The organism is Acidimicrobiales bacterium (assembly GCA_041394265.1).
In the GTDB taxonomy this organism is placed as follows: domain Bacteria; phylum Actinomycetota; class Acidimicrobiia; order Acidimicrobiales; family SZUA-35; genus JBBQUN01.
In genome coordinates this window covers 457,946-515,616 of the sequence record JAWKIO010000005.1, presented here as the reverse complement: position 1 = coordinate 515,616, position 57,671 = coordinate 457,946, and the positions used below count along the sequence as shown (strand labels likewise).

49 protein-coding genes and 1 tRNA gene (2 of these 50 running past the window's edge) are annotated in these 57,671 nt (G+C 68.1%); 38 read left to right on the top strand and 12 right to left on the bottom strand.

The annotated features are described in order from the left end of the window. Positions 1-866: the 5' portion of an aminotransferase class III-fold pyridoxal phosphate-dependent enzyme gene (locus R2733_02510; protein ID MEZ5375353.1), read on the bottom strand. It extends 346 nt beyond the left edge of the window; the window shows 866 of its 1,212 coding nt (coding positions 1-866); it begins with the start codon at positions 864-866; the stop codon falls past the left edge of the window. A 137-nt stretch (positions 867-1,003) separates the two neighbouring features. Between R2733_02510 and yihA the strand changes: the two genes are divergently transcribed. Then, a complete protein-coding gene (gene yihA, locus R2733_02505; protein MEZ5375352.1) occupies positions 1,004-1,603 on the top strand; it encodes a ribosome biogenesis GTP-binding protein YihA/YsxC in 600 nt (199 codons plus the stop codon). Positions 1,604-1,610: 7 nt separating this feature from the next. Here the strand turns inward: yihA and R2733_02500 are convergent, their stop codons facing one another. Further along, complete coding sequence (locus tag R2733_02500) at positions 1,611-3,482, bottom strand: formate--tetrahydrofolate ligase (protein MEZ5375351.1); 1,872 nt, start codon at positions 3,480-3,482, stop codon at positions 1,611-1,613. 112 nt (positions 3,483-3,594) lie between these two features. Between R2733_02500 and R2733_02495 the strand changes: the two genes are divergently transcribed. The 3 genes from R2733_02495 to R2733_02485 are packed head-to-tail and all read left to right on the top strand — an operon-like array spanning position 3,595 to position 8,117. Next, positions 3,595-5,490 carry a molybdopterin-dependent oxidoreductase gene (locus R2733_02495; protein ID MEZ5375350.1) on the top strand — a complete coding sequence of 632 codons (1,896 nt, stop codon included), beginning with the start codon at positions 3,595-3,597 and terminating at the stop codon, positions 5,488-5,490. Next, on the top strand, positions 5,483-7,240 hold the full coding sequence (locus tag R2733_02490; protein ID MEZ5375349.1) for an NADH-ubiquinone oxidoreductase-F iron-sulfur binding region domain-containing protein: 1,758 nt from the start codon (positions 5,483-5,485) through the stop codon (positions 7,238-7,240). The genes R2733_02495 and R2733_02490 overlap by 8 nt, the downstream gene beginning before the upstream one ends. 10 nt (positions 7,241-7,250) lie before the next feature. Continuing rightward, positions 7,251-8,117: a 2Fe-2S iron-sulfur cluster-binding protein gene (locus tag R2733_02485; protein MEZ5375348.1), complete on the top strand. Its 867-nt coding sequence runs from the start codon at positions 7,251-7,253 to the stop codon at positions 8,115-8,117. Between the two features lie 33 nt (positions 8,118-8,150). Here R2733_02485 and R2733_02480 read toward each other — a convergent pair whose 3' ends face one another. Then, entirely contained in the window at positions 8,151-9,344 is a 1,194-nt protein-coding gene (locus R2733_02480) for a phosphotransferase (GenBank protein ID MEZ5375347.1), read from the bottom strand. Positions 9,345-9,363: 19 nt separating this feature from the next. Further along, positions 9,364-10,248, bottom strand: coding sequence for a thioesterase family protein (locus R2733_02475; protein ID MEZ5375346.1), 885 nt, complete (start codon positions 10,246-10,248; stop codon positions 9,364-9,366). Positions 10,249-10,476: 228 nt separating this feature from the next. Between R2733_02475 and R2733_02470 the strand changes: the two genes are divergently transcribed. Continuing rightward, positions 10,477-11,064 (top strand): DM13 domain-containing protein, encoded by a 588-nt coding sequence (locus R2733_02470; GenBank protein MEZ5375345.1) that lies wholly within the window; start codon positions 10,477-10,479, stop codon positions 11,062-11,064. 38 nt (positions 11,065-11,102) lie between these two features. On the opposite strand, the gene R2733_02465 is transcribed toward R2733_02470, so the two are convergent. Both R2733_02465 and R2733_02460 read right to left on the bottom strand, forming a co-directional pair. Beyond that, positions 11,103-11,486 carry a nuclear transport factor 2 family protein gene (locus R2733_02465; GenBank protein ID MEZ5375344.1) on the bottom strand — a complete coding sequence of 128 codons (384 nt, stop codon included), beginning with the start codon at positions 11,484-11,486 and terminating at the stop codon, positions 11,103-11,105. Positions 11,487-11,538: 52 nt separating this feature from the next. Then, on the bottom strand, positions 11,539-12,288 hold the full coding sequence (locus tag R2733_02460) for an alpha/beta hydrolase (GenBank protein ID MEZ5375343.1): 750 nt from the start codon (positions 12,286-12,288) through the stop codon (positions 11,539-11,541). Positions 12,289-12,370: 82 nt separating this feature from the next. Between R2733_02460 and R2733_02455 the strand changes: the two genes are divergently transcribed. From R2733_02455 to R2733_02430, 6 genes are all read left to right on the top strand, one after another. Beyond that, entirely contained in the window at positions 12,371-13,459 is a 1,089-nt protein-coding gene (locus tag R2733_02455; GenBank protein ID MEZ5375342.1) for a hypothetical protein, read from the top strand. Beyond that, complete coding sequence (locus R2733_02450) at positions 13,459-15,393, top strand: ATP-binding protein (GenBank protein ID MEZ5375341.1); 1,935 nt, start codon at positions 13,459-13,461, stop codon at positions 15,391-15,393. Before R2733_02455 ends, R2733_02450 begins: the two co-directional genes overlap by 1 nt. After that, the gene (locus tag R2733_02445; protein MEZ5375340.1) at positions 15,390-16,823 is read left to right on the top strand and encodes an exonuclease SbcCD subunit D; all 1,434 of its coding nucleotides are present in this window, start codon (positions 15,390-15,392) and stop codon (positions 16,821-16,823) included. Before R2733_02450 ends, R2733_02445 begins: the two co-directional genes overlap by 4 nt. After that, the gene (locus R2733_02440) at positions 16,820-19,825 is read left to right on the top strand and encodes an SMC family ATPase (protein MEZ5375339.1); all 3,006 of its coding nucleotides are present in this window, start codon (positions 16,820-16,822) and stop codon (positions 19,823-19,825) included. The genes R2733_02445 and R2733_02440 overlap by 4 nt, the downstream gene beginning before the upstream one ends. Positions 19,826-20,087: 262 nt before the next feature. Next, positions 20,088-23,345: a PD-(D/E)XK nuclease family protein gene (locus R2733_02435; protein ID MEZ5375338.1), complete on the top strand. Its 3,258-nt coding sequence runs from the start codon at positions 20,088-20,090 to the stop codon at positions 23,343-23,345. Continuing rightward, entirely contained in the window at positions 23,342-26,845 is a 3,504-nt protein-coding gene (locus tag R2733_02430) for a UvrD-helicase domain-containing protein (GenBank protein ID MEZ5375337.1), read from the top strand. Before R2733_02435 ends, R2733_02430 begins: the two co-directional genes overlap by 4 nt. Here R2733_02430 and R2733_02425 read toward each other — a convergent pair. Next, positions 26,839-27,792, bottom strand: coding sequence for a queuosine salvage family protein (locus R2733_02425; protein ID MEZ5375336.1), 954 nt, complete (start codon positions 27,790-27,792; stop codon positions 26,839-26,841). The two genes, R2733_02430 and R2733_02425, sit on opposite strands and share 7 nt — an antisense overlap. A gap of 67 nt (positions 27,793-27,859) precedes the next feature. Between R2733_02425 and R2733_02420 the strand changes: the two genes are divergently transcribed. From R2733_02420 to R2733_02390, 7 genes are all read left to right on the top strand, one after another. Next, a complete protein-coding gene (locus tag R2733_02420; protein ID MEZ5375335.1) occupies positions 27,860-29,596 on the top strand; it encodes a phospho-sugar mutase in 1,737 nt (578 codons plus the stop codon). A gap of 200 nt (positions 29,597-29,796) precedes the next feature. After that, positions 29,797-31,584, top strand: coding sequence for an EAL domain-containing protein (locus R2733_02415; GenBank protein MEZ5375334.1), 1,788 nt, complete (start codon positions 29,797-29,799; stop codon positions 31,582-31,584). A gap of 65 nt (positions 31,585-31,649) precedes the next feature. Further along, the gene (ychF, locus tag R2733_02410; protein ID MEZ5375333.1) at positions 31,650-32,753 is read left to right on the top strand and encodes a redox-regulated ATPase YchF; all 1,104 of its coding nucleotides are present in this window, start codon (positions 31,650-31,652) and stop codon (positions 32,751-32,753) included. A gap of 12 nt (positions 32,754-32,765) precedes the next feature. After that, positions 32,766-33,125: a DUF192 domain-containing protein gene (locus tag R2733_02405; protein ID MEZ5375332.1), complete on the top strand. Its 360-nt coding sequence runs from the start codon at positions 32,766-32,768 to the stop codon at positions 33,123-33,125. Continuing rightward, positions 33,122-33,955, top strand: coding sequence for a 16S rRNA (cytidine(1402)-2'-O)-methyltransferase (gene rsmI, locus R2733_02400; GenBank protein MEZ5375331.1), 834 nt, complete (start codon positions 33,122-33,124; stop codon positions 33,953-33,955). Before R2733_02405 ends, rsmI begins: the two co-directional genes overlap by 4 nt. 45 nt (positions 33,956-34,000) lie before the next feature. Then, positions 34,001-34,975 (top strand): hypothetical protein, encoded by a 975-nt coding sequence (locus R2733_02395; GenBank protein MEZ5375330.1) that lies wholly within the window; start codon positions 34,001-34,003, stop codon positions 34,973-34,975. Continuing rightward, positions 34,972-35,802 carry an isocitrate lyase/phosphoenolpyruvate mutase family protein gene (locus R2733_02390; protein ID MEZ5375329.1) on the top strand — a complete coding sequence of 277 codons (831 nt, stop codon included), beginning with the start codon at positions 34,972-34,974 and terminating at the stop codon, positions 35,800-35,802. Before R2733_02395 ends, R2733_02390 begins: the two co-directional genes overlap by 4 nt. Here the strand turns inward: R2733_02390 and R2733_02385 are convergent. Together R2733_02385 and R2733_02380 are read right to left on the bottom strand one after the other, a co-directional pair. After that, positions 35,796-36,770 (bottom strand): DUF1648 domain-containing protein, encoded by a 975-nt coding sequence (locus tag R2733_02385; GenBank protein MEZ5375328.1) that lies wholly within the window; start codon positions 36,768-36,770, stop codon positions 35,796-35,798. The genes R2733_02390 and R2733_02385 overlap by 7 nt on opposite strands. Further along, positions 36,767-37,114 (bottom strand): GntR family transcriptional regulator, encoded by a 348-nt coding sequence (locus tag R2733_02380; protein ID MEZ5375327.1) that lies wholly within the window; start codon positions 37,112-37,114, stop codon positions 36,767-36,769. Before R2733_02380 ends, R2733_02385 begins: the two co-directional genes overlap by 4 nt. Positions 37,115-37,231: 117 nt before the next feature. Here R2733_02380 and R2733_02375 point away from each other — a divergent pair, with 117 nt between their 5' ends. The 4 genes from R2733_02375 (at position 37,232) to R2733_02360 (ending at position 40,928) form a co-directional block, all read left to right on the top strand. Continuing rightward, positions 37,232-37,804: a phosphohydrolase gene (locus R2733_02375; GenBank protein MEZ5375326.1), complete on the top strand. Its 573-nt coding sequence runs from the start codon at positions 37,232-37,234 to the stop codon at positions 37,802-37,804. A gap of 78 nt (positions 37,805-37,882) precedes the next feature. Next, positions 37,883-38,266 (top strand): RNA-binding S4 domain-containing protein, encoded by a 384-nt coding sequence (locus tag R2733_02370; protein ID MEZ5375325.1) that lies wholly within the window; start codon positions 37,883-37,885, stop codon positions 38,264-38,266. Continuing rightward, entirely contained in the window at positions 38,263-40,320 is a 2,058-nt protein-coding gene (locus R2733_02365) for a molybdopterin-dependent oxidoreductase (protein MEZ5375324.1), read from the top strand. Before R2733_02370 ends, R2733_02365 begins: the two co-directional genes overlap by 4 nt. Positions 40,321-40,397: 77 nt before the next feature. Beyond that, the gene (locus tag R2733_02360; GenBank protein MEZ5375323.1) at positions 40,398-40,928 is read left to right on the top strand and encodes a DUF4870 domain-containing protein; all 531 of its coding nucleotides are present in this window, start codon (positions 40,398-40,400) and stop codon (positions 40,926-40,928) included. A 25-nt stretch (positions 40,929-40,953) separates the two neighbouring features. Here R2733_02360 and R2733_02355 read toward each other — a convergent pair whose 3' ends face one another. After that, on the bottom strand, positions 40,954-41,904 hold the full coding sequence (locus R2733_02355) for an alpha/beta hydrolase (protein ID MEZ5375322.1): 951 nt from the start codon (positions 41,902-41,904) through the stop codon (positions 40,954-40,956). 75 nt (positions 41,905-41,979) lie between these two features. After that, a complete protein-coding gene (locus R2733_02350) occupies positions 41,980-42,741 on the bottom strand; it encodes a DUF2071 domain-containing protein (GenBank protein ID MEZ5375321.1) in 762 nt (253 codons plus the stop codon). A gap of 279 nt (positions 42,742-43,020) precedes the next feature. On the opposite strand from R2733_02350, the gene R2733_02345 reads away from it, so the two are divergent. The 8 genes from R2733_02345 (at position 43,021) to R2733_02310 (ending at position 50,529) form a co-directional block, all read left to right on the top strand. Beyond that, positions 43,021-43,854, top strand: coding sequence for an enoyl-CoA hydratase-related protein (locus R2733_02345; protein ID MEZ5375320.1), 834 nt, complete (start codon positions 43,021-43,023; stop codon positions 43,852-43,854). Positions 43,855-43,858: 4 nt separating this feature from the next. Continuing rightward, positions 43,859-44,131 (top strand): hypothetical protein, encoded by a 273-nt coding sequence (locus tag R2733_02340; protein MEZ5375319.1) that lies wholly within the window; start codon positions 43,859-43,861, stop codon positions 44,129-44,131. 90 nt (positions 44,132-44,221) lie between these two features. Beyond that, entirely contained in the window at positions 44,222-45,439 is a 1,218-nt protein-coding gene (locus R2733_02335) for a DNA recombination protein RmuC (GenBank protein ID MEZ5375318.1), read from the top strand. A gap of 31 nt (positions 45,440-45,470) precedes the next feature. After that, complete coding sequence (gene metG / locus R2733_02330) at positions 45,471-47,111, top strand: methionine--tRNA ligase (GenBank protein MEZ5375317.1); 1,641 nt, start codon at positions 45,471-45,473, stop codon at positions 47,109-47,111. Continuing rightward, positions 47,108-47,875, top strand: a complete 768-nt coding sequence (locus tag R2733_02325; protein MEZ5375316.1) for a TatD family hydrolase — start codon at positions 47,108-47,110, stop codon at positions 47,873-47,875. Before metG ends, R2733_02325 begins: the two co-directional genes overlap by 4 nt. A gap of 150 nt (positions 47,876-48,025) precedes the next feature. Then, a complete protein-coding gene (locus R2733_02320) occupies positions 48,026-48,898 on the top strand; it encodes a transglycosylase family protein (GenBank protein ID MEZ5375315.1) in 873 nt (290 codons plus the stop codon). 22 nt (positions 48,899-48,920) lie between these two features. Beyond that, positions 48,921-49,730 (top strand): 16S rRNA (adenine(1518)-N(6)/adenine(1519)-N(6))-dimethyltransferase RsmA, encoded by an 810-nt coding sequence (gene rsmA / locus R2733_02315; protein ID MEZ5375314.1) that lies wholly within the window; start codon positions 48,921-48,923, stop codon positions 49,728-49,730. Positions 49,731-49,734: 4 nt separating this feature from the next. Further along, positions 49,735-50,529, top strand: coding sequence for a 4-(cytidine 5'-diphospho)-2-C-methyl-D-erythritol kinase (locus R2733_02310; GenBank protein ID MEZ5375313.1), 795 nt, complete (start codon positions 49,735-49,737; stop codon positions 50,527-50,529). 49 nt (positions 50,530-50,578) lie between these two features. Here R2733_02310 and R2733_02305 read toward each other — a convergent pair whose 3' ends face one another. After that, entirely contained in the window at positions 50,579-50,677 is a 99-nt protein-coding gene (locus R2733_02305) for an AURKAIP1/COX24 domain-containing protein (GenBank protein MEZ5375312.1), read from the bottom strand. Between the two features lie 180 nt (positions 50,678-50,857). On the opposite strand from R2733_02305, the gene R2733_02300 reads away from it, so the two are divergent. From R2733_02300 to R2733_02265, 8 genes are all read left to right on the top strand, one after another. Continuing rightward, positions 50,858-50,930: transfer RNA gene (locus tag R2733_02300), tRNA-Gln, on the top strand. 26 nt (positions 50,931-50,956) lie between these two features. Beyond that, a complete protein-coding gene (locus R2733_02295; protein ID MEZ5375311.1) occupies positions 50,957-52,066 on the top strand; it encodes an NTP transferase domain-containing protein in 1,110 nt (369 codons plus the stop codon). Positions 52,067-52,086: 20 nt separating this feature from the next. Next, positions 52,087-53,067: a ribose-phosphate diphosphokinase gene (locus R2733_02290; protein ID MEZ5375310.1), complete on the top strand. Its 981-nt coding sequence runs from the start codon at positions 52,087-52,089 to the stop codon at positions 53,065-53,067. A gap of 93 nt (positions 53,068-53,160) precedes the next feature. Continuing rightward, complete coding sequence (locus R2733_02285; GenBank protein MEZ5375309.1) at positions 53,161-53,808, top strand: 50S ribosomal protein L25; 648 nt, start codon at positions 53,161-53,163, stop codon at positions 53,806-53,808. 8 nt (positions 53,809-53,816) lie between these two features. After that, positions 53,817-54,446 (top strand): aminoacyl-tRNA hydrolase, encoded by a 630-nt coding sequence (gene pth / locus R2733_02280; protein MEZ5375308.1) that lies wholly within the window; start codon positions 53,817-53,819, stop codon positions 54,444-54,446. 53 nt (positions 54,447-54,499) lie between these two features. Next, on the top strand, positions 54,500-55,357 hold the full coding sequence (locus R2733_02275; protein ID MEZ5375307.1) for a hypothetical protein: 858 nt from the start codon (positions 54,500-54,502) through the stop codon (positions 55,355-55,357). A 109-nt stretch (positions 55,358-55,466) separates the two neighbouring features. After that, the gene (locus tag R2733_02270) at positions 55,467-57,293 is read left to right on the top strand and encodes an extracellular solute-binding protein (protein ID MEZ5375306.1); all 1,827 of its coding nucleotides are present in this window, start codon (positions 55,467-55,469) and stop codon (positions 57,291-57,293) included. Between the two features lie 4 nt (positions 57,294-57,297). Then, a protein-coding gene (locus tag R2733_02265) for a hypothetical protein (protein ID MEZ5375305.1) crosses the window boundary here: on the top strand, positions 57,298-57,671 show its 5' portion. It continues 352 nt past the right edge of the window; only the first 374 of its 726 coding nucleotides appear in the window; its start codon is at positions 57,298-57,300; the stop codon falls past the right edge of the window.

Here is a 57,671-nt window from a genome sequence, read left to right as displayed (position 1 = left end):
TGGCGGAGCATGAAGCCGGGCTCCGACAATTCCTCGCCGATGGCCTCGGACACGATCACGCCGCTGACGGGCAGGTAGCCGGAGGTGACGCCCTTGGCGAAGGTCATGAGGTCGGGCTGGACGGCGAAGGTCTGGGCCCCGAACCACGAGCCGGTTCGCCCGAAGCCGCAGATGACCTCGTCGAAGATGAGCAGCGCGTTGTGCTGATCGCAGAGGCGACGCACGCCCTCGAGGTAGCCGTCGGCCGGCGGGTAGACGCCGCCGGCGCCCTGGACCGGCTCGCTGATGACGGCGGCAATGTTGTCGCCGTGCTCGGCGAAGACGAGCGACATCTGCTCGATGTCGTCGTTGGGGACCTCGAGGAAGTGAGGCACGAGATCGCCGAAGCCGGAGCGGTTGGGCTCGATGCCCTGGGCGCTGGTGCCACCAAAGTTGGTGCCGTGGTAGCCGTGGGTGCGGCGAATGATGATCTGCTTGTCGGGCGTGCCCCGGCGCTGCTGGACGAGGCGGGCGATCTTCAGGGCGGTGTCGACCGCTTCGGAGCCCGAGCATCCGAGGAACACCCGACCGTTCGGATGCGGCGACTTCTCGGCGATCAGACGAGCGAGTTCGCGGGCGGGGTCATTGGTGAACGGGGCGAACGTGTTGTAGGTGACGAGGCTCTCCATCTGCTTCGAGATGGCGTCGATGATCTCGCGGCGACCGTGGCCGACCTGGCAGTACCAGAGGCTTGCCATGCCGTCGAGGTAGGCCTTGCCGGTGTCGTCATAGATCGTCGACCCCTCGCCCCGGACGATGTTGATGTAGTCGGTCTCCGGCGCAATGGCCTCGCCGAAGGAGTGGAGCAGATGGTTGGTGACCGACATGGCCGGATCCTCCGGGGGACGCGTGGGCGCCAGCCCACGAACACGAGTTGGTTGGGGAGAGTGTGCCAGATTCCGGCGCCTGGTGGGAGTGGATCGCCCAGCGGATCCGACCGCTCGGCCCCTATCGTTGGACGGCCATGGCACCCCCGTTCAAATTGACCTTCGTCCAGTCGGCTGAACGCGTCTCCCAACTGCCGGCCACCCGAGCCGAAGTCACGTTCGTCGGACGCTCGAACGTCGGCAAGTCCTCGCTCATCAACGCGCTGGCCAATCGCAAGAACCTGGCGCACGTCTCCAACACCCCGGGCCGAACCCGGCTGCTGAACATGTTCGAGATCGACAAGGCATGGCCGACCGGGGGAGCGGCCTCGCTGATGGACCTCCCCGGCTACGGCTTCGCCAAGGCGCCGGCGGCGATGAGGCAGAACTGGGGTCGCATGATCGAGGCCTACCTGCTGGAACGAGAGAACCTCGAGATGGTGGTGGTCCTGGTCGATGGTGTCGTCGGTCCGACCGCACTCGACCTCCAGATGCTCGACTGGCTGCGCTCACACGAGATCCCCCACACCGTGGTCGCCACCAAGCACGACAAGGTCAAGTCGTCCCAGCGCGACAAGCGCAAGGTCGAAGTGGCCGACAAGTGCGAGCTCGAGGTGGGCGACATCATCTGGGTCAGCTCCGAGAAGGGCACCGGCCTCGATCGCCTCCGCACGCTCATGCGAGCCTGGCTGAGTTGAGAACGGCTCAGCTCAGGCCGACGATCTCTCCGTTCTCGTCGATGTCGATGCCGAGTGCCGCCGGCTTAGCGCCCAGGCCCGGCATGGTGCGCATGTCGCCACAGATGGGATAGATGAACCCGGCCCCGATCGACGCCCGCACCTCACGCACCGGCAGCCGCCACCCGGTCGGAGCGCCGGTCAGCTTCGGGTCGGACGAGATCGACAGATGGGTCTTGGCGATGCACACCGGCAGGCGACCGAAGCCGGCCGACTCGAAGTCGTCGAGCTGGCGTCCGGCTGCCGGGGTGTAGTCGACGCCATCGGCGCCGTAGACCTTCGTGGCGACCGCCTCGATCTTCTCCCGCAGCGTCGCCTCGTCGGGGTAGAGCAGGTTGAACGTGCTGGGCTCGGCAGCCGCATCGGCCACGGCTTCGGCCAGTTCGATCGCCCCTCGACCTCCGTCGACGAAGTGCGTGGCCCGCGCCGATCGGGCGTCGAACTCGGCGGCGATCTCGGCGATGGCAGCGAGGTCGGCCTCGTGGTCTTCCGGAAAGGCGTTGATGGCCACGACAGGGGTGACGCCGTGCATCCGCATGTTCTCGAGCTGCTTGCGCAGGTTCGCACCGCCCTCGTGGACCTCGTCGGGGTTCTCGGCGAGGAGGGCCTCCGGGAGGGGACGACCGGCGACGATCTTGTGCTTGCCGGAGTGGGCCTTGAGGCCCCGAACCGTCGCAACGAGCACCGCGGCATCAGGCGCCATGCCCGAGACCCGACACTTGATGTTGAAGAAGCGCTCGGCTCCCATGTCGGCGCCGAAGCCCGCTTCGGTGATGAGGAAGTCGCCGGTGCGGATGCCGATCTGGTCGGCGACGATCGAGGAGTTGCCGGTAGCGATGTTGCCGAACGGTCCGGTGTGGACGAGGGCCGGCGTGCCTTCGAGCGTCTGCATCAGGTTGGGCTTGATCGCCTCCTTGAGCAGCACGGTCATCGCCCCTCCGGCGCCGATGTCGTCGGCCGTGATCGGCGTGCCATCGCGGGTCGAGCCCAGCACGATCCGACCCATCCGTGCTCGGAGATCCTGGAGCGATGTGCAGAGAGCAAGCGCGGCCATGACCTCGGAGGCGGCGGTGATGTCGAACCCCGCCTCCCGCGGGATGCCATCGAGACGGCCACCGAGGCCGGTGACGATGTTGCGCAGCGAGCGATCGTTGACGTCGAGCACCCGCCGCCAGGTCACGCGGTGCGGATCGAACCCGGCGTCGTTGCCGTGATAGAGGTGGGCGTCGAGGATGGCCGAGCACATGTTGTGCGCCGCAGTGACGGCGTGCATGTCGCCGGTGAGATGCAGGTTGAACAACTCCATCGGGACGATCTGGCTGTAGCCGCCACCCGCCGCTCCGCCCTTGATCCCGAACGTCGGCCCCATCGACGGTTGACGAATGGCAACGGTCGCCGACTTGCCGATGTGATCGAACGCCTGGCCGAGCCCGACCGCGGTCGTGGTCTTTCCCTCGCCGAGCGGTGTCGGCGTGATGGCAGAGACGACGACGTAGGCCGCCTTCGGTCGATCGGCCATCCGCTCGGCCGCGTCGAGGGAGATCTTGGCGGCACCGGTGCCATAGGGCTCGAGAAGATCGGTGGGGATCCCCGCTCGCTCGGCGATCTCGGTCAACGGCCGCAGCCGGGCCGCTTTGGCGATCTCGAGATCGCTCGGAAACGACATGATGGACTCGCCCTTGCTGCTCGAATGGTCGAGCGTCGTCGGTTCGCTGATCAGGACATGGTGGCCGAGGAACGTTGTCGTCGCCAGCATCGGCCCGGCGATGTCGGCAGCGCCGGTGCCGCCGGCCCGTGGCCTGCGAGCGTGCGTCCACCGACCTACGCTGGGCCGAGTCATCGGTCCGTCCACCAGGAGCTTCACCGCCATGACCATCACCGAGCGCACATCGACCACCGCCTCCGGCCGCCACAAGCGGCCGAACCGCAGTACCCCCAGGCAACGGCTCACCGTGCCGCTGGTGCGCGACGGCGCCGAGCTGCGAGAGGCCACGTGGGACGAGGCGCTCGACCGGGTCGCCACCGGCTTCCGGGCCGCCGTGGACGCCGGGGGCCCACAGGCGTTCGGGATGTTCAGCTGCTCGAAGGCCACCAACGAAATGAACTACGCGGCCCAGAAGCTGGCCCGCACCGCCTTGGAGTCGAACAACATCGACTCCTGCAACCGAACTTGACACGCTCCTTCCGTCGTCGGTCTGGCGACAGTTTTTGGAGCAGGCGGTGGGACGGCGTCCTACCGAGAGGTCGAGGAAGCCGATCTCATCGTGTTGTGGGGTTCGAACGCGCGTGAGGCGCACCCCATCTATTTCCATCACGTACTGAAGGGCATCGACGCCGGCGCCAAGGTGTATTGCGTCGATCCCCGGCGGAGCGACTCGGCGAAGTTCGCCGACCTCTGGCTCGGGATCGACGTCGGCACCGACATCGCTCTCGCCAACGCCATCGGACGTGAGATCATCCATGCCGGGCTGGCCAACCAGGCGTTCATCGAACACTCGACCTCGAACTACGAGGCGTACGCTCGCTCCGTCGAGCCGTACACGCTCGAGCGGGCCGCAACGATCACTGGTGTGCCCGCCGAGGCCATTGCCGAACTGGCCCACGCCTACGCCACCGCCGACAAGGCCCAGATCCTGTGGACCCTCGGCATCACCGAACACCACAACGGCGTCGACAACGTCTTCTCGTTGTGCAACCTGGCGCTGTTGACTGGTCATGTCGGCCGCTGGGGTTCGGGGCTCGTGCCGTTGCGAGGTCAGAACAACGTGCAGGGCGGCGGTGACATGGGCGCCCTGCCCGACAAGCTGCCCGGCTTCCAGAGCGTCGACGACCCCGCCGATCTCGCCAAGTTCGAAGCGGCGTGGGGCACCACGCTGAACCCCGAGGTCGGACTCAACCTCACCAAGATGTTCGAAGCGATGGAGGCCGGCACCTTGCGTGCGGTGTACTGCATCGGCGAGAACCCGGCCGAGTCCGAAGCCGACATCGATCACGCCCGCAAGCTGCTGAGCGGTCTCGACCTCCTGGTGGTGCAGGACATCTTCATGACCCGCACCGCGGAGCTGGCCGACGTGGTGCTGCCGGCGTCGGTCGCCTGGGCCGAGTCCGAGGGCACGGTCACCTCCAGCGAGCGGCGGGTGCAACGGGTGCGCGCCGCAGTGCCGCCTCCCGAGTCGGCCCGCCACGACGTCGACATCATCGTCGACCTTGCCAACCGCCTGGGCCAGTCGTGGCCGAACACCACTCCCGAGGCATTGTGGGACGAGCTGCGTTCACTGTCTCCGCTGCACGCCGGCATGAGCTGGGAGCGGCTCGAGGCCGAGAACGGTCTGCAATGGCCGTGCCCCTCACTCGATCATCCCGGCTCGCCGTTCCTCCATGGATGGCTGTGGGCCGATGACCTCGAGGGGCGAGATCCGGCGCCGTTCACCCCGTGCGAGCACGAAGGCCCGCTCGAAGCGCTGACGGAGGAATTCCCGCTTCGCCTCACCACCGGACGGGTCCTCGACTCCTACAACACCGGCGTGCAGTCCGACGGCTACGAGTCCCCGATCCGGTCGGGTGACGCACTCGACATCAGCCCGGCCGACGCCACCGCGCTGTCGCTCGCCGATGGTGAGCAGGTGAGGGTGTCGTCGCCTCGGGGAAGCGTCGAGATGGCGGTGCGGATCGACGCCGATCTCCCCGCCGGCCTCACCTTCACGACCTACCATTTCTCCGACCTGGTCGACATCAACCGCCTCACCAACGACGCCTACGACGAACGCTCGGGCACGTCGGAGTTCAAGGCGGCGTCGATCAGGATCGACAAGCTGACCGACCCTCCGGAGTCCACGCCACGTGGCTGATCTGCACCTCACCGACGACGCGCCGAGCGATGCCGAACGGCAGGCCATCGACGATGTGATCGACGCCGAACACCTCGATGGCTCGGGGTCGGCGATCACCATCGAAACCGAACGGATCGTGCGAGCCGGGACCCAACGGGCGGCCGGACTCCGTCACCTCCTGCTGCCATCGCTGCACGCCCTCCAGCGGGCATCGGGCTGGATCTCGCCTGGCGGCCTGAACCACATTGCCGAGCGACTGCAGGTCCCGCCGGCCGAGGCCTACGGCGTCGCGACGTTCTACGACCTCTTCCGTTTCGAGGCGCCGACGCACGACGGGCCGACCATGCACGTGTGTGTCGACGCGGCCTGCCAGATCGCTGGTGCGGCGGAGCAGATCGAGTATCTGGAGGCCGAAGGCGTCCACGTCCATCCCAGCCCGTGCCTCGGCCAGTGCGAGCGAGCCGTCGGTGTCTTCGTCCAACGGCGAGCGGGCGACGCCGATCCCGAGCCGGCCGACACCAACGAGCCGGTGATCCCTCAGCAATACGACCCGGCACTCCGACTCCTCCGCCGGGTCGACCGCTACGACCCGGCATCGCTCGAGGGCTACGTCGGGGTCGGTGGGTTCAAGGCACTCGGCGCAGCGATGCGGCTCGGTGCGAGCGGCGTGATCGATGCCGTCACCGCTTCGGGTCTGAAGGGCCGTGGCGGCGCCGCGTTCCCCACGGGCATCAAATGGCAGGCCGTCGCCGGCGAGCAGGCCGACCAGAAGTACCTCGTGGTGAACGCCGACGAGTCCGAGGTCGGCACCTTCAAGGATCGCTACCTCCTCGAGTTCGACCCGTTTGCATTGGTGGAGGCGGCCACCATTGCCGGGTTCGCGGTCGGTGCCACCAAGGGCTATGTCTACATCCGTGGCGAGTATCCGTTGGGGGCCACGCGGCTGCAACGGGCGATCGACGCCAGCCGCGAGGCGGGGTTCCTCGGCTCGGGCATCGCCCGCTCGAGTCTCGACTTCGATCTCGAGATCCGCCAGGGCGCCGGCGCCTACATCTGCGGCGAAGAGACGGCGCTCCTCGAATCCATCGAGGGCTACCGGGGCGAGCCCCGCCAGAAGCCGCCGTTTCCGACCACGCACGGTCTGTTCGCCAAGCCGACGGTGATCAACAACGTCGAGACGCTCGTGAACGTCGTCGACATCGTCACCGAGGGCGCCGATGCCTATGCCGCACGGGGCACGCCCGATTCCGCGGGCACCAAGCTCTACTGCGTTTCGGGCCACGTTGCCCGGCCGGGTGTGTACGAGATCGAGTTCGGGCGAACCATGCGCGAGGTGTTGGATCTCGCCGGACCGTTCGTTGGCGAGCCGGCAGCGGTGTTGCTCGGCGGGGGAGCGGGCACGTTCGTCCTGCCCGACGAGTTCGACCTGCCGCTGAGTTTCGAAGCAACGCGGGCCGCCGGCCACTCGCTGGGTTCGGGCGTCATCATGGTCTTCAACTCGACCACCGACTTCGGCGCCGTGCTCACCCGCCTCGCTGCGTTCTTCCGCGACGAGAGTTGCGGGCAGTGTGTGCCCTGCAGGATCGGCACGGTGCGCCAGCACGAGCTGCTCGTCCGATCACAGGGCGCGCCGTCGGCCGACGACATCGTGCTCATCGACGAGATGGACCGAGCAATGAAGGACGCCTCGATCTGCGGGCTCGGACACACGGCGGCGACTGCCGTGCAGTCTGCGATCACCAAGGGACTGATCGGGGTACGAGGTTGAGGGGGCAGACATGACGAGCGGACAGATCGCCGAGACCAGCGTCACCATCACCGTCGACGGGCAGTCCGTCGAGGCGGTCGAAGGCGAGACCATCCTCGAAGCCTGCAACCGTGCGGGAATCGACACCCCGACGCTGTGCTGGGCGGCCAACCTCACACCGGTCAACGTCTGCCGGGTCTGTGTCGTCGAGGTCGAGGGGTCGCGCACGCTGGTGCCGTCATGCTCCCGCACCGCCGAGGACGGCATGGTCATCCAGACCGACTCCGAGCGAGTGCGGCACAGCCGACGCATGGTGCTCGAATTCCTCGGCTCCGGCGTCGACCTCTCACAGGCCGACGATCTCGCTCGCTGGAGCGCTCACTATGGCGCCGATCCGGCTCGCTACGGCGCCGACGCCGAGCGGATCGAGGAACCCGTCCGGATCCAGGACTCGCTGTACATCCGGGATTACGACAAGTGCGTCCTCTGCTACAAGTGCGTGGCCGCGTGCGGCGACGACGCCCAGCACACCTTCGCCATCGCCGTGTCGGGCCGGGGCTTCGATGCCCGCATCTCGACCGAGTACGACGTCGAGCTCCCCGAATCCGCCTGTGTGTACTGCGGCAACTGCATCGGCGTCTGCCCGACCGGCGCCATCCAGTTCAAGAGCGAGTTCGACCTTCGTCAGGCTGGCGAGTGGCGTGCGGACGACCAGACCGTCACCAGCACGATCTGCTCGTATTGCGGCGTCGGCTGCACGCTCGAACTGCATGTGCAGGATGAGCGCATCGTGAAGGTCACCTCACCCGCCGACCACGACGTCACCAACGGTCACCTGTGTGTGAAGGGCCGCTTCGGTTGGCAGTACGTCCAACCGACCGTCACCCGCGCCCCCTGAGTTCCAGCCCGAGCTCGGGTCGAGCACGCTGGGTCAGGCCGGAGGTCCCGCGCCCAACGAGCGTTCGATGTCGACAAGCTGATCCGACGCTCGAACGGCGGCGTCGGTGCGGGGTGCTGCTGCGGTGCGGGCGACCTTGGCGACTCGCTTGTGGAGGCGATAGAGCCACAGCCGTCGAGGGTCGAGTTCGGTACCGCCGATGGCGGCACCGTTGGCGATGGCTTGCTCGTGGTCGCGAATCGGCGCCACTGACGAGCGTTCGAAGTCGAGTTCGGCGAGATACGTGGCGATGTCGAGTTCGAGGTCGCCCCATCCGAAGCGATCGAAGTCGACCAGCCCGATGGCGTCGCCGTCGATCAGCCACTGATGGAGGTGGGGCGAACCGTGGACCAATGAGACGGCTTTGGGTCGGAGATCGGCCTGTCTCGCGTCGAGCTGATCGAGCACGAACCGGAGCCGCGGCCCGAGCGACGGGACCTGCGCCGATGCCCGACCAATGGCTCGCTCGGTGCGGGCGCGCTGCTCGTGATGATCTCGACGTGCGATCGCGAACGACGAAGCGCCGCCCTGCGTCACGGCGCCGCCGTCCTCCGGTTCGACTGCAGCCAGCCTTCCGAGGATCTCGCCGATGCGGTACGACCAGTCCGGGCCCTCGGCGCTCACGATCCGGTCGAACAGGGGTCGGCCCGACACGATGCGGAGGTGCACCGCCTGGCCCGCGGCGGTCAGGCCGAGCGGCTCAGGTACGGCCACGTGGATCTCGTGACGCTGCACCGTTGCGTGCACGATGCGGGTGATCTGATCGATCGCGGTTGCGTCGGCCGAGACCTTCACGAACCGCCGGAGCCCGTCTCGCGACGCGAGCATCGTGCACCGGTTCCCCGGGCGGTAGCGGATCACGTCGTGATCATCGAGTCCGGCGACGGCGACGGACAACGATGGGAGGTCGGGATCGTTCGGGAACTCCCAGACGTCGAGCCAGACGGGAGGATCGGTGTCGATGGCGATGGAGCCAGGACCCGCCTCCGAACGTGCATGGACCCCGACGACCTGCCCTCGGTCCGACATGATCACCGCCGTCGCCCAGGGCTCACGGGCGGCTCGGATGCGCGCGAAATGGCGTTCCCACGCTTCGCCGCCACCGATGCGGCCCGCCCGTCGTAATACCTCGACCAGTCGATCCGTCTGTTCGATCAGCTCGATGGCGGCAGGATCGATCGTGGGCACTTCGCGACCGTAGTCGGCATCAGCCGAACTCGGGGTCGAGCGCTCTCGGCTTGATGGTGCGGATCAACGCCTCCTGTGAGAAGGAGGCAACGAGCGAGCCGTCGATGGCGTGGATCGTCCCCCGCACGAGGCCTCGCGAGTTCTGGTTGCTCACGGCGTGGACGTCGAAGTAGAGCCACTCGTCGACCCGAACCGGGCGGTGGAACCACACGGCATGGTCGAGGCTCGCCGACATCGTCTCGGTGAACGCGGTCTGCCATCGATCGCCCATCTTGGCCACGGCGGCCGCGGTGACGGCGCCCATGTCGGTGGCGTACGTGAGGGCACAGGCGTGGAGGAGACGGTCGTTGGGCAGTGGGGACTTGGCCTTGACCCACACTCGACGGGTCGAGGAGTACACACCGTCGGGTCCGGGCGTCGTCGGCCCGAGTTCGCGTGAGTGGAACGGTGATCGTGCGAGCCAGGCGGCGTGCTGATCGTCGCGTGGCACTCGGTCGGTGGCGTCGTCGGGGTGGCCGGCGTCGGCTGCGAGGCTGAGCTGATAGTCGGTCTCGTCCTCTTCGAAGGTGTGGAAGCTGGCCGTCAGGTTGAAGATGGCCACGCCGTACTGCTTGCCGACGACACGGCGAGTCGAGAACGAGCGGCCATCCCGGATCCGCTCGACGTGGTAGACGATCGGTCGTCCCGGCTTGCCGCCCCGCAGGAAGTAGCCGTGGAGCGAGTGCGGGTGATGGTCGACCTCGATCGTGAGGGTGGCCGCCCGCAGCGCCTGGGCGGCGACGAGCCCACCGAAGACTCGCTGGTTGTGGCGCTCCGCCGGATTATGCCCGCGGTAGAGGTCGACATCGAGCTCTTCCAGTCCCAGTTGATCGAGCAGCGCGTCCACCTGCGAGGTATCGGTCATCGCTGGTGTGTACCCGCGCCCGCATGGGCCCAGCAACTCGGTCGCTCGGCAACTCGGCCGCTCGGCTTAGCCACGAGCTCGAACCTCCGGGCGTGCGTCCACTTCCGCACAACCTTCGGGGTAGCGCGTGCTCAGCCGTACGCCGTCCCGGAGCTCTGCTGAGATTGGACGCGGCCCCGAAGGTTCGGCGGCGCGGAATGGCGGGAGGGTGCCGTTGGTTGACTGGCCATGCGAACCTCACGAACCCCGCTTCTCGCCGCCGGTGGCGTTGCCGCCCTTGCGGTCGTCGCCTTCCTGGCGTTCGGCGTCTTCGGCGTCCACACGCTGTTCATCGACGAGCAGGTCGATGAGGCCAACCCCTTCGTCGTGGCTTCGGACACGACGGTGGCGGCGACGTCGTCAGCCGCCGAGGATGACGAGTCGACGGCCGAAATCCTTGATGATGTTGCGGACGAGACCGAGGATGCCACAGCAGAGACGACGACGCCGACGACCGCACCGGTGGTCGAAACGCTCACGACCGGGACCTTCGTGAGCAACGAGCACCCGACCGAGGGCAGCGGCTTCACGCTCGGCGACGGCGACCGCATCTTCCTGCGGTTCGAGAACTTCGAGACCGACAACGGCCCCGACCTCAATGTGTACCTGCGAAGCTCGGCCGATCCCGACGACTATCTCGACCTCGGTGACCTCAAGGGCAACATCGGCGACCAGAACTACGAGCTTCCGGCCGACATCGACCTCGATCGTTACGACCTGGTCGACATCTGGTGTGTGCGCTTCGGCGTCAGCTTCGGGAGTGCCCAGCTCGCCTGACCGTCGGGGCAGGGAAGATTCCCGCCAGACGACCGATGCTACGAGGTCATCACCGGCGAGCCGTGGTGGTGGACCAGCAGCCACCGGCCGTCCACCTTGACGAACAGGTTCGTCGCCGCGACCGTGCCGGTGCCGGTGGTGTCGACGAGATTCTCGTCGAGTGTGACCCAGCCCTGGTCGCCGTCGATCACGACCGCCTCGTTGGTGAGGATGAACTGGTTTCGCCCGGGGCCGGCAAGGATGCGGCGCCACGACTCCTCGACGATCGGCCAGGTTCGCAGGATCGGCCAGCCGGGGTGGATGCACGTTGCCCGGTCGCTGTGTTCCCACACCGCCTGCATGGCATCGAGGTCTCGCTGCTCGTGTGCGTCATAGAACGCCTGGTTCGCGGCCAGCAGTTCCTGGATGGCGGGTTCGATCACATCGCCGACGCTAGCCCGCCCAGCCACGCCGGCCCGAGCGGCGCGTGTTGTGTCAGTCGGCGACGCCGGACCAGAACGACTCGAGGACGGCGGCGCCGGTGGCGGGGTCCTGGATCATCCACCAGTGGCCGAGGCCTTCGAGCACCGCCACCTGTGCGCCTGCGGCCTCGGCGGCTTGGCGTCCAAGTGCCTCACCTCCCACGTAGTGATCCTCTGAGGCGAGGATGCACAGACCGGGTCGGGCGGCAGCGTTGTGGAGGTCGGCCCCTGCCTCGCCGGCCGCCGGCTGGGCGGCCGAGCGGTAGAGCGTGAGGATGCATCGACCCATGTCCTCGTCGACCGCCTCGGCCACATCGCGGGCGATCTCGGGGGTCATCCCGAGGCTCGAGTACAGCGCCACCATGTCGTCGGTCGAGGCGGCGACCATGCCGGCGACGTACTCCTCGCCGGCGCCCTCGGTCTGCCAGACCTGCGCAGCGTCGTGCCACACGTAGTCGGTGGTGAAGACGCCGGCAATGTCGGTGGCCCACGACCGCACGAGCTCGGGCCGCGCCATCATGGCGCCCAGCACGTGACCGCCACCCCAGTCGTGTCCGACGAGGTCGATCGGCCCGTCGATCTGCTCGAGCTCACCGAGCAGCCAGTCGACGTACTCGAGTCGGGTGGCGCCGAAACCCTGGGGGACCGGGGCGCCGAATCCGGGAGGTGACAGGGCGACGATGTCGTCGCGCCGGAGGGCAGCGAACAGCGGTCCCCAGATGGCGCTGGTCTCGGGGTTTCCATGGACGAAGACGGCAGGCATGGCCGCACGCTAGGTCATGGAGAGGGAGCCTGCGACTGGAGGGTGACGAGCGATGTCACAGGCCATGACTACCATCGTTCACATGTCCTTCACCCAGCTCATGGCTACCGACAACGGCGACCTCGTCGACCTGTCGCGGCTCGAGTCCGGCCGGTCGTCATCGGCCGGAGGCGCCCCCTCGTCGCACCCGCTGCGGCGCCGGGGTGACAGCGCCTCGTTGAGCACCGACACCACCGGCGGCGGCGCCTGGGAGGTCTTCTCCGAGGACTGGGATCCGTCCTACGGCGTGCCCGCCACCTTCGATTTCGACGACTCCGACGACATCACCCTCGCCGAGTGCGACCATCGCCACGTGCCCCCGGCCCGGATCGCGCCCGCCCCCATGTGCTTCATCGACGGCCGTCGCCGGGTCGAACTCCAACTCTGGGCCGAGCAACGGGTCACCGGCGTGCGGGTGCCCGGCATCCTCGGCTGCTACGCCGTGGGCGCCGTCGCCGTCCGCCCGGGCCAGTCGGCGGGGTATGAAGGCGTCCGAGTGGGCCGTGCGGCCATCTGGGGTGGCGGGCATGCGGGCGACTTCCGTTCGCCCGCTGGCCACCACTGGGTCTCCGACTCCACCACGTCCGAGGACCCCGTCGAGCTGCTCGCCCGGCTGCAAGACCGCATGAGGCTGGCCGAAGGCCTGCTGGCGCTCGACGCCGCGGCGCAGGGCTGGACCGTCGTGCTCGACGGTCCGCTCAACCGCATCCGCTCGCTGCATCACCTCGTCACGGGCTATGTGAAGACCCACCGCCGTCAGCTGCTCCCGTCCGAGCAGCATGCGCTCGTGCCGTCGCTCGGGGTTGGTTGGCGCACTGCGCTCTACGCCGCCGGGTCTGATCGCTACACCTGCTACGTCCGCGTGGGCAATCCCCGTCCCGGCGGCAGCCGGTGGACCGGCATCGCTCGGCTCGAGTTCCCGGCCGCGGCTGGGCTCGAAGCCATCATCGACCGCGCCGATCAGCTCGCGGCCACGCTGCCGCTCTATGCCGGGCAGCCGCACCGCGATCCCCGGGCTCCGGTCAACCTCACGCTGGTGCGCAACCTCGAACACCATCTCGGCAAGCAGATGGGAGCGGAAGATTTCGCCAAGCGGGCGGCACGAGACGCCGCCGCCGTGCAAGCTGCATGATGAGCGCGTTTCCCTCCGCCGACGATTACGAACCCACGCTCGATCCCGCCGAGGTCGAGATCGTTCCGGTCTCCACGCCCGACGACATCACCGGGATCGACCGTCGCAACTCGCTCGACGGCATGACCGACATCCCCCAGTTGCCGGCCATCGGCCTGATCGACGCCTCCACCGATGCCTCCACCCGGGTGGCCAACGTCTTGATCGATCCTGCGGTCGACGTCCCGCTCGACACGTTCGTGGTGTCGGCCCAGCGGCTGGCCGACGGCTCGCCGCTGTTCCACTACGGCATCGTCACCGAGGTGTCCGGCCGGGTCGAAGGAGCCGAGACGGCCACCGACACCGCCCGGCTCGCCCGCAGCACCCTGCCGGGTGAGCGCTACCGCCGGGCCGAGGTCTCGTGGCTGCGCACCCATCCCGAGCAGTACCTCCCGCCGTCGTCGGGCGCCCCGGTGTGGGTTGCCGCCGGATCGCATCGTCGTCGAGCCCTCTTCCTCGACAAGATGGACGACACCGAGCGACTGCCGATCGGTCTCGACATGCACGGCGAGGTCGTGTTCGTCCCCTACAGCTTCCTCAACGGCGACCGCGGCGCCCACGTCTCCATCTCCGGCAAGTCCGGTGTGGCCACCAAGACCAGCTACGCCCTGTTCCTGCTCTACCTGTTGTTCGAGACCCGTTGGGGCACCACCGCCCGGCAGGGGAACCCGAGCGACTCGGCCGTGCTGTTCTCGGTCAAAGGTGCTGATCTGTGCCTGCTCGACAAGCACAACAAGGTGTTCAACGGCGCCACCGACGCCGCCGCCGAGGCCCGATCGCAGTGGAAAGCCCTCGGCGTCGAGCAGTTAGGACCGTTCAAGCGGTTCGCCGTCTACGCGCCCGCCGAAGACGCCGGCCCCGGCGTCACCCCAGTGCCCGACATCTCGGTTCGCCCCCGGTCCGAGGCCCACGCCTACGGCTGGTCCCCGCGCTCCTTCATCGCCAACGGCCTCCTCGAGTACGTCTTCGACGACCTCGAATCGGGCCAGCTCTCGTTCATCGAGCAGACCGTGCGTATCCAGCTCCTGCGCTGGGCCTACCCCCTCGCCGGCGACCACGAGGGCCGGGTCGTTCTCGTCGATCCGAGCCTGCTCGGCGACACGGTCGGCCATACGTGGGAGGGGGCGCTGCGCTCGCTCGGGAAGAAGCACCCTCAACCTCGCACGGCCGGTGTCGTGGTCGAAGACCTCGACGAACTGGTCGACTTCATCAACGCCAAGGTTGCCGACGACGGTGGCGAAAATTACGACCCCAGCTGGGTGGCCGGCGTGGCGATCGGCACCCGGCAGGCGTTCGCCCGCCGCCTGTGGAAGGCCGTGCCCCGACTCCGCCGCCTCGTGCGTGCCGGTCTGGCCGAGGTCGACCTCTCCGAGCAGCTGTCGGTCGTCGACGTCCACGCCCTGCACGCCGACGCCCAACGGTTCGTCGTCGCTGCCGTGCTGGCCCGCGTGTGGTCCCAACACGAGAACTCCACCGCAGCAGGAAAGACCTTCGTCGTCCTCGACGAGCTCAACAAGTACGCGCCGCGCCAGCAGTCGTCACCGATCAAACACCTCCTCGTCGACATTGCGGCCCGCGGTCGGAGCCTCGGTGTCATCCTCATCGGGGCGCAGCAGAACCCGTCCGGTGTCGATCGTGACATCACCAACAACGCCGCGCTCGAGGTCGTCGGCCAGATCAAGTCGTCGGAGTCGGCCGAGCTCGGCTTCCTCCCACCCGACATGCGGGCCCGAGCGCAGATCATTGCGCCCGGCACCATGATCACCTCGCAGCCGCTGCTGCCGGCCCCAGTGCCCGTTCGCTTTCCGTTTCCGCCGTATGCCACACGCCTGGCCGAGGTGCTCGAGTCACCCACCGCCGATGCCGACGCCGAGGCGTTGCTGGAGGACATGTGACCGGTCAGTCGGCCGGGAACAACACGGCCACCACCGGCATCGCCGTGCCGCTCCGAGACCCTGCGGCCGCCCGCATCTTCCACACCTCCGACTGGCATCTCGGTGTCACGGTCCGCAATCGATCCCGGGCCGACGATCACGACGCCGCCATCGCCGAACTCACCGCCATCGCCCAGGCTGCCGCTCCCGACCTGATCGTGCACACCGGCGACCTGTTCGACGGTCACCGTCCACCCATGGCCGATTTTGGTCGGGCCATCGTCGCGCTGCGCAACCTGGCAGAGATCGCCCCGGTCGTGGTGCTCGCCGGCAACCACGACTCGGCCGCCGCGCTCGAGGTGCTCGGCACCGCCGTCGGCGACGAACTGCCCGACCAGCTGGCCAGCGGTCCCTACGATCCGCTCGCACCGTGCCGCCATCGCATCCGGATCCACGCCCGTCCTGCCACCGCCGCCAAGGGTGCCGTCGCCACCTACTCGTCGGCGGCGGGGGTCGACATCCGCCTCACGGCCCTGCCGTTCGTCCACGCCAACCGGGTGTTGAAGGAGTTCGACCAGCTGGCCGAGGCCAACACCACCTACGCCGACAAGTTGCGCGAGATCGTCGACCTCCTCACCAAGACCGCACTCACCGACTTCGACCCATCCCGCCAGGTGGCGGTGTTCGCCTCGCACGTGCACGTGACCGAGGCGGCGCTGTCGAGCGAGCGCACGGTCCACGTGTCCACCGACTACGCCACCGATGCGGGTCATCTCCCGGCGGCCTACGGCTACCTGGCGTTCGGGCACATCCACGTCCCCCAGCCGGTCGCCGGTGGCCGGGGTCGCTATGCCGGATCGATTCTCGAGGTCGACTTCGGTGAGGAGGGCGAGACCAAGCAGGTGGTCGTCGTCGACCTCGAACCGGGGCGACCCGCCCGCCAACACCAGATCCCGCTGGTGGCGGCGCGCAAGCTCCGTCGGGTGCGGGCGCCGCTGGCAGAGCTGGCTGCGCTCGCCGACGATCTCGGCCACGACATCGTCGAGGTCACCGTCACGCCCGACCCCGACGGCAACGACCACATCGACGGTCCCATCGTGTTGCCCGGCGCCGACGACACCTTCGACACGCTCTCGGCGGCCGTCCACCATCTGCTCCCACAGCCTGAAATCGTGTCGGTCATCGACGCCCGCCGATCGTCGGTCGCCACCGCCGATCAGCTTCCGTCGGCCGCCGGTGCCGCCGTGTCGGTGCACCAGTCGTATCGAGCCTGGCTCGGCGACGGTGGCCGCAGCTTGTTCGACAAGACCCCGGGAGCCGACCCGGCGCGAGTGGTCGAGCTGTTCGACGAACTCCTCACCGCCGTCGTCAACGGCGATACCGGCGACCTTCCCGAAGACGAGGCCTTGCTGGCGGCACAGCTCCAAGGCTCGGTCGGGGAACGGCGATGAGGCCGGTCCGGCTCGACTTCAAAGGTCTCCGCTCGTACCGGGCGGCCACCACCATCGACTTCTCCGACCTCGACCTGTTCGCCATCATCGGTGACACCGGGGCCGGCAAGTCCACGGTCATCGAGGCACTCAGCCTCGCGCTGTATGGCCGCAAAACCTGGACCGGAGGGAGCAATCTCGAGGAACTGATCGCCGACGGCGAGAACACGATGGCGATCGAGCTCACGTTCGTTGCCGAGGGCAACGAGTGGGTCGTCACTCGCTCCCGCCATCGCAACTCCTCGGCCCCGGTCAACAAGCTCGAGTGCCGGGTGTTGGGGGAGAAGGTCGACGGCAACCGAGCCGTCAACGAGCGGATCGAAGAACTCCTCGGCCTCGACCACAGTCAGTTCGTTCGGGCCGTGGTGTTGCCGCAGGGACGGTTCGACGAACTGCTCCAGGCCACCCGCACCGATCGCAACAAGATCCTGCGATCGATCTTCGGGCTCGACGACCTGCGCCGCGTGCGCGACGACGCCACCCGCCGCCGTGATGGCTGGCGCCCGGTACTGCTCGAGGCACGAGCCAAGCGCGACGCCCTGCCCCCCGATCCGGCTGGCGCCCTTGCCGCTGCGGTGGTCCACGCCGACACCGCAGAGGCCCGCCAGGCGAAGCTGGCCGAGATCATCGCCGACGCCGAGCAGCACGAAGCGGTGGTTCGCCAGGCTGGCGAGCAGTTGACGGCGCTGGATCGCGCCGCCACGAGTTTTGCTCCCGATCCGAGCGTGCTCGACCCGCTTGGCGACCTCGCTCGCCGTGGGGCGCAGCTACTCGCCGAGCGAGAACAGCTGACCGCCACCCAGCGCGAGGCCGAGGCCCGGCGAGACGCCGCCGTCGAGAGCCAAGCCGCGCTGCTCCGAGGATTCGCCGACCAGCAACAGGCTCGGGGGGCAATCTCGTTGCTTCGTTCGTCGTCGGCCATCCTGGCCGAACTCGACGACGAGGCCGAGCGTGTCGAAGCCGAGCTGGCCCAGCTGCGCGCCGACGCTCCGTCGCCCGACGAACCGGCCGCTATCACCGATGTCGTCACATCGGCCGCCGCCGAAGTGGCAAGAGCAACTGAACAGCTCAGCGAAGCGAACCAGCGCCTCGACGAAGCCTCGGCAGCCTGGCTGTCCCTCGGCGAACTCGGCGACCACGTTGCCAAGAATCGGCTGGCGCTCGACGAGGCACAGTCAGCAGCAGACACCGCCCGCGCCGAAGCTGCGGTCGCCGGAGCGAGCGTCGCCACGGCAGAGGCGGCACTCGCCGCCGCCAAGGCGGAGCAACAGGAGGCAATGCGAACCAACGCCGCCGTCGTCGCCGCTCAGGGGATCGCCGCTGGCGACCCGTGCCCGGTGTGCCGGCAAGCCACGCCCCACGACTTCGCCCCGCCGGTTGCCGCCGACGTCGATGCGGCAGCGCAACACGTCGAGGCGGCCGAGGCCACCGTCGCGGCCGCTCGCCGCGCCGTCACGGCCGCCGACACCACCGCCACCCACCGGGCCGAGGCACTGGCCGCTGCCCGCGACGCACTGGATCGTTCACTCGTGGCCGTCGGTGAGGCCAGAGCCGCGGTCGTCGCATTGTCGCTCGATCCCGACGCCACCGATGCCGACGTCGCCCTTGGTGCGGTGCGTCTCGTCGTCGATTCCGCCCGGGAGGCGCTCGACGCCGCCACGGCAACGGCGTCGGCCGCCGAACGACAGCAGATCGCAGCGGCCGCCGAGCGTACGGCGGCTCTTGCTGCGCACGAGCGCGACCTCGCCGCCTGTCAACGCCGCCAGGAGCAGATCGGTGCTCGGCGGGCCTCACAACGCACCCAACTCGATGGGCTCCCCGAGGCGTGGTTCATCGGCAGCGACGCCCCGACCGCAGAACTCGAGGCACGAGCAGCTGCCATCGAGTCGATGGTGATCGAACTCGAAGCCCTCGTTGCCGCCGCAGCCGCCGCCGATGCCGATGCGGCCGCCGCCAAGCAGCGCTTCGCCGAGCTCCGTGCCGAAGCCGTCGAGACGGTCAACACGCCGGTCGGCGACATCGTTCGCCTCCTGAACGAGCAGGTGACCACGGCGGCGCAACTCCAACCGTTTCTCGCCGATGCGACCGGCAGCGACCCATTGCCCGAGCCCCTACCGACGCCGGTACTGCTCGACCAACTCGAGACCCTCGTGCCCGCTGCCCGCGAACTGGTCGATCGATTGCAGCCCGTCGCCGCCGCCGTGGCCACGGCTCGGGGACAGCTCGCCCTTCAGCAGCAGGCCGCCGCCGCGGCGCTTTCTGCGCTGCTCGAATCGGCCGGTGTCGCCGACGCCGGCTCGTTGCACGCCCAGGCAGGTGCGGCGCGGGCCGAGGCCGCTCGGGCGCGTGCCGACATCGAGGTGCTCGAGCGTCAGGTCGCTGCGGCCGACGGGCTCGACGCCATGCTCGACATCGGCCAGCCGTACCTGGCCAACCTGGAGCTGCTGATCCAGTCCCTCCGAGACCAACACTTCGTCGATCATCTCGTGTCGATGCGAGAGGTCGAACTCCTCGGCGAGGCCACGCGCCGGCTCAAGGCGATCTCGAACGGTCGCTACGGCTTCGTTCCCGACTTCGGCGTGGTGCGCATCGCTTCGGGCGAGGTCCGCAGCCCCGACACCTTGTCCGGCGGCGAACGATTCCAGGCGGCGCTGGCGTTGGCGCTCGCCCTGGTCGAGATCGCGTCGCGGGGCGCAGGCAAGCTCGACGCCGTCTTCGTCGACGAGGGTTTCGGTTCGCTCGATGGGGCGGCGCTCGACGTCGCCCTCGACACGCTCGGCTCGGTGGCCGGGGGCGGCAAGCTCGTCGCGCTCATCTCACACCTACACCCGGTCGCCGAATACGTCGACACCGTCTTCAGCGTGACCAAGGACGATCTGTTCGGATCCACCATCACCAAACTCGACGCCGAGGCCCGCGAGGCCTTGCTCGACGACGACGTCCGCTCCGGCCTGACCCGCTGACACTCAGCGGGCGTGTTCAGCCCGGTGTCCTCCGATCGTCGCAATCGGCTGGGAGGTGTTGACCGCCGGCAGGGAATCGAACCCTGGTCATCGAGCAACCAGCTCAGCGGACAACACCCACCAGCCTCGACCGGCCGGTGTGCGGTGGCTTCATCCTCGACCATCAACGCCGAGCCGGCGTCGGGGAGTTCCCGACGCCGAGAGGATGGCAGTAGGGGGCCGGTGGTCCGTGGCTGTCACAGGGCCCGCCTACGATCGAAGCGTGATCGAGCCCTCCCACATCGTTCCCTACGGCCGCCCCGCCACCGACGCCCTCCGTCAGGTGATTGCCGACGCCAAGGCCGATCGAGCGCTCGCACCCGTCACGGTCGTGGTCGCCAGCAACTTCGTGGGACTGTCGGCCCGGCGTCTGTTGGGTTCGGCCGGTCGCGGCATCGCCAACGTCTCGTTCGTCACCCCGTTCCAGTTGGTCGAGCTGATCGGCGCCGACCTCCTGCTCGACCGTCGCCCCATCACCAACCCGGTGCTCGGCGCCGCCGTTCGCCTCGTATTGCGTGAACAGCCCGGACCCTACGCTCGGGTGGCCGACCACCAGGCCACCGAGGCGGCGCTGGCGGCGCTGTTCGCCGAGCTGTCCAACGTCGACGACATCGGCATCGAAGCGATTGCTGAGCTCGCCTCCAGCTCGGCGCAACACGCAGTGGCGTACTACCGAGCGATTGCGAGCCATCTCACCGGCTTCCACACCGAACACGACCTGGCATCGGCCGCCGCCGACCGTCCCGATCTCGCCGAGCGGGTGCAGGCGCTCGGCCATGTGGTCTGGTATCTCCCGGCAACGGTCACCCCCGCCATCGGCCGCTTCCTCGATCGTGTCCTCCACGAAGCATCGTCGGCATCGGTGATCCTGGGCGTCACCGGTGATGCCGACGCCGACGAACCCGTGCTGCGGAGCTGCGAAGCGGCCGGCGTCGTACGACCACCGGCTCGCGCCCTCGAGGTCGCCCGGCCCGCCACGGCCGGCCGGATCATCTCGGTCACCGATGCACCGGAAGAGGTGCGGATGGTCGCGTCCGCGATTCTCGAGTTGGCGGCGAGCGGCAACGAGGCCAGTGGCGGCAACCCCATTCCGTTCCATCGGATCGGCGTCTTCTACCCGGCTCCCGATCCTTACGTTCGCATCATCGAGCAGCAGTTCGCGGCCTCCGACATTCCGGCCAACGGTCCCGACCACCGTCGACTGCGCGACTCGGTCGCCGGGCGCACGTTGTTGGCGGCCCTCCAGCTGCCGGGGGAGCGGTGGCGCCGCGACCGGGTGATGGCGCTCGTCGCCGGTGGACCGATCGGCGTCGGCGACGAACGTGCCCTGCCCACCACCTGGGACGATCTCACTCGTGACGCCGGTGTCGTTCGCGACCTGTCCGACTGGAAGGCCAAGCTCGCCGCCCTCGACGCGGCCTTGGTCGATCGTCTGGCGTCGCTCGACAACGAGGACGACCCCACGTCGCCGCGCAACACATGGCAGCGTGGTCGCGTCACCGACCGACGGGCCGACCTCGAACGCCTGCAGGTCTTCGTCGACTCGCTCCACCAGCGAGTCGACGCGGTCCGTCGAGCGTCGTCGTGGGCCGACATGAGCAGCGCGGCCCAACAGCTCCTCACCTGGCTGCTCGGCGCCGAACATCGCCACAGCTCCTGGCCTGAACCCGAGCAGGCCGCATTCGAGCGAGTGGAGGCCGCGCTCGTTCGGTTGTCGAGCCTCGACGCCATCGAACCGCAGCCGTCCGCCGAAGTGTTCCAGCGGGCACTGCGCTCCGAACTCGACGTCGCCCGAGGGCGGCACGGCCGGTTCGGTGAGGGCGTCCTCTTCGGGCCGCTGTCGAGCGCCGTCGGCCACGACCTCGACGCCGTGTTCGTGTTGGGCGCCGCCGAGGGGATCCTTCCCGTGCCTCGACGCGACGACGCCGTCCTGCCCGACGAGGTGCGGATGGCGTCGATGGAGAAGCTGCGCACCGACGGTGCTCGGCTCTCCGACGACGTGCGCATCGCCTCGATCGACCAGCTCGAAACCAAGGCCATGCGCCTGCAACATCAACATCGGGCGTTCCTCGCCGCCCTCGCTGCGGCGCCGGCCGGTGCCGCCACCCTCACCTTCCCCCGGGGGAGCCTGCGCTCGAGCCGTCGCTCGCTGCCGTCTCGCTGGCTGCTCGACTCCGCCTCGGCCCTCGGCGGGCGCACCGTCTACGCCACCGACTTCGACCAGCTCGACGCGAGCGTGGTCGACGCCGTCGGCTCGCATGCGTCAGGCATCAGGCGCTCCGGTGAGGCAGCCTCGCTCGGCGACCGAGACCTCGCCGTCGTTGCCGAGTATGTCGACCACGGAGGCTGGGCCGGCGACCACCCCATCTCCCTCGACGTGCGCCGTGGGCTCGATCTCCAGCGGGCACGGTCCGGCACCGACTTCACCGAGTTCGACGGCAACCTCGCCGGCCACGACGTGCCGACCAGTAGCGGGCGATCGCTGTCGCCGTCGAGGCTCGAGACCTGGGCCGCCTGCGGGTTCAAGTACTTCCTGTCCTACGTACTCGAACTCGCCGACCGAGACGACCCCGAGCACCTCGACGACATCACCGCCATGGATCGAGGCTCCCTGCTCCACACGGTGCTCGAACGCTTCATCGACGAGGCGATCACGGCGGGAGCGCCGGCCCCGTCCGAGCCGTGGTCGGCGGAACAGCGCCGACGACTCCATGAGATCGCCGACGACGAGTTCGCCGCAGTGGAGGCCCGAGGGCGCACCGGTCGTGCGCTGCACTGGCAGGTGCGGCGAGACGATCTCCGCGACGTCCTCGACCGCTTTCTCGATGCAGACAACCGGTTCCGGGCGACCCACGCCGCCACGCCCACCGACGTCGAGCTGGCGTTCGGACTCGCCGATCGTCCGCCAGTCGAGATCGACCTGCCCAACGGGCGCACCGTCGCCTTCCGGGGTTTGGCCGATCGGGTCGACGTCTCGGCCAATGGTCACGCCATCGTCACCGACTACAAGTCGGGCAAAGGCCGCAAGTACGAGGGCCTCATGCCCACCAGGACCAACCCCGTCGTCGATCCGGTGCTGGCCGGCACCACCCTGCAGCTCGGCCTCTACGCCGAAGCGGCCATGCAGCACACCGGTCTCGACGGTGCCGTTGCCAACTACTGGGTGGTCGAGGCGCCGGCAGGCAAGGAGCTACGGGGCTACGCCTGGGAGCCGGCGCACCGTCAACGGTTCGTCGATGTCCTCGCCGCGATCACCGACGGCATCGATGCCGGCAGCTTCGCCGCCGAGCCCGGCGACTGGGACACCTACTTCCAGACCAACGCCGGGTGCGCCTACTGCGAGTTCGACTCGGTCTGTCCTCGCGATCGTGGTGAACACGCCGAAGCGAAGTCCGATGCCGAAGGGGTGACGATCCGCCGCCGCCTCCAGTTCGATCCCGACGGGTGGGTGCAAGACTCGATCGAGGACACCGAACGATGAGCCCCGACCCACAGCTCCCGATGGCCACCGACCCCATCGCCGATGCCGACGATCGTCACCGCATCAGCGTCACCGGATTGGCCGACACCCTGTTCGTCGAAGCGGGTGCAGGTACCGGCAAGACCACCCAGCTCGTCGACCGTGTCGTGAACCTCGTGCTCGCACACGTCGACGACCCCGCAGATGATCGTCGTGTCCAGCTACGAGACATCGCTGCCATCACCTTCACTGAAGCCGCCGCGGCCGAGCTTGCCACCCGCATTCGCGTGGCGTTCGAGAAGCGTGCCGGCGACCCCGACGCCACGGCTGCCGCCCGACAGGCGTGCCTCGCCGCCATCGCCGACAGTGATCAAGCCGCCATCTCGACCGTGCACGGTTTCGCCAGCCGCATCCTCAACGAGTTCTCGGTCGCCGCTCACCTGCCGCCTCGCGTCAGCGTCCTCGACGAAGTGTCGTCGCAGCTCGCCCACGAACAGCGTTGGGAGCGATTCGTCGATCAGCTCCACGACGACCCCGACCATGCCGAACTGCTCTACCGAGCTGTTCTGCTCGATGTCGCCCTCACCCCTCGTTACAAGGGCCAGGCATCGTTCAAAGACGTGGCGTCGAACTTCTCCCAGAACTGGGACCGCATCGTCGGCCTGGCCGACGAACCACTGCCGCCGCTGCGGGCCATCGACTTCAGCGCTTTCGACGCCGCCGTCGGCGAACTCGTCGAGGCGTGCGCCTTCTGCACCAACCACGACGACAAGCTCTACCAACACCTCCAGGGCGGTCTGCTCGGCGAGATGCTCGCCCTGGTCGGCATCGATGACCCGCACCGCAAACTCCGGGGCATCACCGGGCGATCCAAGTGGGGTCCGGGCAGCGGGGGAGCGAAGGGCAACTGGTCGGTCCCACCGACCGAGGTCAAGGACCTCGTGAAGGCGGTGGCAGCGGCAGCCGACGATGTCATCGCTCGAGCGAGCAACGACGTCATCGATCAACTCATGCGGCTCACCGCCCGAGAGGTCGTTGCTGCCGCTCAAGCCCGTCAGGCCGACGGCGGGCTCGAGTTCCACGACCTGTTGGTATTGGCCCGAAGCGTGCTGCGCCGCTCGCCCGAGGTGCGGGCGAGCCTGCACCGGCGGTACCGGCATGTCCTGCTCGACGAGTTCCAAGACACCGACCCCATCCAGATCGAGCTCGCATCGCTGATCGCCGCCACCCCGGCCGACGAGCAAGCGAGCGACTGGCGGGAACACCCGATCGACGGCGGCCGGCTGTTCTTCGTCGGTGATCCGAAGCAGTCGATCTACCGCTTCCGGCGCGCCGACATCGAGCTGTTTCTCGACGCCCGTGGCGTGTTCGGCGGCGACGTCCCCGTGCGGCTTCGCACCAACTTCCGCACCGTCGCTCCCATCATCGACTGGGTGAACGGGGTGTTCGACGAGGCGATGCCCGAGGAAGTGCCGGGCGCCCAACCCAAGTACGAACCACTCGTGGCCCACCGGGCTGCAGACTCCGGTGCCGACCACCGTCCGGTCATCCTCGGCGGCCCGCACCCCGATCCGAAGGTCAAGGCTGGCGCGCTTCGAGAGGCCGAGGCCAACGACGTGGCCGCCACGATCGCTGCCATCCGGAACGACCCCGACGCTTGGCCCGTCTTCGACACTGACGACGACGCACCCGATCCCTACCCGGCGCCCCGGACTCGTGTCTGGCGACCGGCACGGCTGTCCGACATCACGATCCTGATCCCCACTCGCACCTCGCTGCCCTACCTGCGCGATGCGCTCGAACGATTCGGGATCCCGTACCGCCTGGCCACGGGCACGCTCGTCTACGACACGCAGGAGGTCCGCGATGCGCTTGCCACGCTCCGAGCGATCGACGACCCCAACGACACCCTCAGCCTCGTCGCTGCCCTGCGGTCGCCCCTCTTCGGCTGTGCCGACACCGACCTGTTCACCTACTACCAGGCGGTGAAGCGCTGGGACCTGCGCACCAAGGTGCACGCCGACCTCGACCCGAGCCATCCGGTGGTGGCAGCGCTCGGGTTCCTGCGCGAGCTCTGGAGCGAGCGCTGGTGGCTTGGTCCGGCCGCCCTGCTCGACCGGGTGCTGCGGGAACGTCGAGCGTTCCTCCTGGGCTTCGGCGACCCCCGGCCGGCCGAGGTGTGGCGCCGTCTCCGGTTCCTCCTCGACCAGGCTCGGGCCTACGAAGAGGCCAACGGGGTCGACCTCCGAGGATTCCTCGACTGGTCCGAGCTGCAGAGCGCCGACGGCGCCCGTGTCCACGAACCTCTGCTGCCCGAGACCGACGACGACGCCGTCGACATCCTCACCGTCCACGGGGCCAAGGGTCTCGAGTTCTCGATCACGATCCTGTCGGGCATGACCACGAAGCCGGCTGGTCGTCGCCAGGGCGTGAGCGTGCTGTGGAGTGGCGACGAACTGCCGGCCGTCCGGCTCAAGTCGAATCTCGAGACCATCGAGCACCGTCCCCGCGCCGACCTCGAAGAGGAGATGGGCGACTACGAGAAGCTGCGGCTGCTCTACGTCGCCGCCACCCGGGCCAAGGACCACCTGATCGTGTCCGGCCACCACAAGGCCGACCCGAAGGACCCCAACGCAACCTTCGCCGGCCGGTTGTCAGCGTTCAGCGAAGCCAACGAGCACCTTGCCCGAACCGTAGAACTCCCTGCCCTTCCCGACGCCGATCCGGCGTCGTCGGCTCCCACCCTCGTGCCCGATCCCGACGCCGTGGCCGCCGAGCGCGCCCGGTGGCTGTCCGAACGCGAGGCCGTGATCGCGCCGGCGTCGGTGACCACCGCCGTGTCCGCCACGGCGATTGCTCGATCGGTCGACGCCACGATTGCCGACGCCGACGCCGACGACGGCAGCACCGAACCGTCTCCCGATCCCGGCCGCGGCGAGGCCCGACCGATCGTTCGCCGCAAGGGCCGTGCGGGATCGGCCATCGGAAGGGCCGTGCACGCAACCCTTGAACACATCGACTTCGGTATCGACGCCAACGACGAGCCTGCCGACCTCGACGCCCAGATCGCCCGCCAGTGCGACCTCGAATCCATCCCCGACCACATCGATACCGTCGCCGCGCTGGTGCGATCGGCGTTCGCTTCACCGGCGGTCGACCTCGCCCGTCGCCACCCGGCCCACCGCGAGCTCTACGTTGCCGCCCCGTTGGGCGATGGGGTGGGCGGCCTCACGGTCGAGGGCTATGTCGATCTGTTGATCGAGGGCCCAGACGGTCTGGTGATCGTCGACTACAAGACCGACACCGTGCGCTCCGAAGCCGAGGTGGCGGCCAAGGCCGCAGGCTACGAACTCCAAGGAGCGGCCTACGCGGTCGCGCTCGAGATCTCGACCGGGATGCGGGTCGCCGACTGTCGATTCGTGTTCTGCCACGCCGCCGGGGCCAAGGAATACGCCGTTCCCGATCTGGAAGCAGCCAAGGCCAGGGTGCGCGCCACCGTGGCCGGCGGCGACGTTCAGTAGAACACGCCCCGGGCACGGTGCCTCGGCACCGCCTTGTAGCGGGCACCACTGCCCCGTTCCCACAGCATCAGATCGAGGTCCATGGCCCGGTGGCCGGTGAGGCTGGTCAACCGGTCGACCACGACCACACCCGCCGCCCGGAGCTCGACCTCGGGTCGTGCGCCAGGCTCGAGCAGGAGTCCGGCGTTGATCGTTGCCTCGAGTTCGGGATCGAGGACGAGCACGCCGTCGATGCGCAGCACGTGGGGAACGAGATTGTCGGCGAAGGCCGTGAGTTCGCCGAGGTCGTCGAACAGTCCGGGGCCCACCTCGCGCTCCAGGTCGGCGGCAGTGATCTGCGCTCGCTTGTACAGCGCCACCTCGAGCGGACCGTCGTCGAGGTCGACCCGCTCGACGTCACGGTAGTACGGCATCGCCAGCAGTGATTCGGCGAAGGCGACCGCCGAGCGGTCGGCGTGCGCCATCGCTTCGTGCACCGAGCCGCCGAACTCGGTGTCGAGCCATGACCCCAGATCGTTGAGGGCGACTGCGAAGTGGAACATGAGCTCCTCGAGCGCACCCCCGTCGAGTTCCTGACCGAAGATCTGCGAGCAGTCGGCCGGCGTGAAGGTGCGAAGGCGGGCAGCGGTGAGTGGCCCGGACATCCCGACATAGGCCCGCAGTCGTGACGCCATCGTGCGCGCTCCCGACAGCCCCGGGTCCTTGCGGACGACATCGTGATAGCCCGAACCGAAGTTGATGGCGTCGAGCGCCAACACCAGCAGCGCAGCATCGGCGTCGATCGACGCGACCGGACGAGGGTCGCCGACGACGGTCGATCCCGCTGCGGTCGCCGACCGATACTCCTCGGCCAAGGCGGCGAGTCGATCGACCTCGATGTCGACGAACTCGGCCTCGGCCATCAGCGCGGCACACGACGATCGGACACGTTGTGGCAGCGGCACCATCGGTCGAGCGTAGTGATCGTGTCCCCGGGGGTGCACCGGTGCCGCCAACCTGCGCGACAATCCGGAGGTGTCGCCGTCTGCTCCGCCCCCTCCGACCTCCGATGAGCTGGCCAACGCCTTCGATGCCGCCCATCGTTGGCTGGCCAGGGATCCCGACCCCGAGACCTCCGGTGGGTTGAAGGCCCTGTTGAAGGCAGCGGAAGATGATCCGACCGGCGAGGCGGCTCGTGAGGTCGTTGGGCTGTTCAACGGGCGAATTGCGTTTGGCACGGCAGGACTCCGAGCGGCGCTCGGCCCCGGCCCCAATCGGATGAATCGTCTCGTCGTCCGTCAGACCACGGTCGGCCTCATGCACTGGCTCGACGCACAGGGCACCCCGAACCCGGTGGTGGTCATCGGCTACGACGCCCGCCACGGCTCCAAGAACTTCGCCGCCGACACCGCCGGTGTGGTCGCCAGCCTCGGTGGACGGGCGCTCGTCCTGCCCGGCCCGTTGCCGACGCCGGTGCTGGCGTACTCGGTGCTCGCCCGGTCGGCCGACGCCGGGGTCATGATCACTGCGAGCCACAATCCGCCGGCCGACAACGGCTACAAGCTCTATCTGTCCGACGGGATTCAGCTCGTCTCACCGGCCGATGTCGAGATTGCTCGGGCCATTCACGTGGTTGCCGCCGGTGACCTTCCGCCCATCGACCTCGAACACGCCAACATCGAGCGGCTCGGCGACCAGGCGGTCGCCGGCCACCTCGACGCCGCCGTCGGTGCCCTCCGCAGCACCCCCAGGGAGGTGCGCACGGTTTACACCGCCATGCACGGTGTGGGCGGGCAACATCTCCTGCGGGCCTTCGAGCGGGCCGGCTTCCCGGCCCCCGACGTGGTGGCGGAACAGTTCGATCCCGATCCCGACTTCCCGACCGCCGCCTTCCCCAATCCCGAGGAACCGGGAGCGCTTGATCTGGCGCTGGCCCTGGCCGAGCAGGTCGGCGCCCAGTTGGTCGTCGCCAACGATCCCGACGCCGACCGTCTCGCCCTCGCGATCCCAGCCCGTGCCGGTAGTTCGGGAGCGGCATTCGTGCCGCTCACCGGCGATCAGATCGGCGTGCTACTTGCCGATCACCTGTTGCGGCACACCTCCGGTGAGGATCGCATGGTGTCGAACTCGATCGTCTCGAGCCAGCTGCTCGGCCAGATGGCAGCAGCACACGGCGTCGAACACATCGAGACGCTCACCGGGTTCAAGTGGGTCGCCCGCCCGATCGTCGATCGACCCGATCGGCGGCTCGTGATCGGCTACGAGGAAGCACTCGGCTACTGCGTCGGGGATGCCGTGCGAGACAAGGACGGCATTTCGGCGGCACTGGTCGCAGCCGAGATGGTGGCCGACGCGTTGGCGCAGGGGGAGACCTTGTGGGATCGGCTCGACCGTCTCGCACTCATCCACGGTCTGCATCTGACCGGACCCGTCACGGTGCGACTGCCTGGTGACGATGGCATGGCCCGGCGTTCGGCATTGTTGGCCGAACTGGTCGCCGAGCCGCCGGCGTCACTCGGTGGTGCCGCGTTGGTCGATCACCTCGACCTCTCACTGGGCCGAGACCTACCGCCGACGCCGGGGTTCGTGATGCGTTTCGACGACGGGACCCGGGTCATCGTCCGCCCGAGCGGCACCGAGCCGAAGCTGAAGTCGTACATCGAGGTCGTCGAACCGGTGGGTGGTGCCGAAGACCTGTCGACCGCCCGGGAACGCGCACGAGCCCGGCTGGAGCGATTCCAAACCGAGCTCGATCAGCGGTTTTCAAGCTGAGCAGCAGGCGCTTGATCAGCTGTTGCGGCCAGCGTTGGGCTTGCGGCCGTGGTTCGCCTTCTTGCGGCGAGCGTTGATTCTCTTCTTCTTGCGACGCTTCGACATGACCTTGCACGCTATCGGGCCGCAGACCAAACCCTCATGCCGTCGACAACTCAGCCGACAGGAGGCGTCAATCGACGGTGTCAGAAGGAGCCGCTGTGGCGAGAAGTTGGGATGCGAGAGTTCGAGGAGCGAGCCAGAAGGCTGCGTCTTCTGTCGATCCGTCGCACACGATCCACAGCGACGAGCCGACGGCATCGACGACCTCGGCTGACCAGGAGCGTCCCGAGGCAGCGGCGGCGGTCGCGCCCGCAAAGCCGCTCGACCCAGACTCCCACGCCACGAGTGTGGTCAAGGTGGGCCTGTCGCTGGCGGTCGACGCCCTCGACATCCCCGTCGTCGTGGTCGATCGAGCCACGGGGCGTATCGAGTACTCCTCACAGCGCTGGTCCGACCGGTTCGGTGTCCACACCACCTGGGCTCGCCACTCGCCCGACAGCGGCACGGGCGGCGAAGCCCCCCTTCCGCCACCTGGCCAGTCGTGGCAGCGCACCCGCTCGCTCATGTTCGCCGATGGCACCGAGGACCTCGCCGAACTCATGATGCTCGGCGGTACGAACGAAGCCGGCGCCGAGGTCGTGTCGATCGTCGCGCTCGACCGGACGGGCACCGGCCCGGCCATCACCGACCGGGCCGAGGTCATCTCGATCGTGGACGGCGCCCTCACGGATCAGCCCGTTGGGTCGGTCGCCGTGCTGTACGTCGACCTCGACCGCTTCAAGGTCGTCCACGACCTGGTCGGCAACGTCGAAGCCATCCGGCTGCTCGACCTGGTCAGCCGCCGCATCGCCGGGGTGGTGCGACCCAACGATCTGATGTTCCGCCTGCCGTCGGACGAGTTCGTGGTGATCGCCACCGATCTCGAACACGGTGCCATCGCCGAGGAACTCGCCGAGCGAGTCCGCTCGTGTGTGGCAACGCTCTCCGATGTTGGCCACGACCTGGCGCTCACGGCTTCGGTCGGTGTGGCGTTGGCCGACGAGAACCAGAGCGGCGACACCCTGCTGTCGGCCGCCGAGACGGCGGTCTACCTGGCCAAAGGTCGAGGACGGAACAGGGTCGCCGTGCACGACGAGGAGCTGCGCACCCGCTCGCAGCGTTTGCTCGTGGTCGAACGCCAGCTCCGCAAGGCCATCGAGCAGCGTGACGTCCGCTTCGCCTACCAGCCGGTCGTCCATCTGCCGAGTGGCGAGGTCATCGGTGCCGAGGCGCTCCTGCGACTTGGTGGCGACATCGGCCTGTCCGCCGTCGAGGTCGTTGCCGCAGCCGAGCACAGTGGCCTGATGGGCACGCTGGGCGCGCTCGTGTTCCAGGGCGTCGACGAACAGCTGGGCACCATGCTGCGAGCCGACGAGGACCGCATGGTCATGGTGAACCTGTCGGCCACCCAGCTCGCCGACGACCGCCTGCTCGAAACCCTGGCCGGCATCGTCGAGGACGACTCGATTCCCAACGCCCGCTTCGCGGTCGAAGTGCCCGAGATCGTGATCCGCGAACACCACGACGTGTTCCATCAGCTCTGCCACATGCTCCAGCCCAAGTTCCAGCTGGGCGTCGATGGCTTCGGTACCAACGTGGCGTCGCTCGACGTCCTCAAGGGCCTCCCGATCGACTACGTGAAGCTGCATCGCAGCCTCACCACCTCGCTCGGCAGCGACCAGAACAGCCGTGAGCAGCTGGCGGACATGGTGGCCACGGCCAACGAGCGCAGCATCGGCGTCATTGCCCTCGGCGTGGAGCGAGTGGACCAGGCCAAGGTCCTCGTCGACCTCGGCTGCACGATGGCGCAGGGCTTCCTCTATGCCGGTGCCGTGACGGCCGACGATCTGACTGGTCTGATCGCTCGTCGGTTCGAGCCGATCGCTGCCTCGTCGTCGATCGGCTGAGGCATCAGCACTCCGAACACCCGGACCACTGAACGGGGCGAGCGACCCATATCCTTCTCCGGGATATGGAGAAATTCGGATTTGTCGGACTCCCCAACGCTGGGAAGTCGTCGCTCTACAACGCGTTGACGGGCGGAAGCGCGCTGGCGGCGCCCTACGCCTTCGCCACCACCGATCCGAACATCGGTGTTGCCAAGGTCTTCGATGAGCGGCTCGAAGCGCTGGCCGGCGTCAGCGGCTCGAAGAAGCTGGTGCACGCCACTGTCCAGTTCAACGACATCGGCGGCCTGGTCGCCGGCGCGTCACAGGGCGAGGGCTTGGGCAACAAGTTCCTGTCCGGTATCCGCGAGGTCGACGCCATCGTGTTCGTGCTCCGGGCGTTCCGCGACGACGACGTGCCCGGACCGACCGATCCGATGGAGCACCTGGCCATCGTCGAGACCGAGCTCACCCTCGCCGACCTCGACACCGTCGAGCGTCAGATCGAGAAGAAGCGCAAGGCGGCCAAGGCCGACAAGTCGCTCCAGCCTGAGGTCGACGCGGCCAACGCCGCCCTCGAGATTCTCGCCGAAGGCACGCCGCTCTACCGCAGCCAGCTGAGCGATGCCCACCGTGAACTGCTCAAGCCCTGGTTCTTGCTGACGAACAAGCCGGTGCTCGCCATCGTCAACATCGACGAGGAGCAGCTCGATGACGTCGATGCCATCATCGCTCCGGTCGTCGCCGAGCTTGGGACCGTCGACCGCAACGCCGACGGCTCCGAGGTCGGCAACGTCTTCGGCGCCTGCATCCAGCTCGAAGCAGAAGCGGCCCAGCTCGACCCCGAGGACCGAGCCGAAATGCTCGACGCCCTCGGGCTCGGCGAGGGCGCACTGCCCCGCTTCATCCAGGCGGCCTACCACGTGCTCGGGTTGCGGACCTTCCTCACCACCGGCCCGATGGAGACCCGGGCCTGGACCTACCGGGTGGGTTCGACCGCACCGGAGTGCGCGGGCAAGATCCACTCGGATCTCCAGCGCGGCTTCATCCGCTCCGAGACCATCCGTTGGGATGAGCTGGTCGAGATCGGCTCGTGGGCGAAGGCCAAGGAGATCGGAAAGGTTCGATCCGAGGGCAAGGACTACATCGTGCAAGACGGCGACGTGGTCGACATCCGGTTCAACGTCTGAGATCTGACGCCGATGGCCGAAGAACCGCTTCCCGAGGTGTCGGAGTGCTGGCTCGTCCGTGACGGTCGAGTCCTCGCCTCGCTCGAGATCCCACGCGATCGGCGTACCAAGGCGAAAGGTCTCCTCGGTCGAGACGGGTTCGACGGAGCGATCCTGTTGCGTGGCGCCCGCTCGGTGCACACGATCGGAATGAAGTTCGATCTCGACATCGCCCTGCTCGACGCCGACAACGTGGTCATCAAGACGCTGCGGCTTCACCGCAATCGGGTGTCGGCACCGATCTTCCGGGCGCGAGCCGTGCTCGAGGCCGAGGCCGGAGCGTTCGGGGATTGGGAGTTGAAGATCGGCGACGAGCTTGAGATCCGAGAGTGAGCAGCGGTTCGCTGGTCGTCGTCGGCACGCCGATCGGCCACCTCGGCGACATGTCGCCTCGCGCGATCGAGGCGCTCACCAATGCCTCCGTCATCGCCTGCGAGGACACCCGCCGCACCGGCAAGCTGTGTTCGCTGCTCGGGATCGCGAGGCCGCCGTTCCTCGTTGCCAACGAGCACACCGAGGTCGCCAGGAGCGCCGAGATCATCGCTCGGATCGTCGACGGTGAGACCGTGGCGCTGGTGTCCGACGCCGGGATGCCCGGCATCTCGGACCCGGGCGAGCGCCTCGTGCGGGCGGTCCTCGGGGCGGGGCTCGACGTCCACATCGTGCCCGGACCCACCGCCATGACGACCGCCCTCGTGCTGAGCGGATTGGCGACCGACCGGTTCGTTTTCGAGGGATTCCTGCCCCGAAAGGGAGCGGAGCGCCGGCGACGGCTGGACGAGATCGCCGACGAGACCCGCACGACCGTCTTCTACGAGTCGCCCAAACGCATCGCCGGCACGCTGGCCGATCTGGTGCAGGTCTGCGGCCCGGAGCGTTCGGTCGCCGTTGCTCGCGAACTGACCAAGCTGCACGAAGAGGTCGTGCGAGCCTCCCTTGCCGAAGCAGCCGAGCGGTTCGGCCGAGAGCCGGTTCGGGGTGAGATCGTGGTGGTGCTGGCAGGCGCAGCGTCGCCGACAGCTGAGGTCACCGACGTCGAGATCCTCGGGCTGCTGCGAGGCGAGCTCGATGCCGGGCGGTCCACTCGAGATGCCGTCGCGGCGGTGGTGGCATCGACCGGGCTGCCAAAACGTCGGGTGTACGGGCTTGCCACGACGCTCTGAGTCGTCGGCGACCCGCGCCGGGGGCGGTGCGACTAGGTTGAGTCGATGCTGGCGGACGACGACGAGCAGGTGCGCCGTATCGAGGCGATCGAAACCCTCGGCAACGAGACGCTGAGCGTCGTGCCTGGCCCGATTCGGGCCCATCGAGATACCGACGCGGCACGCTGGATCCAGGGCCAGATGGCTCGGTTCAGCGACGGCGTCGAACACCGCCAACGCCGCTTCGCCGTCGAGCAGCTCCTCGCCACCCTTCCCGTGGTGCCGTTGCTGAACCACACCCGAGACGAGACCGAGGCCCGTCTCGCCGAGCTGGCCGACGGGTGGGCCGATGCGGCCGAGCCGGAAGCTGGTGACCAGGCCTACGGGCAGTGGCTCGACTCGGGAACGATGACGCTCGACGCCATGCCGTTCTTCGCCCGACGTCGGCCGGTCATGTCGCTGCTGCAGTTCCTGCTCCCCGACATCGACGACGTCGAGCCGTTGGTCGACGACGTCCGTGCGCTCGTGCATGGAGTCGTTCCCGGTGCGGTGGCGACGCCGGCGTCGAACGCGTCAGCCGAGCGGATGCTCGAACATCTCGGCGACGGGCCCGATGGCATCGCCGCAATCTCCGTCGTCTTCCAGACCCACGATGCGACGGCGGCGCTGATCGGGCAGGCACTGGTCGTCGACGAACCCGGGTGCACCGCACGTGACCGCGTGAACTGGGCGGTGCTACACGGAGCGCCGGTGACCCGCACCTTGCGCTATGCGACCGACGCCGTCGACCCTGGCGCCACCCCGGCGCCGACCGTCGTGCCGCTCGACTCCGTGGGCCCGCTGCCCCTCACCTTCGGCAGCGGCGCGCATGCCTGCCCCGGTCGTCATTTGGCGGCGCTGTTGGCCGAAGCGGTCATTGGGCCCTTGGTCGATCGGCGCTGGCGTCCACTACCCAACGGCATCGTCTACGAAGACCGCCCGAACTTGTCGCTCCCGGCCCGATTGCCGGGCCGGCTCGATCTCGAAGGACCACCGTCATGACCGACCGTCACGAACGCTTCGCCGAGCTGCATCGCGCCGGCACCTTCCTGATCCCGAATGCCGGCGATGCAGCAACGGCCGCGATCATCGAGCTGGCCGGCGCCGTGGCCATCGCGACGAGCAGTGGGGCGCACGCGGCCTCGATCGGTCGGAGCGACGCCGCCGGCGAGGTGAGTCGGAACGAGTGCGTCGAGCGGACCGCCCAGATCGTCCACGCCACGTCGCTCCCGGTGTCCGTCGACGCCGAAGAGGGCTACGGCGCCACCCCGGAAGACGTCGCCGACACCGTGCGCCTGCTGGCCGATGTCGGCGCATCGGGAGCCAGCATCGAGGACTGGAGCGGCGACGCCGATCGTGGGTTCTTCTCCCTCGACGAGGCCACAGCTCGGGTCGCTGCGGCCTGCGAAGCTGCTCGTTCGTTGGGGCACCCGTTTGTCATCACGGCCCGTACCGAGGCGTTCCTCCACCCGGCCGCCTTCCCCGGCGGCCCGACCGTCGAAGCCGTTGTGGAGCGGCTCGCCAGCTTCGCCTCGGTCGGTGCCACCTGTCTCTACGCCCCCGGTGACAACCGCATCGACACACTTCGGCGCATCGTCACCGAGACCGGCGGGAACGTGAACGCCCTCGTTCCGCTCCAGTCGCAGCAGACGATGGAGCAGTTGGCCGATGCGGGCGTTCGCCGGGTCAGCCTGGGGGCCTCGCTGTATCGGGTCGCACTGGGACACATCCGAGACACCGTCGGCGCCATGATCGAGACGAAGACGTTCGATCACGGTGCACTGCCAGTGTCGTCCGCACAGCTCGACGAGCTCCTGCACCGCTATTGAGCGCCGACGTCTGCCCGCCGCCGCTCGCCATTGAGCACGGCTGCTGCCATCTCGGGCCGATCCACGGCCACGACGAAGGTCTTGCCGTCGGCCAGGTCGAGCCGAAGGCCCGGGCCGGCGTGCAACACCAGCGCCGCCTGCTTCATCAACGCCAGGCTGCCCCGATACCCCCAGCCGCCCCATTGGGCCGGCCTCACCTCGATGGCCGACGCCTGCTCGATCCGGTCGAGACCGATGTGTTGCCGGGGGAGTCCGATCGGGCCGTAGCGCACGACGAGCCCGTCCTTGCTCGCCTGGAGTCGGACGTGGGAGAGCAGCAGGATCGGAAGCGAAGCGGCGAGCAGCACGAGCCCGATCGCCCACGACGAGAGCACGGCCACCATCAGGCCGGAAAGGGCGAAGCCGGCGGCAAGCACGTACATCAGTGCGCTCGAGATTCGGCCGGTCCACACCGCATGCTCTGTCGATCCCAACGCGAGCGACGGGGTGCTGGCTGCGGTGCCGAGTCGTCGCTCGTCGGTAGGGAGTGGTTCGGCGAGTCGTGCGCCGGCAGCGCCGAGCACGACGGCGAGGACGATCGCCCAGATCACGCCCCCGATCGGCGAGCTGGCCTCATGCCAGTCGGTGTTGCTGCGTTGGGCCAGCACTTCCGATCCGAGGATCCCAGCTCCCATGCCGGCGAGGAAGCCACCCAGAAAGGCCACGAGCATCACCATCGGTCGCGGCATCCGGCGACTCAGGAGTGCCGCAGCAGCGAGCAGGACGACGCCAACGGTCATGAGCGAACCCGTGGCGAACGCGAACTGCAGCACGGTCATCGAGCGATCGGGAGTGCCGGATGCGTCGTAGTGGGTCGCAAGGCGGTCTGGCAGGTCGTTGCGAACGAGCGCAAGTGGCCCGAAGCCGGCAGCAGCAGCCGTGAGTGGGAGGCCGACCAGGAGGCCGATGCGTGCAGTGGTGATCTTCACAGTTGTTCCTCGATCAGGTCGTGGATGGCGGTGTTGTCGAGCCCGGCGCGACGAGCCTCGGCGACGAGGGAGCGGGCCAGCGTGGTGAGCGATGCGAGCGCAGGAGCGACGCCGGTGACGATCGTTCCCCGACCTCGGCGGACCTCGAGCAGGCCCTCGTCGCGCAGCGCCTGGTAGGCCCGGAGCATGGTGTGGACGTTGATGCCCAGGCTGTCGGCCAACTCGCGTGCGGGCGGCAGGCGGTCGCCTCGGGCAAGGTCGCCGGCGGCGATGGAGGAGCGGATCTGACCCGCGAGCTGGTCGTGCAGCGGCTGTGTCGATTGGAGATCGACCTTCAAGAGCATTGTTCTAGTGTAACTAGAACAAGTGGTTCGTCAAGCGCGGGTTGGGACGTTGAGCCCTCGAAGTCCCGATGGCGCATCGACCGGGCGCCGAGCGGCCTCGACCACTACCGTGCCGGCATGACCGATCTCGCCAAGCCGCCAACGTCCCGCCTCACCACCTTCAAGAGTTTCGAGGAGTCCACCGCCGAGGACTGGGCCAAGATCACGCCCCAGATCTCCCACACCCAGAATCGCGTGGCCGATCATGTGATGCACCTGCTGCGCAGCCTCGGCGACGACGTCGGCGGCTTTCCCGTCACCCGGCTCGAGCACTCGCTACAGACCGCTACCCGGGCCGAGCGGGATGGCCGGGATGAGGAGTACATCGTGTGTGCACTCGTGCACGACATTGGTGACACGCTCGCCCCGTTCAACCACGCCGACGTCGCCGCCGCGCTGGTGAAGGGCCACGTCTCCGAGGCCAACCACTTCATGGTGGCCAAGCACGCCATCTTCCAGGGCTACTACTTCTGGGACTACATCGGACTCGACGGCAACGCGCGCGAGGAGTTCCGTGACTCGCCCTACTTCGACTACACCGCCGAGTTCTGCGCCAAGTACGACCAGACGGCATTCGACAGCGACTACAAGTCGAACCCGCTCGACTACTACGAGCCGATGGTGCGCAACGTCTTCACCGTTCCCGAGTGACCCCGGGCCCAGCCACCGCACGACCCTGATGACCGAAACCCGCTCGGTGTCGCTGCTGCGAGCTGCCAGACTGACGGCGTGAGTACCGACACCACACGAGTCGACAAGTGGTTGTGGTCGGTGCGCGCCTACAAGACCCGAACCCAGGCCGGCGATGCCTGCACCACGGGCAAGGTGCTGGTCAACGGCGAGATCGCCAAACCGGCAACGAAGATCAGGGTCGGCGACGAGGTGACCGCCCGCCGTCGAGATCGCACCCTCGTGTTCGGCGTGGTCGAGATCATCGAGAAGCGAGTGTCGGCGGCGAAGGCGGCCACCTGCATCGATGATCGCTCGCCTGCACTACCGCCACGCGACCCGACCGATCCGTTCGTCGGCGCCTTTGCCCAGCGCGATCGGGGAACGGGTCGCCCGACCAAACGTGATCGACGAGACATCGAACGCCTCCGAGGTGGAACATGAGCACGACCGCATCGGCAACCGAGCGAGTTGTCCACGGCGCCTGTCCGCTCGACTGCCCTGACGCCTGTAGCTGGCTGGTGACCGTCGACGCCGATGGCCGGGCAACCAAACTCCGAGGCAATCCCGAACATCCGTTCACCCGGGGCGGTCTCTGCAAGAAGGTCAACCCGTGGCTCGACTTCGCCGCCGACCCTGGCCGTCTCCTCCACCCGATGCGTCGGGTCGGGGCGAAGGGCGAAGGCCGGTTCGAGCCGATCTCGTGGGACGACGCCATCGCCGAGATGGCGGAGCGCTTCGGCGCCATCATCGAGGCTTCGGGCGGCGAAGCGATCTGGCCGTTCCCTGGCACCGGCAACGTGGGATGGATCCACGGGTCGGCCGGGCCGCGCCGTTTGTGGCAGCACCTGGGCGCCAGCAATCATCAGATCTCGATCTGCTCGATCAGCGGCCATGTGGGCCTCGGCTACACCACGGGAACGGCAGCGGGGCTTGACCCCGAGGAGGTGGTCGACGCCGGTGTCGTGCTGATCTGGGGCTCGAACACGCTCGTGTCCAACCAGCACTGGTGGCCCTTCGTCGAACAAGCCCGGGTGAATGGTGCCGAGGTGGTGGTGATCGATCCGATCAACAACCGCACCGCGCAGCGGGCCGACCGTCACCTGGCCCCCATTCCCGGAACCGATGGCGCGCTGGCTCTCGGCCTCTGCAAGGCGCTGATCGACGACGGTCACGTCGACAAGGCATTCATCGGCGACCAGACCGCCGGCTTCGACGAGTTCGCCGGATCGCTGGGGGAGTGGACGATCGAGCGCACGGCCGAGGTGACCGGCATCGATCCCGACGCGATCCGGTCGTTGGTGGCGCTCCTTGGCGAGACGGTGGGCGACGAGGGTCGAGGACCACTGTGCTGCAAGCTCGGCCAGGGCATGCAGCGCCATGCCGGCGGTGGCCAGGCGGCTCGGGTGGTGTCGTGTCTCCCCGCCATCCTCGGTGCCTACGGTCGGTCGGGTGGCGGCTTGGTGTACAGCACCGGCGACGGCTACCAGTTGGCGCCGTTCACCTCGAACGCTCCGGTGGGGAAACGTCCCCGCCTGCTCGCCACCACCAACCTCGGCAAGAACCTGGCCTCGCTCGACGACCCACCGGTCGAGGCGATTGTGTTCTACGGCGCCAACCCCATGGTGTCCAACCCCGAGCTCGAACTGGTGCGACGGGGACTCGAACGCGAGGACCTCTTCACCGTGGTGATCGATCTCTATCAGACCGAGACGGCCGACTACGCCGACCTGCTGTTGCCCTCCACCATGCAGCACGAACAGTTCGAACTGCACGACTCGTTCGCCCACCTCTACCTCAACTGGAACGAGCCCGCCGTCGAGGCGCCCGGCAGCTGTCTTCCGCACACCGAGATCTTCCGCCGGCTGGCAACGGCGATGGGGCTCGATGATCCCGAACTGCATCTGAGCGACCTCGAGATCGCGGCCTCCCTGCTCGACACCGACGCCTACCGAGAGGCCGGCATCACCCTCGAGCGACTCCGGAGCGACGGCTGGGTCCGGGTCCCGGACTCCTCACCGTTCCGTCCGTTCGCCGACGGATTCAAGACCGCCAGTCGACGCTTCGAGTTCGCAAGTTCTCGAGCCGAGGCCGACGGTCAGGGCCGGGTGCCCCACTACCTCCCGGCGGCCGAAACCACCGGCGAGCCGGAGCCCGGTCGTTACCGCCTGGTGTCGCCGGCGAGCGAGTGGCACATCAACTCGGTGTTCGCCGGCACCGCCGTGAACCTTGGTCGCACCGTTGCGCCGCCGGTCAGCGTCCACCCCGACGACGCCGAGCGTGACGGTCTGGTCGACGGGCAGCCGATCGTGATCGAGAACCAGCGCGGCACGTACGAGGCCGTGGTGCGGGTCGACGACCGGATCCGGCCGGGGCTGGCGGCCACCACCAAGGGATGGTGGCGACAGGGTCTGAACGCCACGGTGCGGGAGCAGGACTCCGACATGGGCCGGGGCGCGGTCTACCACGACAACGCCGTCACGATCCGTCCGCGCTGACGCTCGAGCAACGGAGCTCGGCGCCTGGGCATCGTCACTCCCGTCATGGGCGACCGAGCAGTGCTACAACGTGCACCATGACCAACGAGGGAACCGGCGCTCCTGCCGGCTGGTATCCAACCGACGACGGCCGACAGCGGTACTGGGACGGCACCGCCTGGACGGAGCACTTCGCTCCCGGCGCAAACGCTGCTCCCGCCGGCTACGCACCGATGGGCGCGTATGGCGCTGCTGCCGCACCATCGGGCTCGGCCGTGGGCGCGTTCCCGTCCTCCGACGAGCGATCGATGGCGATGATCGCCCACCTCCTCGGGATCGTGGCCTCGCTCATCGGTCCGTTGATCATCTACCTCGTCAAGAAGGACGAGTCGCCGTTCGTGCGTGACCAGGCGGCCGAGGCACTGAACTTCTCGATCTCGATGGCGATCTACTTCACCGCCTACGCGATCGTCTCGTTCATCCTGGTGTTCGTGATCGTCGGGATCTTCCTCTTCATCCTGATGCCGTTCCTGGCGCTCGGCGTGCTCGCACTGCATGTCGTCGGGGCGGTGAAGGCCAACAAGGGCGAGTACTACCGCTATCCGCTCACCATTCGCTTCATCAAGTAGCCGCCGACGCTTCCAGAGCCTCGGATCAGGGCGTGGCCGGCGACGCGGGGGTCGAACGGTCGCGGACGAAGCGGCCGATCTGATCGTGGGCGTCGAGCGCTCGTGCCATCTGCTCCCACCGGCTCACGAAGCCGTGGACGACCCCGTCGTATCGGGTCACCTCGACCTCGACACCGGCCTCGTTCAGACGAGCAGCCCACGCCTCGCCCTCGTCGCGTAGCGGGTCGTACTCGGCGGTCTGGATCAGGGCGGGCGCCAGCCCGGACACGTCGTCGGCCCGCATGGGTACGGCGTAGGGATTCGAGCGCTGGTCGGCGGGCACGAACTGATCCCAGAACCACACCATGTCGGTGGTGTCGAGGAAATACCCGGTGGCGTTGTCGATCATCGACGGCCGCTCGAAGTCGGTGTCGACACATGGGTAGATGAGCAGCTGGGCGGCGAGTGCCAGGCCCTCATCGCGAGCCCGGAGCGCAACACCGGCGGCAAGATTCCCGCCCGCCGAGTCGCCGGCGATCATCACGAGATCGGGGTCGCCGCCGAGTTCGGCGGCATGTTCGGCGAGCCATTGCGTGGCGGCCCAGCAATCGTCGTGCGGTGCGGGAAACGGATGCTCGGGGGCGAGGCGGTAGTCGACCGACATCACGATGCCCCCGGTCCGAGTGGTGATACGGCGAGCCAGGCTGTCGTGGCCGGCGATGTTCGAGAGCACCCAGCCGCCGCCGTGGAAGAAGGCAATCACCGGCGGAACCGTGGCGGCGTCGGTGTCGGGCTCGGGCCAGTAGATCCGGACGGGAAGCTCGCCGTCGGGTCCCGGAATCGTGCGGTCCTCGACGTTCGCCACCGGATCACCGGCGGGCTTGGGTGCCTTCGAGTAGTTGATCCTGGCTTGCTCGGGGGTGCCGGAACTGAGGGGAGGCGCGTTCAGGGCGGCGAGTGCTTCGAGGACGGCGGCAACATCGGGCATCAACGGCATCGGCCCATGCTGTCACCTGTGAGGTGAGCGACACGAATGGTGATGGGTTCGGCGTGACGCCGGGCGGTGGCGCTGTCAGACGAAGCGTGGCCGGCCGATCCGGATCGAGGTGCCCGGGGTCCAGTGCACGAGGGGTTGGACGTCGGTCTCGGGTGACAGCTTCGCCACGGCGAGCAGCTCGTCGTCGAGCTCGAGCAACTCGGCCCGGTGGAGCGGCCACGGGTCGTGCTCGACCGGCGCGTAGACCAGGCGCCCACGCCACTGGGAGAACAGGCCCCATCGTGCCGTGAGGAAGTGCTCGACCTCGCTGACCTCGGCCGAGGGGATGCTCGCTCCCGCCCGGACGACCGAACGATGGCGGGCTCCCTTCGGTCCGGGGCGTCGGCGTCGCGATTCGTAGGTGATCTTGGTGCCGCTTCGTTCGATCGACATGTCGGCCCAGAAGTAGGGGAGACCGTAGGTGGCTCGAGCGGTGACGACCGCCAGCGGATCGCTGGCCTCGAGCGAGGAGAACCACACGCCGCGCCGCCCAGCACGGTCGACCACGTAGACCCGCACGTTGGTCTCCCGGAAGTGGCCGACCCGAGGGAGCTGCCACCCACCGGGCAGGCCGACTCGCATGTCGAACGGGACGAGCGCCACCCACGTGACACCGTGCAGTGTGTCGACCCGCAATCCGTCCGGCAGGATGGCCTGCACCTGCCGGGGGTCGATCTCGTAGTGGAGGAACGTGAGGTCCTCCCACCACATGTGCATGACCTCGTGGCGAATCTCGTGCGGGCAGTGCCCGCCGATCTCGTTGGCAGCGTCAACGATCCCGGTGCCGTCGCTCGACATGGAACGAGCGTACGCCACGTCGACAGGCGGTCGCGAGGTCGGGCGATCGGGCCCTTCGCCCGGCCTCCACTGTTCTTCCTCCCTCACGAACCTCCGGGTCAGCGTCCATTTCAGACAAACCTCCGGGGCTGCGTTCGCCCAGCGGTACGCAACCCCGGAGGTTGTGCCGGATTGGACGGAACCCCGGAGCTTGGTTGTGGCTTCGCCGATGGCGCTGGGTCATCTTGCGCCGGTGGCGCGGTGGCACGAAGCTGGGGCGACATCGCCGAAGGGGACCCCATGACCGACATCATCAGCATCGACACCGGCTCGGACGACCTGCTCGCCCACATCGACGGCCACGTGGGGGTGATCACCTTCAACCGACCCGACCGCCGCAACGCCCTGTCCGATGCGATCTACGCCGGGTTCGCGGCGGCACTTCCGATCATGCGTGACGACCCCAACGTGCGAGTGGTCATGGTCACCGGCAACGGTGGTGCATTCTGCGCCGGCGGCGACGTGAAGGGCATGCACGAGAACAACTCCTCGGGGGCCCGAGCCTCGGTGTCATTGGAGGACGGCGTGGCCAACCTTCGGATGCGGCAGAAGCAGGTGTCACTCACCCTCCACGAGTTCCCCAAACCGGTCATCGCTGCGCTGCCCGGTGCTGCGGCGGGAGCAGGCATGTCGATCGCTCTGTCGGCCGATCTCCGCATCGCCGCCGAGCGGGCCATCATCGTCACCGCCTTCGCCAACGTCGGGGCATCGGGCGACTTCGGCGGCAGCTGGTTCCTCACCCAGCTGCTTGGACCGGCGAAGGCCAAGGAGCTCTACTTCACGTCGCCCCGACTGAGCGCGACCGAAGCGAAGGAGCTGGGCATCGTCAACGAGGTCCTGCCCGACGACGGGTTCGCCGAGGCGGCGCTCGACTATTGCCGCTCGCTGGCCGAGCGTGCGCCGATCGCCCAGCGGTACATGAAGGAGAACATCAACCGTGCGCTTCGTGTCGGCCTGGCCGAAGCCCTCGACGCGGAGGCCGCCGCTATGGTCCGCACCATGAGCACGGCCGATCATCGAGAAGCGGCGGCCGCCTTCGTCGAGAAGCGCAGCCCGAACTTCCAGGGGAGCTGACGTGGTGGCGGCCCGGTCAGCCGACGGTGGAAACGGTGAGGACGACCGCCCTGTCGAGGGCCGCGAGCCGAACGGTGAGGACAGCGAGCGCACGGTGCCGGTGACCCTCCCGCCGCGGCCGGGCGGTCGGGCGAACGGATCGATCGTGATGGCGGCCATGGTCGGCATCTCCGAGGCCCTCGGGTTCGACAAACAGCAGGAAGAGGTGGCCGAAGCCGCAGCGTCGTCGGGGCAGCCGCTCGACCTCGACTTCGGCGACCTCCCACCACTCACCTGAACCAGCCGAGAGTTCGGCCATCGTGGTGGGTGGCCGACCACCGACAGCAGCCTGGAAAGGCCTGTCAGACCCCATTGTCATGATGGGGGGATGCAGCTGCTCCTCGTCGCCGTCGCCGCGTTCTGTGCCGGTCTCGCCCTCGGCGTCCTCGTCGACGCCACTCGTCGGCGAGCCGCCGATGCGGCCCTGCGCTCCGAGCTCGATACCGAGCGTCGCCAGATCATGTCGGCGGCCGTTGCCGCCATGCGGCAGGAGCGAGCCGAGTCGTCCCAGGCGGCCCTCGACACCGCCATCTCGGTGGCCTCGTCGAAGCTCGGTGATCAGCTGAGCGTCGGCAAGCACGTGATCGATCGCGAGCGGGCATCGGTCAGCGACCAGGTCCAGGTGCTCACCGACGAACTGCACCGGGTCGCCAACCTGGTGCAGTCGCTCCAGGTCGAGCGAGCTGAACAGCAGGGCACGCTCACCAAGGGCATCGAGTCCGCCATGGCGGTCACGCGCGCCCTGGCCGATACCACCGAGTCACTACGCCAGGCCCTCGCTTCGCCCAAGGCCCGAGGACAGTGGGGTGAACGAATGGCCGCCGACGTCCTGGCCGCGGCCGGGTTCGTCGAGGGTGTCAACTTCGCTCGTGAGCGACGGCTCGAGGGCGGCACCGTGCCCGACTACACGTTCTTCCTGCCCAAGGGTCATCTCGTGCACATGGACGTCAAGTTCCCGATCGACAACTACCTCCGGGCGATCGACGCCGATGATCCCGCCGAGATCGGGCGCTGCACCCGAGCGTTCGGCAACGACGTTCGCCAGCGGGTCAAGGAGCTGGCCGATCGTTCCTACATCGACCCGGCCACGACCGTCGATTACCTCCTGCTGTTCGTGCCCAACGAGAGCGTCTACGGCTTCATCCACGACAACGACCCCGAGCTGATCGACCTTGCGCTGGCCCAGAAGGTCGTCCCCTGCAGCCCGACCACTCTGTTCGCCGTGCTCGCCGTGATCCGGCAATCGGTCGATGCGTTCCTGGTCGAGCGGCGCAGCGACGAGATCCTCGCAGCGGTGGCCGGGGTGCGCGACCAGTGGCAGCGCTTCGGTGACTCGGTCGACAAGGCCCACCGTGGTCTGGCGTCGGCGCAGGCGGCCCTTGACGAGCTCCGTGGCCCGAGATCGCGTCAGTTCGAGCGCCAACTCGACCAGCTCGAGGCGGTACGCGATCGCCGCCTCCTCCATCTCGATCCGGCGCGGCGCTTGACCGACACCGCCGCCAGTGCCCCGTCGCTCGACCTCGACCACCAGCGAATCCCCCGCTAGCGGGCAGGGCGACCCGGTAGCCTCGGTCCCCATGAGTACCCCTGTTCTCGTCGCTGTCGCCTGGCCCTATGCCTCGGGCTCACGCCACCTCGGTCACGTCGCCGGCGCCTACCTGCCGGCCGACATCTATGCCCGACATCAGCGCATGCGGGGGCGCGACGTCCTGATGGTGTCGGGCTCCGACGTGCACGGCACCCCGATCACGGTGCGGGCCGACGCCGAGGGCGTCACGCCGCAAGACATCGTCGACCGCTACCACAACGAGTTCCTCCAACAGTGGGAGGCACTCGGCATCGCGTGGGATCTCTACACCACCACGGGCACCGAAAACCATGCCCAGGTCACGCAGGAGATGTTCCTCGCCCAGCTCGAGAACGGCCATATCGACAAGCGGGTCTCCGAGCAGTTCTACGATCCGACCGCCCAGCGGTTCCTGCCCGACCGCTACCTCGAAGGCACCTGCCCGAACTGTGGCTACACCGACGCCCGCGGCGATCAGTGTGACAACTGCGGCAAGACCTACGACGCCACCGAACTGCTCGATCCACGGTCGAAGATCTCCGGCGCCACCCCCGAACTGCGTGAGACCGAGCACTTCTACTACCGGTTCTCCGACTTCAACGATCGGGTCCGGGACTGGCTGAAGACCCGCCAGGGCTGGCGACCGCATGTGCTGAACTTCGCCCTCGGCTGGACCGAGGAGGGACTGCAAGACCGCGCCATCACCCGAGATCTCGACTGGGGTATCGAGTTACCGGTCGACGACCTGGGACCGGGCAAGCGCATCTATGTCTGGTACGACGCCGTGATCGGCTACTTGTCGGCCTCGAAGGAGTGGGCCACTCGCCAGGGCGATCCTGATGCCTGGCGGCGTTGGTGGGAGAACGACGACGCCCATCACGTCTACTTCATCGGCAAGGACAACATCCCGTTCCATTGCCTCTTCTGGCCGGCCCAGCTGATGGGGGCGGGCGATCTCCACCTGCCTGACAACGTGCCGGCCAATCAATACGTCACGTTCAAGGGTGGCAAGGCATCGGCCAGCCGCGGCATCGGCCTCACGATCGAACAGGGGCTCGAACGGTTCGAACCCGATGCCCTGCGCTTCGCATTGGCGGCGTCGCTGCCAGAGCAGTCCGATACCGAGATCTCGGTCGAGGAGATCGCTCGGCGCATCAACGAAGAGCTGGTCGCCACGTACGGCAACCTCGTCAACCGGGTGTTGTCGATGATCCACAAGAACGGTGAGGGCGCCGTCCCGACGCCGGGCCCCTTCGGCCCCGACGAGCAGACGTTGCTCGACGCCGTCGACGCCGCCCTGGTCGAGGCGGCCGAGCATTTCGACGCCGTCGAGCTGCGCGCCGCGCTCCGGGTTGCCATGTCGTCAGCGCAAGCCGTCAACGCCTACCTCAATGCCAAGGAACCGTGGAAGACCGTCAAGGCCGACCGCGACCAAGGGCTCACCGAACTCTTCGTCGCGCTCGCCGCGATCAACGGCGTCCGCGTGGCCATGCGCCCCTTCCTGCCCTTCTCATCGGCCACGCTCGACCAGCTGCTCGGGGAACCCGACGGGTGGCAACGAGTCGAGCTCGTGCCGGGCACACCGATCCCGAAGCCAACGCCGCTGTTCGCCAAGATCGACCTGGCCGAACTGGAAGCAGCCGAGGCATGACCGCCACCCAGTGGTTCGACAATCACTGTCATCTGACCACCAACAAGCGTCCGGCCGACGAGATCGTCGCCGAGGCCACCGCGGCCGGGGTCACCAAGCTGTTGACCGTCGGATGCACGGTCGAGGACTCGCGTGAGGCGATCGACATTGCTTTGGGTTTCGACCACGTCTACGCCACCGCCGGTGTGCATCCCCACGACGCGAAGGACGGCACCGATGGGCTCGAAGCGCTGCTGACCGATCCGGTCACCAAGCACAAGGTGGTGGCAGTCGGGGAGTGCGGACTCGACTATCACTACGACCACTCGCCTCGCGACGTGCAACGGGCGGTGTTCATCGAGCAGATCGAACTCGCACGTCGGCTCGACCTCGCGCTTGTGATCCACACCCGCGAGGCGTGGGACGACACCTTCGAGATCCTCGACGACGTGGGCATCCCGCCACGCACGGTGTTCCACTGCTTCACCGGTGGCCCCGACGAGGCCGAGCAATGCCTCCAGCGAGGCGCCTACCTGTCGTTCAGCGGGATCGTCACCTTTCCCAGCGCCACCGACCTGCAGGCGGCCGCCGTGATGACCCCGCTCGACCGCCTGCTGGTCGAGACCGATTCGCCGTATCTGACCCCGGTTCCACATCGCGGTCAACCCAATCGGCCGGCGTTGGTGCCGCTGATCGGGGAAAAACTTGCCAATCTGAAGGAATGTTCCGTTTCCGAGATTGCCAGCCTGACCTGGCGAAACGGCGAGAACCTGTACGGAACGTGAACGATGCAACACCGTAAGGTGTTGCGGTTCCATGACGCCTGACTTAGCTTCGACACCGTGCGTTGCAGCCCTCCTGCTTTCGCGTCGCACTCCGGTTCCGGGCGAGACTCCTCCTCGAAGGTGAATCCTTTGGGTGTTGCCCTGTGCGGATTGGCAACGCTCGTAGCGCTCCCCGTCCTGTTCTTCGGACGCGGGTCTTCCCTCGACATCGACGCGTCCGCGGCGTCCACTGCCATGACCGTGGCAGCGTCGCAGGAACCCTCCACCACCGGCGTGGCCACCACGGCATCCGAGGCGACGGCCAGCTCACTGCTCGACACGGTCGACCGCCAAGGCCTGCTCGATGGTGGTGCTGATCCGTCGGCTGCGCTCGACCTGCAGCAGTCCGATGCCAGCGAGACCGCCACGAGCGTCGTCGTGAGTCCTCGGGCGACCCCGACCGTCGCGGCCTCCAGCTCGACCAGCGCTGGCCCCGAGCAACAGGCCGCATCGACCCAGCAGGCGACATCTGCGACCGCGCACGAGGATCTCGAACCGGTCGCACCGACCTCGGCCGCCCCCACGACGGCGGCACCGACCACGGCGGCCCCTGCGACGGCAGCGCCGACCACTGCGGCGCCGACCACCGCCCCGCCGACCACGGCGGCGCCGACCACCGCCGCGCCGACCACCGCCGCTCCCACGACCGCTGTCGATGAGACCGAACTCGCCGCCGCGCCGGAACCCACCACACCGACCACCGCCGCAGATCCTGGTGTCCCGAGCGCCGAGGACTGGGCGGCACTGCGCCAATGCGAGGCCTTCGGCAGTTATACGATCGTCAGCTCGAACGGCCTGTACTACGGGGCGTATCAGTTCAGCGTTGCCACCTGGAATGCCACCGCAACTGCTGCTGGACGCCCGGACCTCGTCGGTGTGCTGCCCAGTCAGGCGTCACCGGCCGACCAGGACGCCATGGCGCTCAACCTGTGGTCCCGACGTGGGTTCGCACCCTGGCCCCACTGTGGCCGCGGGCTCGGCTGATCCGTCCCGGCTGCACGCCTTCGTGACCCATCTCACTCGGACCCAGATCCGGGAGCTCCTCGACCGACACGACCTGGCCCCCAGCCGGGCCCTGGGTCAGAACTTCCTGTGCGATCCCTCGATGGTCGACAAGATCGTCCGTCTCGCCGCGGTTCGCCCCGGCGACCGCGTGGTCGAGATCGGTCCCGGTCTGGGGTCGCTGACCCTCGGCCTGGCGACGGCCGGTGCCAGTGTGCTCGCCGTCGAGATCGACCGCTATCTCGTGCCGGTGCTGGCCGAGGTCGTGGCCGGGCTGGACGTCGACATCCGCAACGCCGATGCCATGACGCTCGATTGGGACGCCGAACTCGGCGATGACACCTGGGCCGTGGTGGCCAACCTGCCCTACAACGTCGCCACGCCGCTGATCCTCGACCTCCTCGTCGCCCAGCCCCAACTCCAGCGCTGGGTGGTCATGGTGCAGCGAGAAGTGGGGGAGCGGTTGGCGGCCGAGCCCGGCGACAAAGCGTGTGGGATCCCATCGGCGATGGTGGCGTACTTCGGTACCGCCTCGGTCGTGGGCAATGTGCCGCCTCAACTCTTCCTTCCGCAGCCAAAGGTCGAGTCGGTCCTCGTGCGCATCGATCGGTCGCCCACGCCTCGGGTCGACGCTCCGTTCGAGCGCTTCAACGAACTGGTTCGGGCCGGATTCGGGCAGCGACGCAAGATGCTGCGCCGCAGCCTGGCGCCGCTGCTCGACGTCGACCAGATCGTCGAGGCCGGTGTCGAGCCCACCGCGCGCCCGGAGGAGCTCACGCTGGAGCAGTGGGGAGCGCTCGCCCGATTAGGGTGAGCCGGTGTCCTCTCCGCCCCCTGAGCCCACCGAGCCGACGGCGCCGTCTGCGTCCCATGACGCCAACGAGGCGACCGCCACACCGGTCGTCGTGCACGCGCCCGCCAAACTGACCCTGTCGTTGCGGGTGACCGGAGTCCGGCCTGACGGCTTGCACCTCATCGACGCCGAGATGGTGACACTCGACTTCGCCGACACGCTCACGATCACCGAGGGGGCCGAGGGCTTGTCGATGGTCGGCGCCGGCGACGACGTGCCGCTCGGTCCCGACAATCTGGTCGCCCGAGCCCTCGCATTGGCCGGCCGCCGGGCCCATGTCGAGATCGACAAGGTGATCCCTTCACAGGCCGGTCTGGGCGGGGGATCGGCCGACGCCGCCGCCGTGCTGCGATGGGCGGGGTTCGACGATGTCGAGGCCGCGGCGAGGATCGGTGCCGACGTGGCGTTCTGCCTCGTGGGTGGTCGCGCTCGAGTACGGGGGTTCGGCGAGATCGTCGAGCCGCTGCCGTTCGTGGCCCAGACGCTCACGCTGATCACGCCGCCGGTGGCTTGCTCCACGCCGGCGGTGTACCGAGCGTGGGACGAACTCGGCGGGCCGACTGCCGAGGATGGCGCCAACGATCTCGAGGCCGCCGCCCTCCGGGTGGCCCCCGAACTGGCGCAGTGGCGCGACCAGTTCGCCGAAGCAACCGGCCAACGGCCGACCTTGGCCGGCAGCGGCTCGAGCTGGTTCGTCACCGGTGCCTTCGAAGGACCTGGCCACAGAATCGTCAAGACCACCCCGGTGGGGTGGCCTTGAGGTCGACTGCCACCGCCGCGTTGCCGGGCGGTCGGGCGATATGGAGTTGTTACTTCTTGTTACGACGCTGAACGCGAGTGCGCTTGAGGAGCTTGCGGTGCTTCTTCTTGCGCATGCGCTTGCGGCGCTTCTTGATGAGCGATCCCATGAGCTGACGAAGGGTAGCGCTCTGCCCTGGTAACACCACGCACCAAACGTCACCTCTTGGTCAGTTCTGGTTCAGCCCGACAGCGTCGTGTGCAGCGTCGATCGTCTGGCGGCCGGGCAATCCCCGATACGGTGTAGCCGGCGCGCTCCGCACGGTAGATGGCGGCGCGGTTCGCCACCTTCCCGGGTAGTTCAACTGGTAGAACACTGGACTTTGAATCCAGCCGTTGTAGGTTCGAATCCTGCCCCGGGAGCGATCACGTTCGAGAAGGGTCTCGCAGTGGAAGATCACGCCTACGCCGACCTCGGTCCCGATCGGCGTCTGTCGGCGCTCGTGATCGCCACCGGTGGTGGCGGCCCGATCCGCTCCGAGCGGCCCAAGTCCATCCACGTCCTGTGCGGACAGCCGATGATGGGTTACGTGCTCGACGCCCTGGGCGAGGTCGGGATCGACTCGGCGGTCGTCATCACGGGACCCGGCGGCGACCGGGTCCGCAAACGAATGGCCGAGCACCCGACGTCCTACGACGTCTCGTTCGTCGAGCAGCGCTACGACCGCGGAAGCGCCGACGCAGCGCTCGTCGGCTTGAGTGGGTTCGACGACTTCGTCGACGACGCCGACCTCCTCGTGGTCCCGGCGGACATGCCGTTGGTTGATCCGGCCGAGCTGCGGTCACTGGTTGCCGAACACCGTGCGAGCGGCGCTGCCTGCACCGCGCTCACCGTGCCGGCGGATCTCGCCGACCCCTTCGTCGTCGCCCGAGATCGCCATGGTCGGGTTTCGGGCCTCGAGCCCCAGGCCGTCGCCGTCGGGCGAGACGACCTCGAGGCCGTGGTCGGTGTGTACTGCGTCTCTCGTGGCCTCCTCGCTCCCGCCGTCCGCCGCACGCCGCTCGCCGGGCCCGATGGCCGTCACGACCTGGCCGCCGTGCTCGCCGTCTTGGCCGAGAGCGGCCATCCGGTGGCCACCATGATGGTCAGCCGGTCGGCGTCGCTGTCACCGGTCGACTCCCGTCGGGAACTCGCCGAGGCCGAGGCGGCGCTCCGGCGCCGGATCAATGGCAACTGGCTCGATCGTGGGGTGTCGATGGTCGACCCCGAACGCACCTACATCGACTCCACGGTCCGACTGGGTTCCGACATCACCCTCTTCCCCGGCACCATCCTCCAGGGCGACACCATCATCGGCGACGGTTGCGAGATCGGTCCCGACACTCGACTCGATCGCTGCACCGTCGGCGACCGCACGGTGATCGAGAAGACCATGGCCCGCCAAGCCGAGGTCGGTGACGACGCGAAGGTCGGCCCGTTCGCGGTCCTCGAACCCGGATCGCAGGTCGAGAATGGCGCTGTCACCGGTCCCTTCTATGCTGCTACGGCGGACAACTGAACCGGGAGCACGCAAACACCATGGAAGCCGTCACCACGAAGACCCTCCACCTGTTCGCCGGTCGACACAACCCCGAACTCGCCGATGCGGTCGCCGAGGCGCTCGGCATCACGGTCACGCAGGCCCACCTCAGCCAGTTCGCCAACACCGAAACCCACTGCCGGTTCGCCGAGTCCGTGCGTGGGTCCGACGTCTTCATCATGCAGGGCCATGGTGCGGTCGAGGGGCAGTCGGTCAACGACGCCATCTTCGAGCACCTGATCATGGTCGACGCCGCTCGCCGCGCCTCGGCCAAGCGCATCACGGCGGTCATGCCCTTCTACGGCTACGCCCGTCAAGACCGCAAGTCCGAAGGACGCGAACCCATCACGGCCCGCCTGATCGCTGATCTGTTCGCCTCGGCCGGTGCATCGCGCCTGGTGTCGATCGATCTCCACAGTGGTCAGATCCAGGGCTTCTTCAACGGACCGGTCGATCACCTGACCGCCATGCCGGTGCTGGTCGATCATCTGAAGAGCTACGGCTCCGACCTCGTCGTGGTGTCGCCCGACGCCGGACGGGTGAAGGTGGCCGAGCGCTACTCCCAGCATCTCAACGCCGACCTTGCCATCGTCCACAAACGACGCCTCCACGGCGTGAAGAACGCCGTCGAGGCCAAAGACGTGGTCGGCGACGTCGAAGGGCGCGACTGTGTGCTCATCGACGACATGATCGACACTGCCGGCACGATCTGCTCCGCTGCCGAATTGCTCATCGAGCGAGGTGCCGCCAGTGTCACCGCCGCCGCCACGCACGGGGTCTTCTCCGGACCGGCGATCGACCGGTTGAAGAACTCGGTCATCGACCGGGTCGTGGTCACCAACACGCTGCCGATGCCGGCCGAGAAGCAGTTCGACAAGCTCGAGATCCTCTCCGTGGCGCCCCTCCTGGCCGACACCATCCGCGCCGTGTTCGAAGACGACTCCGTCAGCCGCATTTTCGGCGGTGAGAACCAGAACTGAGCCGGGTGGGGGAGTCGGCATCGGACGCTAGGCTGCCACCCTTGTACTTGGGCCCCGTCGCGGGCTCCGTGAGAACGCACCAGAGGATCGACCATGACGACCGTCGTCGCCAGCATCAGCAATCGTGAAACGGGCACCGGCCCCTCGCGCCGGATCCGGGTCGAGGGCGGCATTCCCGGCGTCGTCTACGGTCTGGGTCAGGAGCCCGTCGCCGTGTCGGTTGGCTACGCCGAGCTGCGCGACGCCCTCAAGGGCCCCGCCGGCCTGAACACGGTGTTCAACCTCGACCTCGATGGCACCCCCACGCCGGTCATCCTCAAGGACCTGCAGCGCAACGCGGTGAAGCGCACCGTCGAGCACTGTGACTTCCTCCGAGTCGACAATGACGTGCCGGTCAAGGTCACCCTCCCGGTCCACCTGGTTGGTCGGGCCTCGAAGATTCTCGACACCGGCGGCATCGTCGAACAGAAGATGTTCCAGATGCGCGTCAAGTGCGCCCCGAACAACATCCCGATCTCGATCGAGGTCGACGTCTCCAAGCTCACGCCTGATTCCCGCATCTCGGTCGGCGACATCGACCTGCCCGAGGGCGTCACCGCCCTCATGGGCGATCGCATCACCGTCGCCGCTCCGGTCGTCACCCGCGCCTCCAAGATGGCGCTGGACGAGGATGAGGACGAAGAGACCGAAGGCACCGAGGGCGGCGACGCCGCTGCCGAGGTTGCCGACGACGCCGAGTAGTCGTCTCCATGGCCCTCCTCAAACGACTGGCGGGAGAATCGCCTCGGCGAGGCACTCCTGCCGAGTTGTTGGTGGTGGGGCTCGGCAATCCTGGCGGTGAGTTCGACGGCACACGACACAACGTCGGTGCCGAAGTCGTCGCCCTGCTGGCCGAGCGGCATGGCAGTGGGCTCAGCAAGTCGAAAGAACGCGCGCTCAGCGCCGAGGTTCGCATCGATGGCCACCTCGTGGCGTTGGCGTTCCCGCAGACCTACATGAATCGGTCGGGTGAGTCGGTGCGCCTGCTCACTCGGCGCCACGGCATCGAGGACGGCGCCGCGCTCATCGTCGTGCACGACGAACTCGACCTCGCCGTCGGCCGGCTCAAGCTGAAGCAGGGTGGCGGACTGGCCGGCCACAACGGCCTCAAGTCGATCACGCAGCACGTCGGGACCACCGATTTCGTCCGGCTGCGGGTGGGAGTCGGCAAGCCTCCGGCATCGCAGGTCGGCCGGGACTGGGTGTTGCGCCGCCCGAGCAAGGCGGAACGGGTCGAACTCGACGTCGCCGTCGCTCGCGCCGCCGACGCCGTCGAGCAGTTCCTGCGTGACGGTCTCGACGCCACCATGAACGTGGTGAACCGACGCGAACAGGATTGATCGCTCGATCCGCTCCTGACCTGCCACACTGAGGGCATGAGGAGCCCCCGTCGATGGCAGTGAAGCGTCTGCTGGCCGTCGTCGTCGCCGTCGCTCTCATCACCGGTGCCGTGGTGATCCGACGCTTCATCGACGACGGTGGCGAACTCTCACTCGGCGGGGCGTCCTCGACGATCTATTGCGACTCGGCCCTGGCCGACGCCTGCCGCTCGGTCTTCGATGCGGCCGACCTGAAGGTCGAAGCGCCCGGTGTCACCCTCGATCGGTTCCTCGACGATACCGATGACGGGCCCGTCGTGTGGATCGCCGCCGACCTGTGGTTCGACATCCTCGCCAGCGAACAGCAACGGGTGCGCGCCAGTGCCGAGGTCACCAGCACCTCCGGCCCGATCGTGCACTCGCCGTTGGTGATCCTCGGCGACGTCTGCGCACCGGCCGCCTGGTCGTGTTTCCTCGACCTCGATCGCTCAACCGACGCTGGTCTCGATGCTCTCGACACCTCCGCCGGTGTGGCGGCGTACACCCAGATCGCAGCGGTGAAACTGGGGACGCAGACGTTTGCCACGAATGACTTCGATCTGGCGTTCAACGAGTGGCGGAGGAACCTCGACGCCAACACGACCTTCAGCCCTGCGCGCGTTCCCGTGCTCGACATCTACCTGACACGACGCGGCACCTACGACCTGATCGCCACGACACAGGCCCAAGCGAACCAGCTGGGTCGGAGCGCCGAGCTACCGACCGACGCCGGGCCGGAGCTCGAGGTGGGTGCCGTGGCGCTGAACGGGGCCCGCCTGCCGGGTGCGCTCGACGATCTGGCTTCGGCGCTGGTCGCCGACGGGTGGACCGACGGAGCGGCGCCCGACGCCGAACGGCCATCGGGCGGCGCGATGCAGGCACTGCGATCATGAGGGGAACCGCCGGCCGACGTCTCGACGTTGACAGACACACGCAGCAACGCTGGTCCACCCAGCGACGCTGGTCCACGCGGCAACGCCGGGCGAACATGAGGGAGCATTCGTGACAGAGACACAGCTGACGAGCAAGACCCGACGCCAGCGACGGGGTGCCCCAGGTGCGGCCCTGCTGGCGGTGGCCCTGGCCGCCGCCGCATGCTCCGGTGGGGGCGGCAACGCCGACGGGCCCGGCGACTGTGCTGCGGTCTACACCTCGGTGTCGTCGGAGAAGATCCGGCTGATGACCGACCTCGCCACCGAGTTCAACGACTCCGATGCCGAGCTCGCCGACGGCACCTGCATCTACGTCGAGGTGCAATCCAAGGCCTCGGGTCTCGGCGCCCAGCTGCTCGTCGAAGGGTGGGACGAGCTGGCCGACGGCCCTCGCCCCGTGATCTGGTCGCCGGCATCGAGCGCCTGGGGGTCGGTGGTGAACCAACTCCGCGACGACGCCGGCGCTGCCCCCGTCGTCGGCGACGGCACCCCGTTCATGGTGACCCCGCTCGTGATCGCCATGCCCGAACCGATGGCCACCGCGCGCGGTTGGCCCGACGAACCCATCGGTTGGTCCGACATCCTCGCCCTGGCGACCGATGATCAAGGGTGGGCGGCCTACGGCCATCCCGAGTGGGGCGAGTTCCGACTCGGCAAGACCAACCCGAACTTCTCCACCAGCGGTCTCTCGGCCCTCATCGCCCAGACCTACGCGGCGGCCGGCAAGACCGAGAACCTCAGCACCGAAGACCTGGGCCGGGCCGACGTGCGAGCCTTCGGCGAAGGCGTCGAGTCGGCCGTCGTCCACTACGGCGACACCACGCTCACGTTCATGAACAACTGGTACAAGGCCGATCAGCGGGGTGCAGCACTCGGCTACGTCGCGGCGGCTGCCGTCGAGGAGAAGTCGGTGATCGACTACAACTCGGGGAATCCCGACGGTCGCCTCGACCCGGGCGAGGAGCCTCGGCCGCCGAAGGTGCCACTCGTGGCGATCTATCCCGAGGAGGGCACCCTCTACTCTGACAACCCGCTGTTCGTGGTGCAGGAGGACTGGGTGACGCCGGAGCAGGCCGAGGGCGCAAGGGCGTTCATCGACTTCGTCCAGCTCGAGGAAAACCAACAGAAGGTGCTCGAGTTCGGGTTCCGTCCCGGCAACCCGAGGGTCGCGCTCGAGTCGCCGGTCTCACCCGAGTTCGGGGTCGACCCGGCCCAGCCTCGGGATCTGCTGGAGGTTCCCGACCCACAGGTGATGACCCAACTGCTCGACCTGTGGCAGTCCCAGCGCAAGGGCGCTCGGGTCACGCTGCTGCTCGACGTGTCCGGGTCGATGGGTGATGGTGGTGGCAACGGCATGACCAAACTGGAGCTGGCCAAGGAAGCCATCCTCAGCTCGCTCGGCGAGTTCGCAGCCGATGACGAAGTCTCGCTGGTGACCTTCACCGACGATGGTGCGAACGGCGAACCGATGATCACCGAGATCGTTCCATCCGGTCGTTTCGCCGACAACGCCGCGGCCATCGAACAGCGGCTGGGCGGCCTGTTCCCCCAGAATGGCACGCCGCTCTATGAGGCGGTCCAGCAGACCTACGAGACCGCGCTCGACGGCTACGACCCCGATCGCATCAACGCCATCGTCGTGTTGTCCGATGGGGCGAACCAGGACATCCAGGCCTCGGACGACACCGATCAGCTGAACAACCTCCTGGCGACGCTGTCACGGGGGAGCGAGGGGCAGGGCAGTCGCCCCGTCCGGGTGTTCCCGATCGCCTATGGCGAGGGTGCGAGCTTCGACGTGCTGCAGGCAATAGCCGACGCCGCCTCGTCAGCCGTCTATGACGCCAGCGACCCTCGTTCGATCAACAAGGTGTTCGCCGAAGTGATCTCGAACTTCTAGCACCATGAGCCTGCGAGATCGCTTCTTCACCAAGCCGGTCGCCGAGGCGATCATGAGCCCCGAGGGCATCGTCGGCATCGGCGTCGGCACCGCTGTCGGGATCCTCGCCGGCGTGCCACTGGTCGGCGCGGCGCTGATCGGGGTCGGTGTGTGGGGTGCCCGAGTCGCCGTCGCCATCCCTCGCGGGCCGGTGAAGGAGCGGATCGACCGGCGGACCGTGTCAGGACCGTGGCAGGACTTCGTCGACGAGGCGCTTGCCGCCAAGAAGCGATTCGAGCTGGCGGTGAAGCGCACCCGCCCGGGCCCGGTGCACGACCGGTTGCAGGTGCTCGGTGCCCGCATCGAGCGCTTCGTCGACCACTCCTATCGTGTGGCGCA

Excerpts from the sequence above, each read along its gene's own strand:
- R2733_02355 (MEZ5375322.1), bottom strand. The coding sequence starts at position 41,904 with ATGCCGTTGATGCCCGATGTTGCCGCCGTCCTCGAAGCACTCGCCGCC.
- R2733_02365 (MEZ5375324.1), top strand. The coding sequence starts at position 38,263 with ATGAGCACGACCGCATCGGCAACCGAGCGAGTTGTCCACGGCGCCTGT.
- R2733_02360 (MEZ5375323.1), top strand. The coding sequence starts at position 40,398 with ATGACCAACGAGGGAACCGGCGCTCCTGCCGGCTGGTATCCAACCGAC.
- R2733_02425 (MEZ5375336.1), bottom strand. The coding sequence starts at position 27,792 with ATGGTGCCGCTGCCACAACGTGTCCGATCGTCGTGTGCCGCGCTGATG.
- R2733_02500 (MEZ5375351.1), bottom strand. The coding sequence starts at position 3,482 with ATGACTCGGCCCAGCGTAGGTCGGTGGACGCACGCTCGCAGGCCACGG.
- R2733_02475 (MEZ5375346.1), bottom strand. The coding sequence starts at position 10,248 with ATGACCGATACCTCGCAGGTGGACGCGCTGCTCGATCAACTGGGACTG.
- yihA (MEZ5375352.1), top strand. The coding sequence starts at position 1,004 with ATGGCACCCCCGTTCAAATTGACCTTCGTCCAGTCGGCTGAACGCGTC.
- R2733_02380 (MEZ5375327.1), bottom strand. The coding sequence starts at position 37,114 with ATGCTCTTGAAGGTCGATCTCCAATCGACACAGCCGCTGCACGACCAG.
- R2733_02460 (MEZ5375343.1), bottom strand. The coding sequence starts at position 12,288 with ATGCCTGCCGTCTTCGTCCATGGAAACCCCGAGACCAGCGCCATCTGG.
- R2733_02455 (MEZ5375342.1), top strand. The coding sequence starts at position 12,371 with ATGTCCTTCACCCAGCTCATGGCTACCGACAACGGCGACCTCGTCGAC.
- pth (MEZ5375308.1), top strand. The coding sequence starts at position 53,817 with ATGGCCCTCCTCAAACGACTGGCGGGAGAATCGCCTCGGCGAGGCACT.
- R2733_02405 (MEZ5375332.1), top strand. The coding sequence starts at position 32,766 with ATGGCCGAAGAACCGCTTCCCGAGGTGTCGGAGTGCTGGCTCGTCCGT.
- R2733_02395 (MEZ5375330.1), top strand. The coding sequence starts at position 34,001 with ATGCTGGCGGACGACGACGAGCAGGTGCGCCGTATCGAGGCGATCGAA.
- R2733_02440 (MEZ5375339.1), top strand. The coding sequence starts at position 16,820 with ATGAGGCCGGTCCGGCTCGACTTCAAAGGTCTCCGCTCGTACCGGGCG.
- R2733_02450 (MEZ5375341.1), top strand. The coding sequence starts at position 13,459 with ATGAGCGCGTTTCCCTCCGCCGACGATTACGAACCCACGCTCGATCCC.
- R2733_02275 (MEZ5375307.1), top strand. The coding sequence starts at position 54,500 with ATGGCAGTGAAGCGTCTGCTGGCCGTCGTCGTCGCCGTCGCTCTCATC.
- R2733_02285 (MEZ5375309.1), top strand. The coding sequence starts at position 53,161 with ATGACGACCGTCGTCGCCAGCATCAGCAATCGTGAAACGGGCACCGGC.
- ychF (MEZ5375333.1), top strand. The coding sequence starts at position 31,650 with ATGGAGAAATTCGGATTTGTCGGACTCCCCAACGCTGGGAAGTCGTCG.
- R2733_02345 (MEZ5375320.1), top strand. The coding sequence starts at position 43,021 with ATGACCGACATCATCAGCATCGACACCGGCTCGGACGACCTGCTCGCC.
- R2733_02430 (MEZ5375337.1), top strand. The coding sequence starts at position 23,342 with ATGAGCCCCGACCCACAGCTCCCGATGGCCACCGACCCCATCGCCGAT.
- metG (MEZ5375317.1), top strand. The coding sequence starts at position 45,471 with ATGAGTACCCCTGTTCTCGTCGCTGTCGCCTGGCCCTATGCCTCGGGC.
- R2733_02335 (MEZ5375318.1), top strand. The coding sequence starts at position 44,222 with ATGCAGCTGCTCCTCGTCGCCGTCGCCGCGTTCTGTGCCGGTCTCGCC.
- R2733_02470 (MEZ5375345.1), top strand. The coding sequence starts at position 10,477 with ATGCGAACCTCACGAACCCCGCTTCTCGCCGCCGGTGGCGTTGCCGCC.
- R2733_02375 (MEZ5375326.1), top strand. The coding sequence starts at position 37,232 with ATGACCGATCTCGCCAAGCCGCCAACGTCCCGCCTCACCACCTTCAAG.
- R2733_02305 (MEZ5375312.1), bottom strand. The coding sequence starts at position 50,677 with ATGGGATCGCTCATCAAGAAGCGCCGCAAGCGCATGCGCAAGAAGAAG.
- R2733_02390 (MEZ5375329.1), top strand. The coding sequence starts at position 34,972 with ATGACCGACCGTCACGAACGCTTCGCCGAGCTGCATCGCGCCGGCACC.
- R2733_02325 (MEZ5375316.1), top strand. The coding sequence starts at position 47,108 with ATGACCGCCACCCAGTGGTTCGACAATCACTGTCATCTGACCACCAAC.
- R2733_02350 (MEZ5375321.1), bottom strand. The coding sequence starts at position 42,741 with ATGTCGAGCGACGGCACCGGGATCGTTGACGCTGCCAACGAGATCGGC.
- R2733_02485 (MEZ5375348.1), top strand. The coding sequence starts at position 7,251 with ATGACGAGCGGACAGATCGCCGAGACCAGCGTCACCATCACCGTCGAC.
- R2733_02290 (MEZ5375310.1), top strand. The coding sequence starts at position 52,087 with ATGGAAGCCGTCACCACGAAGACCCTCCACCTGTTCGCCGGTCGACAC.